Raw genomic sequence first — 43,064 nt, 5'->3', positions numbered from 1 at the left:
CGAGGCAATCGATGCATTCCTCGATGCGTTCCTGAAGGAAGCCATGGAAGCCAACGGTCTGGGCTATGTAGGCGGCGACGACTACGGCCTAGTTTGCCTGCAGAAGCGTGGCTCTGTCAGCGCTGACCAACGCGCTGCCGTTGAAACCTGGCTCAAAGGCCGCACCGAGCTGACCAGCGTTGAAGTTAGCCCGCTGCTGGACGTCTGGTACCCGGAAAAACCGATCAATTCGGTAGCTTGATGTTCAAAGGGCCATCCATCGTGATGGCCCTTTTTGTTTCTAGCTCAAGGCGAACGCTCTTGTTGTCAAATTGAGCCCCTCCTATATCTCGCCCCTGTTTTAGTCGATGCGACTTCGATATTAACTGCCCTTGAGTTGGTCTCAGTTGCTACGACTACCCGATATTGCATGTGATCGTAGTGGTAAACATTCGCACGCCGATATGCCAAGTCACCGGGACTCGTCAACATTCGGTTCTCGCAGCCTACGATCAGCATATAACGAAACCAATAACACGAAGCTCCAACACGAAGACTCGGGCCGCTTCTAATTATCCCGTCATCTCGCCATTGCTTGGTCTCAAGTAATCGGCACCTCGCCTTTGTATCTATGACCTTCAATTCCCGACCTGCATTAATAATTCCAACCAGGGCGGCTAGACGAGTTGGACCTTCATTTGTGGGCAAAATCGATGCGATTTGCCATGAGGAGCGGGCAGATTGGAGACATGATGATGAGTATCAGGTGCGACTGCTACCGGTGGAGGGATAGGACAAACAACGTTTGGTTCTGAGTAGGTAGCGAATAATGCTGAGGGGGGCTGGCGGACTAGAAACGAAGGGCGGAACGGAGGACCAGGTTTTTGACAACTTTCTGATTAGCTTGTGCTAATCAGCAAAACTTGAAATTCATCGACGCACAGTTTTTTGCGCAGACGCTGGGAACGGTTAGTCGCCATTGGAACAATCCTCATAAGTAATAACGGGCGGCACTTTAGCAGCTTAAGGCGCCAATTGCCCGCCTCACGGTGCCAGCCAGCCTGCCGTCGGTAAAAAAATAGCGGATTCGAGGCTCCAGGCACGGCACAAGCCGCTACACCTTGGGGCATAATGCTGACACTTTCATGACCACTGAGGGATTTTATCTTCATGCCCTCGTCTTTTTTCCCCTCGGCTGTAGGGTTCCATTTCATATGATCAAATCTTTGCGTCCACTGCTCCTCGCCAGTCTTCTTCTGCCCCTGGCCTTCCCTGTTTCCGCCGCGCAGATCAATACCTCGCTGACTCCCAACGTTGAAAAAGCCCTCAAGGCCAGCAAGTTGCAGGACAACGCCCTGTCCCTGGTGATGATCCCGCTGAACGGTCCCGGCATTCCAACCATTTTCAATGCGGACGTCTCGGTCAACCCGGCTTCGACCATGAAACTGGTCACCACCTACGCGGCCCTGGAAATGCTCGGCCCGAACCACCAGTGGAAAACCGAGTTCTACACCGACGGCACCCTGAGCGGCGGCATCCTCAACGGTAACCTCTACCTCAAGGGTGGCGGCGATCCGAAGCTGAACATGGAAAAACTCTGGCTGCTGATGCGCGACCTGCGGGCCAACGGCGTGACCCAGGTCACTGGCGACCTGGTGCTGGACCGCAGCTTCTTCGTGCAGCCGCAACTGCCGGAATTCAACGATGACGGCAATGACGAGAACAAACCGTTCCTGGTCAAACCCGACTCGCTGATGGTCAACCTCAAGGCCCTGCGCTTTGTGGCGCGCAACGACAACGGCAAGGTGCTGGTGTCGGTAGAGCCACCGATTGCGACGATCCGCGTCGACAACCAGGTCAAAGCGGTCAACTCCAAGCAATGCGCCGGCGGCGTGCGCTACAACCCGGTAACCCAGGCCGATGGCAGCGTGACCGTAACGGTCGGCGGCCAGTTGGGCGACGGTTGCAGTTCGCAGACATACCTGTCGCTGCTCGATCACGCGACCTACACCGCCGGCGCCGTAAGGGCGATCTGGAAAGAGCTGGGTGGCAGCATCCAGGGCAAGGATCGTCTGGCCGCCACGCCTAAAGACGCCAAGGTACTGGCTCGAGCCTTCTCGCCGGACCTGGCGGAGATCATTCGCGACATCAACAAATACAGTAACAACACCATGGCCCAGCAGCTATTCCTGAGCCTGGGCCAGAAGTTTCGCAACGATGCCGATGGCGACGATGCCAAGGCGGCCCAGCGCGTAGTGCGTCAGTGGCTGGCCCAGAAAGGCATTACCGCGCCGCACCTGGTGATGGAGAACGGTTCCGGCCTGTCCCGCGCCGAACGGGTGAGTGCACGGGAAATGGCCGGCATGCTGCAAGCAGCCTGGAGAAGCCCGTACTCGGCGGAATTCATCAGTTCGTTGCCGATTGCCGGCACCGACGGCACCATGCGCAAACGCCTGAAGCACACCGCCATGACCGGCGAAGCGCACATCAAGACCGGCACCCTCAACACCGTGCGGGCGATCTCCGGCTTCAGCCGCGATATCAACGGCAATACCTGGGCGGTAGTGGCGATCCTCAACGACAAGGCACCGTTTGGCGCGTCGTCGGTACTGGATCAAGTGCTGCTGGATTTGTATCGCCAACCGAAAGTGCCGGCCACGGCTTCGGTGTTGTAATCACCCTTTAAGATCAAGAGATCGCAGCCTCGTTGCACTCGACAGCTCCTACGGGGATAGCCCCCGATGCGGGAGCTGTGTAGGAGCTGTGTAGGAGCTGTCGAGTGCAACGAGGCTGCGATCTTTTAGCTAAGCTGCGCCTCAACCCGGTCTCGCCCCGCCTGCTTCGCCGCATACACCCCCGAATCCGCCCGCAGCAACAGCGCATCCGCGCCCTCACCAACCTGCCAACTGGCGATCCCGAAACTGGCGGTCACGGTGCCGACACCGTCGATCGGTGAGCTGCGCAACGCCTGCCACAACTGCAAGGCCAGGACGTGGGCGTGTTGGCCGTCAATGTCCGGGCACAGCACCATGAACTCCTCGCCGCCCAGGCGACAGAACACATCCGTACGCCGCAGACGGTGGCCAATGCGCCCGCACACCGCCTGCAACACCCGGTCGCCCACGGCGTGGCCATGCAGGTCGTTGATGCGCTTGAAGTGGTCGATGTCGAGCATGATCACCGACAACTCGCCGCCACCGCGTTCGACCCGAGCCATTTCGGTGGTCAGCCGTTCCTGGAAATAGCGGCGGTTGTGAATGCCGGTCAAGGAATCCGTCACCGACAGCGCCCGCAGCTCTTCTTCCACCCGTTTCAGATCAGAGATGTCCGAGATATAGCCGTGCCAGAGCACGCCGCCGCCCGGCAGTTCCTCGGGCGTCGCCTCGCCACGCACCCAACGCAAACCACCGACGGGCAGTTGCACGCGGTATTCCTCGCGCCACGGGCTGAGGGTGTCCGCCGAGGCGCGGATCGAGGCGCGGACGCGGGTCGAGTCTTGTGGATGAATCCGGGTAAAGATCGCTTCGGCATTGAGCAGTAACACATCCGGTTCCAGCTCGTAGATCTCGCGGATACCGTCACTGGCGTAAATCACGCTGAAACGCCCGTCGAATTCCATTTTGAATTGATAGATGCCGCCGGGCACATGGGCGCTGAGTTTCTTCAGCAACAAGTCCCGCGCCGCCAGTGCTTCGTGGACGCGCTTGCGTTCGGTGATGTCGATGCAAATCGCCAGGTGCCCGACCCACAACCCCTGCTCATCCAGTACCGGTGTCGCCAGCATGTTCACCGTCAGATGGCTGCCATCGCGGCGCACCAGGGTCCACTCACGGGCTGCATTCCCACCCTCCTCGCCGCCCTCGACCAACATCGCCTGGCACGTCGGGATCAGCTTGCCATAGCGTGCGCTCAACTCCGCCGAGCGGGCCACCAGGTCTCGGGGGAAGTGCAGGTTCTCCAGGGTCATGTGGCCCACCACCTCGGCGGAGGCGTAACCGAGCATCTGCTCGGCACCGGCATTGAAGGTGCTGATGACCCCACGCAAGTCGGTGGCGATGATCGCCACCTGGGTCGCGGCATTCAGCACACTGCGCAGCTGGCCGTGGGTACCGCGCAATTCTTGCTCGCGGGCACGCAGTTCCTGAGTGCGTTGCTCGACCATTTTCAACGCCCGTTGACGCTGGCTGACCAACACGTAGAGCAACGCACTGAGTAACAGGCTGAGCAAGCCACCGGCCACCACCAGGCTGCTCACCGAAGAGTGGTTGGCCTGCACGAAGGCCTCGCTGGGCTGGATGTCCACCTGATAGTCGTGGTCGGCCATGCGCAGCAATCGACTGGCGGACAGATCACTGGTAGCCGGAGGGTTCGCAGACTCGTACAGCACTTCGTGCTGATCGTTGGTGGACATATCGAGGATACGCACCGACAAATAATCGTGGCCGACCTCCGGCAGCCCATCCGCCAATAACTGGCGCATGCTGATCACGGCCATGACGTAACCGAACGGCTTGATCGCCGTTTCGGCAAGGCTGTCACGACGAAGGACCGGCGTAACCAGCAGCACGCCTCGGGCATAAGCCGGCTCGACATTCACCAGGTGCATCGGCTGTGAGACCGCCATGCCAGCCCGCGCATCCGCCCGTTCCAGCGCCGCACGGCGCAAGGGTTGGGCGAGCAAGTCGTAGCCCAGCGGCGAGCCGAGTCGACTTTGCGTCTGGCTATAAAGCACCACCACATACTCATCGCGCTCGGCCGCCAGTTGCAGTTCGCCGGCAGCATTGAGTTCTCGGATGGAAAAGTCGCTCAGCCCTTCGGTACGCACCTTGCGCTCAAAGGCCGGACGTTCGTCGCGGCTCACCCGCTGTGCGAAGGAGTAGGCCTGCGTACGGAGCAATAAAGGTTGGGTATAACCGTCAAATTCGGCGCGGGACACCGAATCGGAATTGGCAAAGAACCGGCGCAGGCCATCGAGGCGCTGCTCCTGATCTTCGAAACGTTCTTCGATACGGCTGTAACGCTCACTGGCCAGCAGTTGGAAGCGTTGCCGCAATTGATGGTGAAACAGATTCAGCGTGGCCCAGGCCAGCAGTCCCGTGAGAATCCCGCCAGCGAGCAATACCAGCACCGCGACCAGCCAGGCCGAGACGTCTTCGCTGATAAAGCCCAGGATCCTGGGGCGCACGGCGTGCAACGACATAAACGCAACTCAAAACGCCAGGTGCCGGAAAAGCCCATTGGCCATGCGTTGAGTTATAGCTATTAGCCACTAATTTGACCAGCCCTGAAAGAACCCAAGAGCCTTTAAAAATCAAGGCTCTGTGGATCCAATCCGGTCAGTTATCAGCGGGCCGTGATTTTCCAGGCACGATGGATCTTGCCGTTACGGGCAAAGTCCGGATCGATGGTCTGGGCGGTGATTTCCTCGACCGCGTAACGGGTGGTGAGGTTCTCCTCCAACACAAACTTGCGGAAGTTGTTGGAGAAGTACAACACGCCGCCCGGCGCCAGGCGCGCCATGGCCAGGTCGATCAACTGCACCTGGTCACGCTGTACGTCGAAAATCCCTTCCATGCGCTTGGAGTTGGAGAAGGTCGGCGGATCGATGAAGATCAGGTCGAACTCGTCGCGGCAGGCGTCCAGCCAGACCATCACGTCGCCCTGCTCCAGACGGTTCTTGTCGGAGAAACCGTTCAGCGACAGGTTGCGACGCGCCCAGTCGAGGTAGGTTTTCGACAGGTCGACGCTGGTAGTGGTGCGCGCACCGCCCTTGGCCGCATGAACACTGGCGGTCGCGGTGTAGCAATACAGATTGAGGAAGCGCTTGCCGGCCGCCTCTTTCTGGATGCGCATGCGCATTGGCCGGTGATCGAGGAACAGCCCGGTGTCGAGGTAGTCGGTGAGGTTCACCAGCAGCTTGACGCCGCCTTCGTTGACCTCGACGAACTTGCCCTGCGCCGCCTGGCGCTCGTACTGCTTGGTGCCGCTTTGGCGCTCGCGGCGCTTGACCACCACGCGGCTCTTGTCGATGTTCAAGGCTTGCGGAATCGCTGCCAGGGCATCGAACATCCGGGCCGAGGCTTTTTCCGGGTCGATGGATTTCGGCGCAGCGTATTCCTGGACGTGGACCCAATCCTGATACAGGTCGATGGCCATCGAGTATTCCGGCATGTCGGCGTCATACACGCGATAGCAGTCGATGCCTTCACGCTTGACCCACTTGCCCATGGCCTTGAGATTCTTTTGCAGGCGGTTGGCAAACATCTGCCCGCCTTCGCTCAAGCGCGGTTGCTCGATCACCACCGGAGCCGGCTTGATCGGGTTGCCGTTCTTGTTGTACTTCTCGTACTTGCCCGGCGCCACGTCGTTGTCTGCGACTTCGACTTCAGCCTGTTCGCGTTCAACCTGACGCTGCTCCGGGGTGCGGCGTTCGCCAGTGACGAACTGATCCGGCGTGACCTTGATCAGCAGCAGCTTGCACGGCAACGCGCCATTCCAGAACGAATACTGTTTGTGGCTGCGGATGCCCATGCGCTTGCCCAGGTCCGGCGCGCCGGTAAATACCGCCGCTTCCCAGTTCAGGCAGGCCTGACGCAGACGCTCGCCGAGGTTCTGGTAGAGGTAGAGCAAGCTTGCCTCGTCGCCCAGACGCTCACCGTACGGCGGGTTGCAGATGACCAGGCCTTTCTGGTTCTGGTCCGGACGTGGCTCGAAGGTGCCGACTTCGCCCTGGTAGATCTTGATCCACTCGCTCAGGCCTGCACGTTCAACGTTGTTGCGGCCCGGTTGAATCAGACGTGGGTCAGCTTCGTAGCCGCGAATCCACAGCGGTGGCTTGGCCAGGCCGGCAGCGCAACGCTCGGTAGCTTCTTCGTGGAGTTTTTTCCACAGCGCCGGAACGTGGCCGAGCCAGGCCGTAAAGCCCCACTGCTCGCGACGCAGGTTCGGCGCCATATCGGCGGCGATCATGGCGGCTTCTACCAGGAACGTGCCGACACCGCACATCGGGTCAGCCAGCGCGCCGCCTTCGGCCGCAATGCGTGGCCAGCCGGAACGGATCAGGATCGCGGCCGCGAGGTTTTCCTTCAGCGGTGCCGCGCCCTGCTGCAAGCGATAACCACGCTGGTGCAGGCTGTGGCCGGACAGGTCGAGGGAAAGGATCGCTTCGCCACGGTCCAGGCGCAGGTGAATGCGCAGGTCCGGGTTGAGTTTGTCGATGGACGGACGGTCGCCCTGCGGGGTGCGCAGTTTGTCGACGATGGCGTCCTTGACCTTCAAGGCGCCGAAGTGGGTGTTGTCGATGCCCGAGCCGTGACCGCTGAACTCAACGGCCAGGGTGCCGTCGTTGAGCATGTGGTCTTGCCACTCGATATCGAGCACACCGTGGTACAGGTCTTCGGCATCCTTCATCGGGAAGCGCTTGAGCACCAGCAGCACCCGGTTCGCCAGACGCGACCACAGGCACAGGCGATAAGCGGTTTCCATGGTGGCCATGCCGCGCACAGCCGAGGTGTGTTCACGCGCTTCTTCAAGGCCAAGCCCGACGGCTTCCTCGATGAGCAGGCCTTCAAGGCCTTTGGGGCAAGTGAGGAAGATTTCGAATTGATCGGACATTGGAGTTTCAAAGCCTTTGGCTGAGTGAACCGACAACGCATTGCCGGTCCGGTTTTCAATCAGGCGCTTTTCTAAAAGAGCGCCCGCGTGGCACGAAGGTGTGCCGTTCCACCCTGACTGCTCGGGTTAAAAGAGCTTAGATGCCAGGGCAGAGAAAAAAGTTGATGCAACAAAATGTCATAACTCGACCCTTCGTCGAATAGTACCCCAGTGCAACGGTGGGCCATTCTCACTAAAGGATTAACCCCGTCATCTAGCGCGGGGCCGATCATACCGGGGCTTTGAGCAACAAACACGTGACAAACGTCTTGTTACTTATGGCCATAGCATCTTTATCGTTACGTCCTTATGACAAAACGATCATTCCCTCGATGTGACGCATTGGTTAGAACTCAATACAGGTTGACGCCGCAACGACGTCAACACCTTGGCTCGCGACGCCGGCAGCGGGCCACCAACGGCAGAGTTTTCTGCCAGACCTCGATTGAGGTCGTCGCGATAAATACAGTCAACAAGTGAGGGCAACACCCTATGAGAAGACTTAAGCGTGATCCGTTGGAAAGAGCATTTTTGCGCGGATATCAATATGGCGTTGGTGGCAAATCCCGTGAGCTTTGCCCATTTACTCTACCGTCGGTACGCCAAGCCTGGATTAACGGCTGGCGAGAAGGACGCGGCGACAACTGGGACGGTATGACCGGCACTGCGGGAATCCATAGACTCAACGAACTTCACGCCGTTGGCTAACAAAGGGCCAGACACTGCAACACAACAATCTGACACCGTAACGCATTAACCACGCACGTCCCATCCGGACGGCGGGCTCCGGCCCAGGGGCACCTTCGAGGTGCCCTTTTTTATGCCTGTTCCCTGGCTAACCACCCCCTGTAGGAGCTGCCGAAGGCTGCGATCTTTTGATCTTGATTTTGTGTTCACCCATGGGTCGCCAAGAATCAAGATCAAAGATCGCAGCCTTCGGCAGCTCTCGGGGTTTAGCGCAAGGCGGCTATGGCGTCGACGGATTCACGGATGAGCGCCGGGCCCTTATAGATGAAGCCCGAATAGAGCTGCACCAGGCTCGCACCTGCAGCGATTTTCTCAGCCGCGTGCTTGCCTTCAGTGATGCCGCCCACGGCGATGATCGGCAAACGGCCGGCCAACTCTGCCGCCAGGACCTTAACGGTATTCGTGCTCTTGTCGCGAACCGGCGCACCGGACAGACCGCCCGCCTCGTCGCCATGTTCCATGCCTTCGACGCCAACCCGGCTCAGAGTGGTGTTGGTGGCGATCACCGCGTCCATCCCGGTTTCGATCAGCGCTTGCGCGACCTGGGCGGTTTCTTCGTCGGTCATGTCCGGAGCGATCTTGATCGCCAGCGGTACATGCTTGCCGTGGCGCAAGGCCAGTTCGGCCCGGCGCTGGGCCAGGTCGGCGAGCAATTGCTTGAGCGAGTCACCGAACTGCAGGCTGCGCAGGCCCGGGGTGTTCGGCGAGCTGACGTTGACCGTCACGTAGCTGGCGTGGGCGTAGACCTTGTCCAGACAGATCAGGTAGTCGTCCACCGCACGCTCAACCGGCGTATCAAAGTTCTTGCCGATATTGATGCCCAGCACGCCCTTGTACTTGGCCGCTGCAACGCGGGCCAGCAGGTGATCGACGCCGAGGTTGTTGAAACCCATGCGGTTGATGATCGCCTCGGCTTCCGGCAAGCGGAAAATCCGTGGTTTCGGGTTACCTGGCTGCGGACGCGGGGTGATGGTGCCGATTTCAACGAAGCCGAAACCCAACTGGGCAAAACCGTCGATGGCCGCGCCGTTCTTGTCCAGACCGGCCGCCAGACCCACCGGGTTCGGGAACTCCAGACCCATGACCTTCACCGGCATTTTCGCCGGGGCCTTGCACAGCAAGCCGTTGAGGCCCAAACGTCCGCCCGCGCCGATCAGGTCCAGCGACAGATCGTGGGAGGTTTCCGGGGAAAGTTTGAACAACAGCTGACGGGCCAGGGTGTACATGGGCGGGTTTGACTCTGGGCTACGAAAAGTGGCGGCGATTATAGCTGGGGCGGGGGTATCGCGCGAGGGACAGCTCCAAACGCGCAGACGTGGCGATGATTTCCACGACTGCGCAAGACGGCCCCCAAGGCTGGGTCTTTAAGGAACCGGCCTTTCTCGATATTGCTCTGGTGACCATCGCGTGTCCGTGCGTTGGGAGCAACTCCAGACAAACGGGAAGTAGATGGTCATCAGCATCAGCATCAGGCAAAGGTTCAACACGCGACCTTGTGCGTCCTGATCGTGATCGGCAAGCGTCATGTCCAGCGCCACCGTGCCTAACACCAGGTTAATGGCCTGAAAGGCCGAGGTGCGCGACGCATTGACGTTTAAAACGGCATTGCCCATCTGCTCCCATGACGGCCTGCGCGCCACGACCCGTACGTGCAGATCGCTTGACTCCGAGAGGGGCTGGTCCGAAAAAACCAGTTCCGGCCCCTCCCTCGGCGATAGAAGCGGCCAGCTTCTGCACAGGATGGCGATGAAGTCGTCGATGACCGCACCCGCCGCATTCAATCCGGCCTGAATGACATCCGCGCTGAGCGCGTAGTCGAAACCGGCGGCAACCCTTGCGGCGCCACTGAGCGGCATCAGGGCCGCTACTTCGGCCAGGAAATACTGCACCGCGCCATAGGACACCGTGGTGACCCCGGTCGCTTTGGCAGTGGCGCCAGCGACGTTGTCCTGCAACGGAAAAAGGCGTTGGTCACGTCCCTGGCCAAGGTATACACATTGGTGCTGACGACGCCCGACAGCAGGGAGGACGAGGCGCCAGTCACTGTGGCCGCAATCAGCGAACCCAGGGTAATGCTGGCCATACAGGCCCGTCCCAATCGCGACTGAAGGCTGGCCACACCCGCACACTCGTCGCGGATGGCGCCCATCAGGCTCAATGCCGGGCCAATCATCGTGACCGCAGCCACCGCCCAGGCGCGGGAGGCCTCGGTCGGGCTGCGCGCCTGGAGGGCCTGTTCCACATAAAAGCTGACCATCTGCCTGAGTACCGTGGTCAGCGTGACGGTCAGGCCTGTACGCGCGGCCACATTCAACAGGTTGAGTCCGGCCCCCTGGACCCAGCGAGCACTGCCAACCCAGCCTCAAGCACCGAGCTCATTCGACTTTGCACGGTTTGCTCGGTATCAGCGGCGTTCAACCGCTTGAGCGGGTCGAAAAAGTCGAGGTCGCAGCACACGCAAGGCAGTGCGCCATCCTGAATAAAGGTTTGGGCTTGGGCCACCAGCTCGCGATCATGTTCGCCCAATTGCTCATGGAGCTTGGTCCCATCAACAACGATGCATCGTTGTAGACGCTCCATCGCGGCCCAAACATGCCGACTAGAGGGGCCCAGCGCGTCGGGGTGAAAATCAGGCGAGAACTGCAGTGACGCGGCGTCAAGGATCAACGAAGAGCGGCGTTCAGCCGGGTTGATTGGCAACGCTGTTGAATGCGCAGGCGGTGCTACTGTGTTCCCAAAGGATTGAATCAACCCAATTGCCATGACAGGTGTCCTTTTTGCGAGGTTTATTGTTGTTTTGGTTTTTAAGCTGTCCTTGGCACTCATTCCTTTTCCCCAGTCGACTTGCGAATAAGCGGTGCTGGATTCCAGGCGAGGACCAGCGTGACAAGTTGTAGGACACAGCGCGTTTAATCCTGATGAGAGACTGATGGAAACGTCTGGCATATGCCTTGCACCGACACTCACATCAGCATCCAGGCCAACGACGGAATGGGTGAACGGACAATGGCGTCGTCACTCGGCCTTGCGTTTGCGCGGGCCTGGGACGACGTCTTTTTGGGAAGGTGTTTTGCCATGAACAAAACCACAGTGGGCCCACTGGCCTGGGTCAACGGCAGCGACGCACCGGAAAAGACCGAGATCAACCTCGGCTTCATGGCCCTGACCGACTGTGCTTCGGTGGTGGTCGCCGCCACTCAGGGGTTCGCCCAGCCCCATGGGCTGACCTTGAACCTCAAGCGCCAGTCATCATGGGCCAACCTGCGGGACAAACTGGTCAGCGGCGAACTCGACGCCGCCCACAGCCTCTACGGCCTGATTTACGCGGTGCACCTGGGCATCGGCGGCATTGCGCCCACGAACATGGCAGTGCTTATGGGCCTGAACCAGAATGGCCAGAGCATCAACCTGTCCCGCGGCTTGCAAGCGCTGGACGTGACCAGTCCTGAAGCACTTTACCTGCACGTGCACCAAACTCGTCCAAAACTGACCTTCGCCCAGACGTTTCCGACCGGCACCCACGCCATGTGGCTGTATTACTGGCTGGCGAGTCAGGGCATTCATCCGTTGCAGGACGTCGACAGCGTGGTAGTCCCGCCGCCGCAAATGGTCGCGCACCTGCAAGCCGGGCGCATCGACGGTTTCTGCGTCGGCGAGCCGTGGTCTGCCAGCGCGGTGAAGCAGAACCTCGGCTTTACCATGGCGACCACTCAAACCATCTGGCCCGATCACCCGGAAAAAGTCCTTGGTTGCACCCGCGCCTTTGTCGAGCAATACCCCAACACTGCCCGGGCGCTGGTGATGGCGATCCTGGAAGCCAGCCGCTTCATCGAAGAAAGCCCGGAAAACCGTTGCAGCACCGCGCAGTTGTTGAGTGCGCCCGAATATCTCGATGCACCGCGGGACTGCATCGAACCGCGCCTGCTGGGGGATTACGCCGACGGCCTCGGCAACCGCTGGCAGGACCCGCACGCGTTGCGTTTCCACGGCGGTGGCGAGGTCAATTTGCCGTATCTGTCCGACGGCATGTGGTTCATGACCCAATTCCGCCGCTGGGGTTTGCTGCGCGAAGACCCGGACTACCTCGGCGTAGCCCGTCAGGTTCAGCAATTGGACCTGTACCGCGACGCCGCCACCGCCGTCGGCGTGTCCGCCTGGGGCCAGGAAATGCGCAGCAGCCAGTTGATCGACGGCAAAATCTGGGACGGCTCGGACCCCGCCGCCTACGCACGCAGCTTCAAGTTACACGCCATGAGCGACAGCTCGCCGCTGCTCGCCAGCCGCTGACAGGGGCCTGCAAATATGTTGCGTATCCTGCTGATCAACGACACCGCGAAGAAAGTCGGGCGTTTGAAAGCCGCCCTGACCGAAGCCGGGTTCGACGTGATCGATGAATCCGGCCTGACCATCGACCTGCCCGCGCGCGTCGAAACAGTGCGCCCGGACGTGATTCTGATCGATACCGAGTCACCGAGCCGCGATGTGATGGAACAAGTGGTGCTGGTCACCCGCGACCAGCCACGGCCGATCGTGATGTTCACCGACGAACATGACCCCGGGGTGATGCGCCAGGCGATCAAGTCCGGGGTCAGCGCCTACATCGTCGAAGGCATTCACGCACAACGCTTGCAGCCGATTCTCGACGTGGCCATGGCCCGCTTCGAAAGCGACCAGGCCCTGCGCGCCCAACTCCATGCCCGGGACCAGCAACTGGCCGAGCGCAAGCGCATTGAGCTGGCCAAGGGGTTGTTGATGAAGATGAAAGACTGCAACGAGGAAGAGGCCTATACCCTGATGCGCCGGCAGGCCATGAGCCGCCAGCAGAAGCTGATTCAGGTGGCGGAGCAGATTATTGCCATGAGCGAGTTGCTTGGCTGAAGATCAAAAGATCGCAGCCTTCGGCAGCTCCTACCGTTGGAATGCGCACACCCTGCAGGAGCTGCCGAAGGCTGCGATCTTTTCGGCCTCACTACAAATCCGGCATGTGGCACAAATCTGGCTAAGTAATACACACAGGTAACCAACGGCGGTTGCCCCACCTACGACAAAGACGTCGCTCACCTCGTTCGCCCCATGGCGGATCCGGTAGCGGCGTTTTTTCGTTTTGGCCCCGGAGACCGGGGCCGGTGGTGCGGCCGTGGCGGCGCCCCACCTGCTAGCTCATGACTCCTTCTCGAGACTCCCTACAGCTGAGGTGCGCGATGAATTCAAGCTTCTGGAAATCCGGCCATACCCCGACATTGTTCGCGGCCTTCCTCTATTTCGACCTGAGCTTTATGGTCTGGTACCTGCTGGGCCCTTTGGCGGTACAGATCGCCGCTGACCTGCACCTGACCACCCAACAGCGCGGGATGGTGGTGGCCACGCCAATTCTGGCCGGCGCGGTGCTGCGCTTTGTGATGGGCCTGCTGGCCGATCGCCTGTCACCAAAAACCGCCGGGATAATCGGCCAGGTCATCGTCATCTGCGCGCTGTTCGGCGCCTGGAAACTCGGCATCCACAGCTACGAACAGGTGCTGGTGCTGGGTCTGTTCCTCGGCATGGCCGGAGCGTCCTTCGCCGTCGCCCTGCCGCTGGCTTCGCAATGGTATCCGCCGCAGCATCAGGGCAAAGCCATGGGCATCGCCGGTGCCGGGAACTCGGGCACCGTGCTGGCGGCGCTGATTGCACCGGTGTTGGCGGCGGCCTTCGGCTGGAGCAACGTGTTCGGCTTCGCCCTGATCCCGCTGATCCTGACCCTGATCGTATTCGCCTGGCTGGCCAAAAACGCCCCGCAACGGCCGAACGCCAAATCCATGGCCGACTACTTGAAGGCCTTGGGTGATCGCGACAGTTGGTGGTTCATGTTTTTCTACAGCGTAACCTTCGGTGGCTTCATCGGCCTGGCCAGCGCCCTGCCCGGCTACTTCAACGATCAATATGGCCTGAGCCCGGTGACTGCCGGGTACTACACCGCCGCCTGCGTGTTCGGCGGCAGCCTGATGCGTCCGTTGGGCGGCGCCCTGGCGGATCGTTTTGGCGGCATCCGCACCTTGCTGGGGATGTACACGGTGGCGGCGATTTGTATCGCCGCAGTGGGTTTCAACCTGCCGAGTTCCTACGCGGCACTGGCCCTTTTCGTCTGTACCATGCTCGGCTTGGGTGCCGGTAACGGTGCGGTTTTCCAACTGGTGCCGCAGCGTTTTCGTCGGGAGATCGGCGTGATGACCGGGTTGATCGGCATGGCTGGCGGCATCGGTGGCTTCGCCCTCGCGGCGGGCATGGGCGCAATCAAGCAAAGCACCGGCAGCTATCAACTGGTTTTGTGGTTGTTCGCCAGCCTTGGCGTGCTCGCCTGGTTTGGCCTGCACGGCGTGAAACGTCGCTGGAGAACGACTTGGGGTTCGGCCGCAGTGACGGCGGCTCGAGTCTGAAACCTCGATGACTCTGCAACTGAGCTTTGCCGAAGCCAGCGCCATCGGCCCGCGCGAGGAGAATCAGGACGCACTGCGCCTGGTCACTCCGGCCCCGGCGCTGGCGGCGAGCAAGGGTTACCTTTTCGCCATCGCCGACGGCGTCAGCCAATGCGCCGATGGCGGTCTCGCCGCCCGCTCGACCTTGCAGGCACTGGCGCTGGATTACTACGCCACCCCGCAAACCTGGGCCGTCGCCGAGGCTCTGGATCGCCTGTTGTCAGCGCAGAATCGCTGGCTTCAGGCCAACGGCGGTGGGCAACCACTGCTCACCACTGTCAGTGCCTTGGTCATGCGCGGCAGGCGTTTTACCCTGGCCCATGTCGGCGATTGCCGGGTGTATCGCTGGCACGCCGAACAGTTGCAGCGGGTCAGCGAGGATCACGTTTGGGACCAACCGGGCATGCAACATGTGCTCAAGCGTGCCCTTGGGCTGGATCAGCATCTGGTGCTGGATTTCCTCGATGGCGAATTACGCCTCAATGAATGTTTCGTGCTGCTCAGCGACGGGGTCTGGGCGGTATTGGGCGACACCGCGATTGCCGGGATCTTGCGCGATCAGCCTGATCTGCCGAGCGCTGCGCAAACCTTGGTCAACGCCGCGCATCTGGCCGGTAGTCAGGACAATGCCAGCGCCCTGCTGGTACGGGTCGATGCCCTCGGCGAAACAGGTATTGGCGATGCATTGATTCATTTGCAGCAATGGCCACTGCCGCCCGCGCTGAAACCGGGGCAGACGTTCGAAGGCTGGCAGGTCGAGGGAATCCTGGGGCAGAGCCGGCAATCGCTGCTCTATCGGGTGCGCGATGCGCAACAACAGCCCTGGCTGCTGAAAACCTTGCCCGGGCATTTGCATAACGATCACCTGGCCGGGCAAGCGTTGTTGTCGGAGGAATGGTTGCTCAAACGGGTGGCCGGGCGACATTTCCCTGAAGTCCATGCCGCCAGCGAGCGTCAGCATTTGTACTACGCGATGCGCGAATATTCGGGACAGACCCTGGCCGAGTTGCAGGCGCGAACCGGACCGCTACCACTGGCGCAATGGCAGGAACTGGCCGAACGCCTGCTGCGGGCGGTGGGCATGTTGCACCGACGACAAATCCTGCATCGCGACATCAAACCGGAAAACGTGCTGCTGGGGGACGACAGTGAGTTGCGGCTGCTGGACTTCGGTCTCGCCTATTGCCCTGGCCTGTCCGAAGATCAGCCCTGCGCCCTGCCCGGCACGCCAAGCTATATCGCGCCGGAAGCCTTTCACGGAGCAGCACCAACACCGCAGCAGGATTTGTATGCGGTCGGCGTAACGCTGTTTTTCCTGATGACCGGGCACTATCCCTACGGCGAAATCGAAGCGTTTCAACGCCCACGGTTTGGCGTGCCGGTCAGCGCCAATCGCTATCGGCCCGACCTGCCGGAGTGGCTGGCGTCAAGCCTGGAGCGCGCGGTTGCGGTGGATCCGCAGCAGCGCTTTGAAACGGCGGAAGAATGGTTGCTGCTGCTGGAACAGGGCGAGCGACGAAGTTTGAGTGTGCGACCCAAACCGCTGCTGGAGCGTGAGCCGCTGAAGGTCTGGCGGGCATTGGCGCTGGTGTCGTTGGTGGTGAATCTGGTGCTGTTGTTTCTGTTTCTGCATGGTTGAGACTTGAGGGACCTGCTAAAAGATCGCAGCCTTCGGCGGCTCCTACATGGGATCGCGTACACCTGTAGGAGCTGCCGAAGGCTGCGATCTTTTGATCTTCCTGCCTCAAAACCGCGCATCCGCCTTAAACCGGTGCACCAAACCAACCGTTTTCCATAAAAAACACCCGGAAACTCGCCTTCACTGCACTTGGCACAACCACTGCATTACCTTTCCCACCACACATAAAGCCCAGCCTTCAACGACGAAGACTGGACTTCCCGAGAGAACGGGACCAGGACAAAGGCGTCCTCGCTAGGCAACTAGCGGGACGCCTTTTTTGTTTGCGCAAAATTTGTCGAGCGAGACCCCAAAGCCCTGATGAGGCGGGTCTGAGCTCCCCGGAGAACCTGATGAAAAAACTAAAACTGGTGATGATCGGCAACGGCATGGCCGGGGTTCGTACCCTGGAAGAACTGCTCAAGCTGAGCAGCGAGTTGTACGACATCACCGTCTTCGGCGCCGAACCCCACACCAACTACAACCGCATCCTGCTCTCGCCGGTGTTGGCCGGTGAGCAGACTTTCGAAGAGATCGTACTCAACGATCTGGACTGGTACCTGAGCAACAACATCAAATTGCTGCTTAACCGCAAAGTCGTGGAGATCGATCGGATCAAACGCCGGGTGGTCGCCGAGGACGGCACCGAAGCCGAGTACGATCGCCTGCTGATCGCCACCGGCTCGACCCCGTTCATCCTGCCGATCCCCGGCAACACCTTGCACGGCGTGATCGGCTACCGCGACATCGCCGATACCCAGGCGATGATCAACACCGCAAAAACCCACAAGCACGCGGTGGTCATCGGCGGCGGCCTGCTGGGCCTCGAAGCCGCCAACGGCCTGATGCTGCGCGGCATGCACGTCACCGTGGTGCACATCGGCGAATGGTTGCTGGAACGGCAACTGGACAAAACCAGCGGCCAATTGCTGCAAACCGCCCTCGAAGCCCGCGGCCTGCACTTTCGCCTTTGCGAACAGACCCAGGCCCTGCACGACGCCGGTAATGGCCGGGTTGGCTCGGTGCAGTTCAAGAACGGCGACATCATTCCCGCCGATTTGGTGGTGATGGCCGCCGGCATTCGCCCCAACACCGAACTCGCGAAAAAGTCCGGCATCCCGTGCAATCGCGGGATCCTGGTCAACGACACCCTGCAAACCTACGACCCGCGCATCTACGCCATTGGCGAATGTGCCAGCCACCGGGGTATCGCCTACGGCCTGGTGGCGCCGTTGTTCGAACAGGCCAAGGTTTGCGCCAACCACCTCGCACAACTGGGTTTCGCCACCTACAAGGGTTCGGTGACCTCGACCAAATTGAAAGTGACCGGTATCGACCTGTTCTCCGCCGGCGACTTCATGGGCGGCGAAGGCACCGAGACCATCACCCTTTCCGACCCGATTGGCGGGGTCTACAAAAAACTGGTGATCAAGGATGACGTGCTGGTCGGTGCCTGTCTGTACGGCGATACGGCAGATGGCGGTTGGTATTTCCGACAAATCCGTGAGAACCACGCCATCGGCGAGATCCGCGACCACCTGATGTTCGGCGAAAACGCTTTGGGCGACGTAGGACATCAGGGCCAGGACAAAGCCATGAGCATGGCCGACACCGCCGAAGTCTGCGGCTGCAACGGCGTGTGCAAAGGCACCATCGTCAAGGCGATTCAGGAACACGGGTTGTTCAGCGTCGACGATGTGAAGAAACACACCAAGGCTGCCAGCTCCTGCGGCTCCTGCGCCGGGCTGGTCGAGCAAATCCTGATCAACACCGTGGGCGGCGCAGCTGACGTCAAACCGAAAAGCGAAAAAGCCATCTGCGGTTGCAGCGACCTCAATCACGGGCAGATTCGCCAAGCCATTGGCGAGCAACATCTACTGACCATCGCCGCCACCCTGAGTTACCTGAACTGGCGCACACCCAACGGCTGCGCCACATGCCGCCCGGCGCTCAACTACTACCTGATCTCGACCTGGCCCGGCGAGGCCAAGGACGATCCGCAATCGCGGCTGATCAACGAACGGGCCCACGCCAACATTCAGAAAGACGGCACGTACTCTGTCGTCCCAAGGATGTGGGGTGGTGTGACCAATCCGTCGGAGCTGCGCCGGATTGCCGACGTCGCCGACAAGTACAACGTGCCGATGGTCAAGGTCACTGGCGGCCAGCGCATCGACTTGCTCGGGATCAAGAAACAGGACCTGCCGGGGGTCTGGAAAGATCTGGACATGCCGTCCGGCTACGCCTACGGCAAATCCATCCGCACCGTGAAGACCTGCGTCGGCAGCGAGTTCTGCCGCTTTGGCACGCAGAATTCGACGCAACTGGGCATCGAACTGGAGCACGACCTGTTCAACATGTGGTCGCCGCACAAAGTGAAACTGGCGGTCTCAGGTTGCCCACGAAACTGTTCGGAAGCGGGCATCAAGGATGTCGGAATTATCGGCGTGGACTCCGGTTGGGAGATGTACATCGGCGGCAACGGCGGGATTAAAACCGAAGTCGCCGAGTTCTTCGTCAAGCTGAAAACCGCCGAAGAAGTGCGCGAATACAACGGCGCTTTCCTGCAGTTGTATCGCGAAGAAGCCTTCTACCTCGAACGCACCGTGCACTACCTGCAACGGGTCGGCATGGAACACATCAAGAAAGCCGTGCTGGAAGACCCTGAACGCCGCAAGGCACTCAACGATCGCCTGCAATTCTCCCTGTCGTTCGAACAGGACCCGTGGAAAGAGCGCCTGGAACAGCCACAGTTGAAGAAAGAATTCGACGTCATTCCCGTAAAGAACCTGGAGGTGCTGGCATGAACTGGCTGGATATCTGCGCACTGGAAGAAATCAATGCCCTCGGCTCGCGGATCATCGCCGGCCCGAAAGGTGACATCGCGATTTTTCGTACCAGCAACGACGAAGTTTTCGCACTCGATGACCGCTGCCCGCATAAAGGCGGGCCGCTGTCCCAAGGCTTGATCTACGGAAAACGTGTCGCCTGCCCGCTGCACAACTGGCAGATCGACCTGCAAACCGGCGAAGCCCAGGCTCCGGACATCGGTTGCGCCCACCACCATCGGGCACGGGTCGAGAATGGCCGGGTGCTGTTGGCGATGCGGGATGCAGGCTGATGGACCGCCAAATCACCGCCTCGACCTGCTGTTACTGCGGGGTCGGTTGCGGTGTGCTGATCGAACATGACGGCGAGCGCATCCTTGGCGTCAGCGGCGATCCGGCCCACCCGGCCAACTTCGGCAAACTGTGCAGCAAGGGTTCGACCCTGCACCTGACCGGCGACCTGGCCGCCCGGGCGCTGTACCCGGAACTGCGCCTGGGCAAAAGCCTGGCCCGCAGCCGCACCGATTGGGATACCGCCCTCGATCACGCCGCCAACGTATTTGCCGCCACCGTCGCCGAACACGGCCCGGACAGCGTGGCGTTCTACATCTCAGGGCAGTTGCTGACCGAGGACTACTACGCCTTCAACAAACTGGCGCGGGCGCTGGTGGGCACCAACAACATCGACAGCAATTCTCGGCTGTGCATGTCTTCGGCGGTGGTCGGTTACAAGCGGAGCCTGGGCGCCGACGCGCCACCGTGCAGTTATGAAGACCTGGAGTTGAGTGACTGCGTGATGATCGTCGGCAGCAACATGGCCTACGCCCACCCGGTCCTGTTTCGTCGCCTGGAAGAGGCCAAATCCCGCAGGCCCCGGATGAAAGTCATCGTCATCGACCCACGTCGTACCGACACCTGCGATTTGGCTGACCTGCACCTGGCGATTCTGCCGGGCACCGATGTCGCGTTGTTCCACGGGATTTTGCACCTGCTGTTGTGGGAAGATTGGATCGACCGCGACTTCATCAAGGCCCGTACCGAAGGCCTGCCCGAGCTGAAAAACCTGGTGCGCGATTACACCCCGCAGGTGGTTTCGCAGTTATGCGGGATTGGCGTCGAGCAATTGCAGCAATGCGCTGAATGGGTTGGCACTTCACCGAGCTTCCTGTCGCTGTGGTGCATGGGGCTGAACCAGTCCACCGCCGGCAGCGCAAAAAACAGCGCACTGATCAATCTGCACTTGGCCACTGGGCAAATCGGTCGCCCCGGCGCAGGACCTTTCTCCCTGACCGGTCAGCCAAACGCCATGGGCGGTCGGGAAACCGGCAGTCTGTCGAACCTGCTGCCCGGTCATCGCGAAGCCGCCAATGCCGAGCATCGCGCCGAAGTAGCGGCTTATTGGGGGTTGAGCAACTGCCCGCAAACCCCGGGCTCACGGCCATCGAGCTGTTTGAACAGGTGCGTAGCGGTCAGATCAAAGCGCTGTGGATTGCCTGCACCAATCCCGCGCAATCCTTGCCGGATCAAAACAATGTGCGCGCCGCCCTGCAGGCCTGCCCGTTTGTGGTCCTGCAGGAAGCCTTTCGCACCACCGAAACCGCCGCGTTCGCCGACCTGCTACTGCCCGCCGCAAGCTGGGGAGAAAAGGACGGCACGGTGACTAACTCCGAACGGCGAATTTCCCACGTCCGCCAGGCCATTAGCGCACCGGGTGAGGCGCGATCTGATTGGGCGATCACGGTGGATTTCGCACAACGCCTGGAAAAACGCCTGCGCCCCGCACTGCCCGGCCTGTTTGCCTTTGACACAGCGGCGCAGGTCTTCGACGAATATAAGCAACTGACCCTGGGCCGGGATCTGGACCTGTCTGGTATCAGTCATGCCTTGCTTGACCGGATCGGCCCGCAGCAATGGCCCTTCCCCATCGGCGCCAGCGAAGGCACGGCGCGCTTGTACCTGGACGGGATTTTCCCGACCGCCAGCGGCCGCGCGCAGTTCGTGGCCGACCCGTACCGCGCCGCCAAGGAACAACGGGATGCTCGGTTCCCGCTGACCTTGATCACCGGCCGCTTGCGGGATCAATGGCACGGCATGAGCCGCACCGGCACCGCCGCGCAGTTGTTCGGTCACGTCAGCGAAGCGGTGTTGTGCCTGCACCCGGATGAACTGCGCCGGCATCGGCTGCAACCGGGCGATCTGGTCAACCTGAAAAGCCGTCGCGGCGCGGTGATTGTGGCGGTCGGCAGCGACGACAGCGTGCGTCCCGGCCAGGCCTTTCTGCCGATGCACTGGGGTGATCGTTTTCTCAAGGGTGGCGTCAATACAATTACTCAACCGGCATTCGACCCGCTGTCCAAACAACCGGAACTCAAACACAGCGGCGTGCGCCTGGAACCGGTGCAACTGCCTTGGCACCTTTTCGCCCTGATCGAAGGCAATATTCAGCAACATTTTGAGACCCTGCGACCACTCTGTGAGGCGTTTTCCTATGTCAGCCTCAGCCTGGCAGGGCGTGAACGTCCCGCGCTGCTGATACGCGCTGCCAGCGCCACGCCGCCCGAGGCGCAATTACTGCGTGATATCGATCAATGCCTGGGGCTCAACGATGGCCCGGTATTGGCCTACGACGACCCGCGACGCGCCATCGGCAAACGGGTGCGCATCGAGAACGGCCGGATCACCGCGATTCGCCTGGCAGGCGAAACCCTCGCCCAACACTGGTTGCAAAGCCTGTGGCTCGAAGGCCGGGCCGACGAGCAACTGCGGCGCTGGTTGCTGGCGCCATTAAGCGCACCACCGGGCAACGTCGACACGCCAACCGCCGGTAACAAAATCCTGTGTAACTGCAAAAACGTCAGCCAAAGCGCGGTCTGCGCCGGCATCCGCCGTGGCCTGGATTTGCAAGGCCTGAAACAAGAACTGGGCTGCGGCACTCAATGCGGCTCCTGCGTCCCGGAAATCAAGCATTTGCTGGCCGCCACTGCGCAGCCAGTCGCCGTCATCTCGTGAGGAAAATACGATGAGCGCAAAAGTCTGGCTGGTGGGTGCGGGTCCCGGCGACCCCGAATTGCTGACCCTCAAGGCTGTTCGAGCATTGAGGGAAGCGGATGTGGTGCTGATCGATGACTTGGTCAACGAAGCGGTTCTGGAGCATTGCCCTGGTGCCCGAATCATTCCCGTCGGCAAGCGCGGCGGCTGTCGTTCCACGCCGCAAGCCTTCATTCATCGGTTGATGCTGCGTTATGCCCGCCATGGCAAATGCGTGGTACGACTAAAAGGTGGTGATCCGTGCATTTTTGGTCGCGGCGGCGAAGAGGCGCAGTGGCTGCGCGAGCGTGGGATCGAGGTTGAATTGGTCAATGGCATCACCGCCGGACTGGCTGGCGCAACGCAATGCGATATCCCGCTGACCCTGCGCGGCGTGGCACGCGGCGTAACGCTGGTCACCGCCCACACCCAGGACGACAGCAGCCTGAACTGGCAAGCCCTGGCCCAGGGTGGCACGACGCTGGTGATTTACATGGGGGTGGCGAAGCTGGGTGAGATCCGCGAGCAATTGCTGGCGGGGGGAATGGCGGCTGATACGCCCGTGGCGATGATTGAAAATGCTTCATTGGTGCATCAGCGGGAATGTCGGAGCGATCTGACTGCGATGGAGGACGATGCCAGCGCCTTTGAATTGAAAAGCCCGGCGATTTTGGTAATCGGGGCGGTAGCTGCTTTGAGCCAGATCAAAAGATCGCAGCCTGCGGCAGCTCCTACATGGGTTCGGTGTACGGCTCTGTAGGCGCTGCCGTAGGCTGCGATTCGTTCGGAACACCGCTCAATCCAGACGGAAATACCAAATCGCAGACAAAGAAAAGCCCGGCCTGAGCCGGGCTTTTCAGCGCTACAAACTAATTACTTAGCTTGAGCTTCAACCTTCGCTTCTACGCGACGGTTAACAGCGCGACCAGCTTCAGTTTTGTTGTCAGCAACTGGGCGGGATTCGCCGTAGCCAACAGACTGAACGCGGGATGGCGAAACACCGTACTGGTTGGTCAGAACTTGTTTAACGGCGCTTGCACGACGCTCGGACAGTTTCTGGTTGTAAGCGTCAGGACCGACGGAGTCAGTGTGACCTTCAACAGTAGTGGTGGTGGATGGGTACTGCTTCATGAAGTCAGCGAGGTTCTTGATGTCAGCGTAGCTGTTAGGCTTAACGACCGACTTGTTGAAGTCGAACTTAACGTCCAGCTCAACACGAACAACTTCAGCAACTGCCGGGCAGCCGTCAGCGTCAACAGTTACGTTGGCTGGGGTGTTCGGGCACTTGTCAACGTTGTCGCAAACGCCATCGTTGTCGCTGTCGGTGCAGACTTCAGCTGGAGCTGGAACTGGAGCAGCAGCAGGCTTGTTGCCGCCACCGAAGTTCACGCCCAGGCCAACGGAAGGAGCGTAGTCCCACTTGCCGTTGTCCAGTTTGTAGTCAGCTTCAACGCCAGCACGGGCGAAGAAGTTTTCGGCGAAGTAGTACTTAACGCCAGCGCCAGCAGTCAGGAAAGTCGACTGGTCGCGACCGGTGTGGCCGTCAGCGGCTACGTTGGTCAGGCTGCCGTGCTTAACGCCGCCTTCAACGTATGGGCGCAGAGCGTCACCAGCGTTGTTGAAGTGGTACTGAGCGGTCAGACCAAAGTTGTCGCCTTTGATTTTCTGGCTGCCAGTGCCGTCGTTCGAACGGGTGTGGTTGTTGGTGTCGTAGCCGAGGTTAATCGACACGTCGTCGGTCAGGAAGTAACCGATTTTGGCGCCTGGGTTGAAGCCGTCTTCGACGTGACTAACACTGTCGTTGTACTGCTTCTTGTAGTTAAGCTCGCCTTCAACTGCGCCTTGGCCTTGTGCCAGAACGCCGAACGAAGTAGCGGCAATAAGAGAACCAATGGCCAAGCCCAAGGTGTTTTTCAGTTTCATCCGTTAAATCCCCATCTGGTGATTGTAAAGCAGTCCCTCAAACCGGGGGACAACTCGGCGGCAAGTCTATCAGAACTTGCCTACACGTAAGAGATATTTGCGCTGAACTAAGTTTCAGCAACGCCTGCAAATTTCTCACGTAATTTATCTAGAGCGCGTTTGTACCGCATTTTTGTAGCACTCAAACCCATGTGCATGATGTCTGCGATCTCCTGAAATTCCAGCTCTGCGACAAATCGTAGCACCAGAATTTCACGGTCAATCGGGTTCACATACACCAGCCAGCGATCGAGTCCACCCTTGTCCTCGGGTTTCGGCGTCTTTTCTTCAGACGCTTCCTCGAGGGGGTCCAGACTCAAAGCGTCCATCAAGCGACGCTTTCGCCGTTCCTTCCGATACTGCGTGATGCATTCGTTGTACGTGATGCTATATAGCCATGTCTTGAACTTCGATTTCCCCTCGAAATTCTTCAGGCCGTACAACACCTTCAACATCACTTCCTGACAGACATCATCTGCGTCGCGATCGTTCCCAAGATATCGTGCACAAACGTTAAATAATGTTCGTTGGTAACGCCGCATCAGTTCTTCATAGGCGCGTGTTACGTGAAACAGCTCGGTATGCGAGCGCGCGACCAGCTCCTCATCAGAGAGCTCGCGGGGGTCGTAGCGCGTGGAGAGCGATTGAGCTTTATTCAAAACAAGTCTGGCCGACAGTCAGGTCAATGTCCGCCGCAGCCCTATCAGGGCATTTTGCGGCGGCATACATTAGCAGGGTTTGCCGGGTTAGCGGCTACTCACATGCTGCTCCAGGAGAATCCGATTGGAGAGAGAGACTAGCTCACCCTCATCGGTCAGCAATGTGGTTTTAACCGTGCCGATCTCTTCGATCTGGCCTTCGACCTCGCCAACACGCACTTGTTGCCCAACCTGATACAACTCACGCACATAGATTCCCGCAAGGATCTGACCGGCAATTTCCCGGCTTCCCAAGCCCATGGCCAGCGCAACCGCCAGACCAACGGTAATCAATACGATCACGATCACATGGTTCAGCAGGTCAGTCTTGACCTCCAACTGGCTGATCGCAACCGACAAACTGATGATAATCACCAGGCCCTGGGCAATTCGCCCCAGTCCCGACGCGTAATCCAGCCCTACGCCCTCTGCCGCACCGCGCACCAGCCCGTTGGCCAGTTGCGCCAGCAAAACACCTACCAGCAACACCAGCGCGGCGCCAAATACCTTCGGCAAATACAGCGCAAGCATATCCAGCGTAGCTGAAACTCTCTCAAGTCCAAGGGATTCGGCGGCTGACACCAGGAAAATCAGCAAAACGAACCAATAGACGATTTTGCCGATCAGGGTCGAAATCGGCACTTGAAGGCCGGCACGGGACAGCAGTTTGGTCAGACCGGTACCGCCCATCAGGCGATCGAGGCCCAGTTTGGCGAGCAATTTGGACAACAACGTGTCCAGCAGCTTGGCCACGACGAAACCCAACAGCAGCACTACCAGTGCGCCGAACAGGTTCGGAATGAAATTCGCAACCTTGGTCCACAACGCAGTCATTGCAGTGACGAGGCTCTGAGTCCAGAGATCAAGTTCCATATTCAATCAGCCTTATCAGCAGTGCGAACGGTAGGTTTACGGTGACGGGAAACCGGCATGACGTGGGCCGATCCGTTGTTCAAGGCAATCATCAGCGCGGGCAACCAGCGGCCCAGCAGGCTGAATAGATCGCCAGCGCCGACCTGGCGGTTGGCGGTTTTGAGTACGCGGCCCAAGCACGCATCGTCGTCCCGAGTGGACGGAGATGCCTTGAGCATGTCACGTAAAGACTGTTCAAACGGATCGTGCATACGCACCTCTCGTGATATCTGTGAAAGACGCGATCAAATTTGCTCGGGTCACATGGCTCATCAATCACACCCAGCGCAAACGTCGGAATAACCACCACTGACCAAGCGCCACCGAGACCATCATCAGGCAGGCGATCACGAAGCCATACGGGTTGCCAGAGAACGGAATGCCGCCGACATTGATACCCAAAAGACCGGTCAGAAAACTCATCGGCAAAAAGATCCCGGTGATGATCCCGAAGCGGTACATCGTGCGGTTCATGCGCACGCTCAAACGCCGGTCTTCGGTCTCCAGGACCAGGCCCACCCGCTCCCGGGTCAATTCCAGCTCTTCGAGATAGCGGGTCAGACTGTTGTTCAATTCGTTCCAGTAATCGCCGTCATCGTCGACAAACCAGGGCAGTTTTATACGCGTCAGCTGTCCGAAAATATCCCGTTGAGGTGCAAGGAAACGTTTCAGCCCGGCCGCCCTGCGACGAATCTGCAAAATCGCGCCGTGCTCGGGTGTATACCGTTCGTCGGCATCCAGTTTTTCTTCTTCCTCATCGACGATTTCCGAGAGGCAAGTGATCAGATCCTGGACCTTATTGGTCAGGTACTGAGCCATATAAAGGATGAGTTCGGAGGCGGTTTTCGGTCCCTTGCCTTCCGTAAGCTGCACCAACAATTCGTCGGTGGCGCGCAACGGGCGCAAACGCAGAGAAATGACCCGCTGGGCCGCGGCAAAAATGCGCACCGAGACCATGTCTTCCGGCTCGGCACCGGGATTCATGTTGATCCCGCGCAAAAATAGCAGCAGTTCGCTGTCGGAAAGCTGTAAAAGCCGAGGCCGGGTGTTTTCTTCGAGCAACAGGTCACAGCTGAATTCGCTCAGACCGCTGGATTTACGCAGCCAGGTCTGGGTTTGCGGGTGACTGCGATCCCAGTGCAGCCACAGGCTTTCATGGGCCTGCAGTTGCAAGTCATCGAGTTCAGTCCGGGCTATCGAACGCGCACCGCCTTTACCGTCAAGCACCAGGGCATGCACCAGCCCCCACTGCGCGTTTTCTTCCTCGAACATCCTCACCCCATGCTTGCCACGAAAATTCGCATCGACGCTTTATTCAGGCATCTTCAGCGGGCTTGGCGAGATGATCACACCGTTGTTGTCCGCATAAATGTAATGACCTGGATGGAACGTCACGCCGGCGAAGGTCACCGGAACATTAAGGTCGCCGAGCCCGCGCCTGTCGGACTTCCTCGGGTGGGTAGCGAGGGCCTGCACGCCCAGATCGGTCTGCGCGAGGATATCGATGTCGCGGATGCAACCGTAGATCACCAGCCCTTCCCAACCGTTTTTCGCGGCTTTCTCGGCCAGCATGTCCCCCAGCAACGCATGACGCAGGGAACCGCCACCGTCGACCACCAGCACCTTGCCATTACCCTTGAGTTCGACCTGTTCCTTGACCCGCGAGTTGTCTTCGAAACATTTGATGGTCACGATTTCGCCGCCGAAAGAATCACGGCCGCCGAAATTGCTGAACATCGGCTCCAGCACCTGCACCAGCTCCGGATAGGCGTCGCACAGGTCGGGCGTAACGTAATGGTTCATCGAGAAACTCCTGTAAAGAGGAAGACAATCGAGGATGCCGCAAAGTGACCGAAAAAGCGCAATGCGTCATATCTTAGCCGCAAGCCGACCAGAGCGAAATGCCCTTGTTAGAGCATCGGGCTCAGACTGCCGTGGCCAAATCCGGCTTTTCGCCCAGTAACGGCGTCTGTTGATCGGCCAACCAGCGAGCCACCAAAGGCCAGGTTTCAGCCTGGGCCGCTTTACTGACCAGCATTTCGACATGACCGAAATTGTCGGCAAAACCCTGCTCGCACCCCAGGTTGATGAACTGCTTGTGCTCCGAGCCGAGCTGATCGAACAGTTTACGGCAAGCCCAGGCCGGATCCTGATGATCACCCGTCGCACTCACGGCCAATACCGGCAACTGAACCTCCGCCAGACCGGCCCACCAGTCCTTGTCGGCATCGCCAAAGCGCCCGAACAGGCCATACCAGCGCATGCTTTCCAGGGCCAGGCCAATCGGCTCGTCCTCCGGGCCGCGCTTGAGCCGTGAACCGGACAACTGGGCAAAACGCTTGAGAATAAAGCGCCCGCTCCACTCGACCGGCGGGATTTTCAGCGGCCAGTAGGTACGGCTGACCTGCGTACCGAAAAACGCCGCCGAAGCCACCACCGGCTCGCCGATGTATTGACCACCCAACGCAGCGGCCAGGGTAATGCCGCCCAGCGAGTGGCCGATCCAGTGCGGGACCTGGCCACTTTGCTCGCGCACGAACGCACCGATGGCGGGCAGATCGTAGCGGGCGTAGTCGGCAACGCGATTCTTGCGGTAGTTCTGGTTGCGCTGGGACAGGCCATGACCGCGCATTTCCGGGATCCACACATCGAATCCCAATCGCGCCAGATAGGCGCCCAAACCCAGGCCTTTTGGGGAAAACCAGAACCGACGATTGGAAAAGCTGCCGTGAAGCAAAATGACCGGAACGCCGCGCGCATCCGAGCCATCCGCCATGCCCAGGCGTGTCACTGCCAACTCGACGGTGCCATCAGGGCTGTTGGCCGGTTTCAATCGATACACGTCTTCGCTCAGATCGCCGCGCCGTTCGGCGCTGATCAGGGCGACAGGAAATAGGTTGCTGCTGCTTTGCATAATGCTCTTGCACAAAAAAGGGCGGCATCCGGAGGAGCCCGCCCTACTTGAATCACTGAAAGGACCGATCAGTGTGGGAGCGAGCCTGCTCGCGAAAGCGGTGTATCAGCCAACATCCATGTCGGATGTCGATCCGTCTTCGCGAGCAGGCTCGCTCCCACAGGAAGCGGCCCTTTCTCTCGCACCATTTAGACTGCCGCTTGGCCTTCAGCCAGGAAGAACCAGGTTTCCAGCACGGAATCGGGGTTCAGCGAAACGCTTTCGATGCCCTGCTCCATCAGCCATTTGGCCAGGTCCGGGTGGTCCGAAGGACCCTGACCGCAGATGCCGATGTACTTGCCTGCCTTGTTACAAGCCTGAATCGCGTTGGCCAGCAACTTTTTGACCGCCGGATTACGCTCGTCGAACAAGTGAGCGATGATCCCGGAGTCACGGTCCAGGCCCAACGTCAGCTGGGTCAGGTCGTTGGAGCCGATGGAGAAGCCGTCGAAGAACTCGAGGAACTCTTCAGCCAGGATCGCGTTGGACGGCAGTTCACACATCATGATGATGCGCAGACCGTTCTCGCCGCGGGCCAGGCCATTTTCGGCCAACAGGTCGATCACCTGGCTCGCTTCGCCCAGGGTACGGACGAACGGCACCATGATTTCAACGTTGGTCAGGCCCATCTCGTTGCGCACGCGTTTCAGCGCGCGGGCATTCAAGCTCGAAACAGTCGCGGAACGCTTCGCTGATGTAACGCGAAGCACCACGGAAGCCCAGCATCGGGTTTTCCTCTTCCGGCTCGTAGAGCTTGCCGCCGATCAGGTTCGCGTATTCGTTGGACTTGAAGTCCGACAGACGCACGATGACCTTTTTCGGGGTGAACGCAGCGGCCAGGGTGCTGATGCCTTCGACCAGTTTATCGACATAGAAGCCAACCGGATCGTCGTAACCGGCGATGCGCTTGTCGACGCTGTCCTTGATTTCCTGCGGCAGACCGTCGTAGTTCAACAGTGCCTTGGGGTGCACACCGATCATCCGGTTGATGATGAATTCCAGACGGGCCAGGCCCACACCGGCGTTCGGCAGTTGCGCGAAGTCGAATGCACGGTCCGGGTTGCCGACGTTCATCATGATCTTGAACGGCAGATCAGGCATGGCATCCACGGAGTTTTTCTTGATGTCGAAGCCCAGCTCGCCTTCGAAGATGTAGCCGGTGTCGCCTTCCGCGCAGGAAACCGTCACGCCCTGGCCGTCTTTCAATAGCTGGGTGGCGTTGCCGCAACCGACCACGGCCGGAATGCCCAGTTCGCGAGCGATGATCGCCGCGTGGCAAGTACGACCGCCACGGTTGGTGACGATGGCGCTGGCGCGCTTCATGACCGGTTCCCAGTCCGGGTCGGTCATGTCGGAGACCAATACGTCGCCTGGCTGGACTTTGTCCATCTCGGACACGTCCTTGATGATGCGGACCTTGCCGGCGCCGATGCGCTGGCCGATGGCACGACCTTCGACCAGCACGGTGCCGGTTTCTTTCAACAGGTAGCGTTCCATGACGTTGGCCTGGGTGCGGCTCTTCACGGTTTCAGGACGGGCCTGAACGATGTAGAGCTTGCCGTCGTCACCGTCTTTGGCCCATTCGATGTCCATCGGGCACTTGTAGTGCTTTTCGATGATCATCGCTTGCTTGGCCAGCTCGCTGACTTCGGCATCGCTGAGGCAGAAACGTGCGCGGTCAGCCTTGTCGACGTCGATGGTCTTGACCGACTTGCCGGCCGTGGCCACTTCGCCGTAGATCATCTTGATGGCTTTGCTGCCCAGGTTACGGCGCAGGATGGCCGGGCGACCGGCTTCAAGCGTTTGTTTGTGGACGTAGAATTCGTCCGGGTTCACCGCGCCTTGTACGACGGTTTCGCCCAGGCCGTAGGCGCCGGTGATGAACACCACGTCACGGAAGCCTGATTCGGTATCGAGGGTGAACATCACGCCGGCGGTGCCGGTTTCGGAGCGGACCATGCGCTGCACGCCGGCCGACAGGGCCACAAGCTTGTGGTCGAAGCCCTGGTGAACGCGGTAGGAAATGGCACGGTCGTTGAAGAGGGAGGCAAACACCTCTTTGGCGGCGCGAATGACGTTTTCGACGCCACGGATGTTCAGGAAAGTTTCCTGCTGACCGGCGAAGGAAGCGTCCGGCAGGTCTTCGGCAGTAGCGGAAGAGCGCACGGCCACGGCCATGTCAGGGTTGCCGGCCGACAGCGTGGCGAACGCGGTGCGGATCTCGGCGTTGAGCTTCTCGGGGAATTCGGCTTCCATGATCCATTTGCGGATCTGGGCGCCGGTCTTGGCCAGGGCGTTGACATCATCGACGTCCAGCGCGTCGAGGGCGGCATGGATCTGGTCGTTCAGGCCGCTCAGTTCCAGAAAATCACGATACGCCTGAGCTGTCGTGGCGAAGCCACCGGGCACCGATACACCGGCACCTGCAAGGTTACTGATCATCTCGCCCAGGGATGCGTTCTTGCCCCCCACATGCTCTACATCATGGACGCCGAGCTTATCGAGGGAAACTACGTACTCTACCAAGGTGATCTCTCCACTAACTGTGTTGGAAAAGCTCAGAAGCCGGCCGCTCGGGGGAGCGTTTGCCGACTGTATGGCCTGGACCTGGAAAATAAGTGAGAATGCGGGCCAACTGGTGGCCGGCAAATCGGGCCTATCATATCCAGAAATCTTCACTAGCTTAAGGCCCAAGGTGCAAATGAAACGATCTGCTTTCTTCATCTCCGATGGCACGGGTATTACCGCCGAGACCCTCGGTCAAAGCCTGTTGGCGCAGTTCGAAAACATTACCTTCAGCAAATTCACCCGGCCGTACATCGACAACGTCGATAAAGCGCGGGCCATGGTACAACAAATCAACAAGGCCGCCGAAACCGACGGCTTTCGGCCGATCATCTTCGACACCATCGTCAATCAGGACATCCGTGAGATCCTCGCAACGTCCAATGGTTTCATGATCGACATTTTCTCGACCTTCCTGGCGCCGCTTGAACAGGAGTTGACCGAGCATTCTTCCTACACGGTCGGCAAATCCCACTCGATCGGCACCAACTCCAATTACATGGAGCGGATCGAGGCGGTGAACTTCGCCCTCGACAACGACGACGGTGCGCGCACGCATTATTACGACAAGGCCGACTTGATCCTAGTGGGCGTGTCGCGTTGTGGTAAGACACCGACGTGCCTGTACATGGCCATGCAATTCGGGATCCGCGCGGCCAACTACCCGCTGACCGAAGACGACATGGAGCGCCTGACCCTGCCAAGCGCCCTGCGCGCCCACCAGCACAAGCTGTTCGGCCTGACCATCGACCCGGACCGCCTCACCGCAATCCGCAACGAGCGCAAGCCCAACAGCCGTTATTCGAGCTATGCCCAGTGCGAGTTCGAAGTGCGTGAGGTGGAGAATCTGTTCCGCCGCGAGAACATCCCGCACATCAATTCCACGCATTTTTCCGTGGAAGAGATATCGGCGAAGATCCTGGTGGAGAAAGGTGTGGAGCGGCGGTTCAAGTAGGTTTTCGGCGACAGTTAGACCGCTATCGCGAGCAGGCTCGCTCCCACATTGAATTTATTTCGATTGCAAAATGTGCATCCGACACAGATCAAATGTGGGAGCGAGCCGGCTCGCGATGAACGATTACACAGTCTCGGTTAATGCCCCAGCCAGCGCTTCAAACCCTCGCAATAACAACCGATCATCCCCCGCCGAATTACACACGCTCGCCCGAATAAACTGCGGCACCGCCCCATGCCCGACCGCAAAGGCTTCGGCAGTCGCCACCAGATAATTATTTTCCTTAAGCTCCGCCGCAATCTGCGAAGCCCGCCAAGGCTCGGGCACTTCGATCCAGAAGTGCGGACTGTGGGCATGGGTTTTATACGCCACCCCCTCCAGCAGCCCGCCGACCAGCACCTTGCGCCGCGTAATCTCGACAATCTGCTGCCCCAGCAACTGCCCGGCGGTGCCGCTTTCGATCCATTCACTCGCCAATGCCATCGACAACGGACTGGCCATCCAGCATGTCCCGCGCACCGCAGCGCTCAAACGTCCGATCAACGGTTGCGGCGCGTGCAGATAACCCACGCGCAAACCGGCCGAAACGGCTTTGCTCAGGCTGCCGATCAGCACCGATCGCTCCGGGGCAAAATGGCTCAATGGCAATGGCCGCTGCTGCGCCAGCACGGCATGGGCTTCGTCCTCGATGATCAGCACGTTGTGCCGGCGACAGACCTCGGCAATCGCCTCGCGCCGTGGGACCGACATCACTGCCGCCGTAGGATTCTGGATCGTCGGTGTGCAGTACAACGCCGATACCCGATGATTCTGGCAAACATCCGACAGTGCCTCGGGCAACAGTCCTTCGTCATCCATCCCGACGCCGAGCAGTTTTATCCCCAGCATCCGTGCGACGCTGATCAACCCCGGGTAGGTCAAATGCTCGGTCACCAAAGTATCGCCGGCCTTGAGCAGCCCCATCAGCACACACAACAAACCGTGCTGGCCGCCATTGACGCAAACAATCTGATCGGCGCTCGGCGCAAAGGCTTTGTGTCGCAACCATTCGGCACCTGCCGCGCGATGGCGCAATAACCCGGCATCGGCGGTGTAGCCGGCAATCTGTTGCAAGGTCTGCGGATCATTGGCCAGGGCTTGCAGGCCCTGACTCAGCAGAATCGCCTCCTGCCCCGGAATCGGCTGGTTCCGGCTCATGTCTAACAGCGCTTGCGACTCATCGCTGACATTGCGAAAGCCGCTGTCGCGCGAGCGCTCCATCCCGCGCTGACGCACATAAGTACCGTCTCCTACACGGGCCACGACCAACCCGACCCGCTCCAGTTCGCCATAGGCGCGGCTGATGGTGCCGACCGTCACGCCCAGACTGTCGGCCAGCAGTCGATGGGGCGGCAACTTGCTGCCCAGCTCGATCAAGCCTTCACCGATGCTTTTTTCCAGGGCTTCGGCCAAGCGCCTGTACTTGACGCCTCGCCCTTGAACCAGGCCGACCCGCAGGATTGACACCGTGGCAATACTTACTTTGACAGTCATTTCCATCCCGAATAGCGTGCTGAAAACAGGTTCAATCAGAGATAGACCTATTCAGCATTCAGGTCAATTCCAACAACGAAAGGAGCTCGATCATGTCCGTCGCCCTCAGCGCCTCTTCCAGTCTTCGAAAACCGTGGTTGGCCGGGTTGGTCACCAGCGCATTGTTTCTGATCGTTTGCCTGAGTTGGGGCACCACGTGGCTGGGGATCAAGATCGCCGTTGAAAGCGTGCCGCCACTGACCGCCGCCGGCCTGCGCTTTCTGATCGCTTTTCCGCTGTTCTTGAGTTTCGCCCTGCTGCGGCGCGAACCGCTGCTGTTTCCAAGGCAAAGTCGCTGGTTTTTCGTGTTCGTCACGCTGTCGTACTTCAGCCTGCCGTATTACTTGCTCAACTACGGCGAGATGCACGTGTCGTCGGGCCTGACCGCCCTGCTGTTCAGCTGCATGCCGGTGTTCATCCTGATTTTTTCCGCGATGTTTCTGCGGGAGAAAATCTACCCTTCGCAAGTGATCGGCATCGCCTTCGGGTTTGGCAGTCTGTTCATGATTATTCGCAGCCAGGGCTTACACCTGGACCATGCCGAGTTGTTCGGGGTACTGGCGATTCTGGCGGCGGCGGTGATGCATGCGCTGTGTTACGTGATCACCAAGAAGCAGGGCTCTGCCATCAGCGTGATTACCTACAACACGTTGCCCATTGGCCTGGCGGGGTTGATGTTGTTTGTGGCGGGATTGAGCGTTGAAGCGCCGGTGTTCGACGAGATTACCGCGCGATCGTGGGGTGCCCTGCTCTATCTGGGTCTGGTGGCGTCGGTGGGAGGGTTTATCGTTTACTTTTTGCTGCTCAAACGCCTGAGCCCGATCATTTTGTCGTTCGTGTTCATTATCTTTCCGGTGTTCGCGGTGGTGATTGGAGCGTGGTATGAAGGACAAAGCGTTTCGCGGGAATTGATGGTGTATTCGGCGGTGCTGCTGACGGGGTTTGCCATCACCAAATTACCGGTCGAAAAATGGCTCAAGGCGTGAGCACGTCCCCCCCGTAGGAGCTGCCGAAGGCTGCGATCTTTTGATCTTGATTTTCAAGATCAAAGATCGCAGCCTTCGGCAGCTCCGAGGATTGGCGTCAGATCACGAACAAATCGACGAAGCGGTTCACTGGCGTCGCCTCCAGCGCAGTCTGATCCTTGCACAACGCAAAAATCTCGGCGCTGCGCTGCGCAGTAAAACGCGTTGCCAGGTTGGCCATGAACTTGTCTTCCAGCAACGGGATGCCATCGGTGCGGCGACGACGATGGCCGATCGGGTACTCAACCACCACGTTTTCGGTACTGGAGCCGTCCTTGAAAAACACCTGGATCGCATTGGCGATAGAGCGCTTGTCGGCCTCCAAATACTCGCGGCTGAAGCGCGGTTCTTCGACGATGACCATTTTCTCACGCAGCACGTCGATGATCGGATGCGCGGCGTGGAAGTCATCTTCGTACTGCTCGGCCACCAGATTGCCGAACGCCAGCGGCACTGCAGTCATGTACTGAATGCAGTGGTCGCGGTCGGCAGCGTTGGCCAGCGGGCCGACCTTGGAAATGATGCGAATCGCCGATTCGTGGGTGGTAATGATGATTTTGTCGATGTCGTGCAGGCGATTCCTGACTTGCGGGTGCAGGGTGACAGCGGCCTCACAAGCGGTTTGCGCATGGAACTCGGCGGGAAAGCTGATCTTGAACAACACGTTTTCCATCACGTAGCTGCCGTACTTGCGAGAGAAGCTGAACGTACGTTTGTCTTCCGGTTTCAGCGCCAGGTCGTTATTGGTATGGCTGAACAGCACGTCGTAGAAGCCCCATTGTCTGGCCGTCAGTACGCCGGGAATGCCCATCTCGCCGCGCAGCGCAATGTCCGCCAGACGCACGCCTCGGCTGGAGGCATCACCTGCGGCCCAGGACTTGCGCGACCCGGCGTTGGGCGCATGACGATAAGTGCGCAACGCTTGACCGTCAGCGAACGCATGGGACAGCGCCGACAACAGTTGCTCACGATTGGCGCCCATCAGTTTGGCGGTGACGGCGGTCGAGGCGACTTTCACCAGCAGCACGTGATCAAGGCCTACGCGGTTGAAGGCGTTTTCCAGGGCAATCACGCCCTGAATCTCGTGGGCCATGATCATCGCTTCGAGCACCGCGCGGATCGTCAGCGGTGCTTCGCCATTGGCCAGGCGCTTTTGCGAGAGGTGATCGGCTATCGCGAGAATCCCGCCGAGGTTGTCGGACGGATGGCCCCACTCGGCGGCGAGCCAGGTGTCGTTGTAGTCGAGCCAGCGAACGATGCAGCCGATGTCCCACGCGGCTTTCACCGGGTCGAGACGGTAACTGGTGCCGGGCACACGGGCGCCGAACGGGACGACGGTGCCTTCGACAATCGGGCCCAGGTGTTTGGTGCATTCGGGAAAGCGCAGGGCCAGCAGGCCGCAGCCGAGGGTGTCCATGAGGCAGTTGCGGGCGGTGTCCAAAGCTTCCCGGGATTCGATCTTGAAGGTGAGGACGTAGTCAGCGATGTCTTGCAGGACCGTGTCGTAGTCGGGGCGGTTGTTCAGGTCGACGTTGGCGCTCATGTTCGATTCACTCTTGAAGTGGTTCGTTAATGGGACCTCGGCTCAGGGGTAATCATTCTTATTATTGAAATGCGATCCCCGTAGGAGCTGCCGAAGGCTGCGATCTTTTGATCTTGCTTTTATAAGATCAAGATCAAAAGATCGCAGCCTTCGGCAGCGCCTACAGGGGATGTGTTCGTTAGAAAGAATCACCCGGCACCCGAACGTAGCCTTCCATCAACACCCGCGCATTGCGGCTCATGATGGCTTTGTTCACGGTCCACTCACCGTTCACCAGGCTGGCCTCGGCGCCCACGCGCAACGTGCCGGACGGATGCCCGAAACGCACCGCATTACGCTCGATCCCGCCCGCCGCCAGGTTCACCAACGTCCCGGAAATCGCCGCCGCCGTACCAATCGCCACGGCCGCCGTGCCCATCATCGCGTGGTGCAGTTTGCCCATCGACAATGCCCGCACCAGCAGGTCGACATCACCCGCCGCAATCGCCTTGCCGCTGGACGCCACGTAAGCCGCCGGCTTGGCCACGAACGCGACTTTCGGTGTGTGCTGACGCTTGGCCGCTTCGTCCAGGTCCTTGATCAGGCCCATGCGCAACGCGCCATAAGCGCGGATGGTTTCAAACATCGCCAGGGCCTTCGAGTCGCTGTTGATCGCGCCTTGCAGCTCGGTGCCGGTGTAGCCGATGTCTTCGGCGTTGATGAAAATCGTCGGGATGCCGGCGTTGATCATGGTGGCCTTGAAGGTCCCGACGCCGGGCACTTCCAGGTCATCGACCAGGTTGCCAGTAGGGAACATCGAACCACCGCCGCCCTCTTCTTCTGCGGCCGGGTCCATGAATTCGACCTGCACTTCGGCCGCTGGAAAGGTCACGCCGTCGAGTTCGAAATCACCGGTTTCCTGCACCTCACCGTTGGTGATCGGCACGTGAGCGATGATGGTCTTGCCGATGTTGGCCTGCCATACACGAACCACGGCAACGCCGTTGTGCGGAATACGGCTGGCGTCCACCAATCCGTTGCTGATGGCGAACGAACCGACCGCCGCCGACAGGTTGCCGCAGTTGCCGCTCCAGTCCACAAAAGGCTTGTCGATGGAGACCTGACCGAACAGGTAATCGACGTCGTGATCAGCCTTGATGCTTTTCGACAGGATGACGGTTTTGCTGGTACTGGACGTCGCGCCGCCCATGCCGTCGATTTGCTTGTCGTACGGATCGGGGCTGCCGATTACGCGCAGCAACAAGGCATCGCGGGCCGGGCCGGGAATCTGTGCCGCTTCGGGCAGGTCTTGCAGGCTGAAAAACACGCCTTTGCTGGTGCCGCCACGCATGTAGGTGGCGGGGATTTTGATTTGAGGTGCGTGAGACATAGTGCTCCTTCAAAGCAGACACGGGACTCAACATCCCGTGTCCGCACAGCGTGATTTAAACGGCTACCGCCGATTCAAGGAAGTCCTGAGCGAAACGCTGCAACACGCCACCGGCCTCGTAGATCGACACTTCTTCGGCGGTGTCGAGGCGGCAAGTCACCGGCACTTCGACGCGTTCGCCGTTGAGGCGGTTGATCACCAGCGTCAGTTGCGCACGCGGGGTACGGTCGCCGATCACGTCGTAGGTTTCGCTGCCGTCGATGGCCAATGTGTGGCGATCAGTGCCCGGCAAAAACTCCAGCGGCAACACGCCCATGCCCACCAGGTTGGTGCGGTGAATGCGCTCGAAACCTTCGGCAGCAATCGCTTCGACACCGGCCAGGCGCACGCCTTTGGCCGCCCAGTCCGGGACGAACCCTGGCCGTAGTCGGCGCCGGCAATGATGATCAGCGGCTGCTTGCGTTCCATGTAGATTTCAATGGCTTCCCACATGCGCATGACCTGGCCTTCCGGTTCGACGCGAGCGAGAGAACCCTGCTTGACCTTGCCGTTTTCCTGGACCATTTCGTTGAACAGTTTCGGGTTGGCGAAGGTTGCACGCTGCGCGGTCAAGTGGTCGCCACGGTGGGTGGCGTAGGAGTTGAAATCCTCTTCCGGCAAGCCCATTTTCGCCAGGTATTCGCCGGCGGCGCTGTCGAGCATGATCGCGTTCGACGGCGACAGGTGATCGGTGGTGATGTTGTCCGGCAGCACCGCCAATGGGCGCATGCCTTTGAGCGGACGTGCGCCAGCCAGCGCGCCTTCCCAGTACGGCGGACGGCGAATGTAGGTGCTCATCTCGCGCCAGTCGTACAGCGGCGTGACTTTCGGGCCGGTGTCTTCGTGGATGGCGAACATCGGGATGTAGACCTGACGGAACTGCTCCGGCTTGACCGAGGCTTTCACCACCGCGTCGATTTCTTCGTCGCTCGGCCAGATGTCTTTCAGGCGGATGTCCTTGCCGTCGACCACGCCCAGCACGTCTTTTTCGATGTCGAAACGGATGGTCCCGGCGATGGCATAAGCGACCACCAGCGGCGGCGAAGCGAGGAAGGCTTGCTTGGCGTACGGGTGAATCCGCCCGTCGAAGTTACGGTTGCCGGACAGCACAGCCGTGGCGTACAGGTCGCGGTCGATGATCTCTTGCTGGATCACCGGGTCGAGCGCGCCGGACATGCCGTTGCAGGTGGTGCAGGCGAAGGCGACGATGCCGAAACCGAGTTGCTCCAGCTCGCAGGTCAGGCCCGCTTCGTCGAGGTACAGCGCCACGGTTTTCGAGCCCGGCGCCAGGGAAGACTTGACCCACGGCTTGCGGGTCAGCCCGAGCTGGTTGGCATTGCGCGCCAGCAGGCCGGCGGCGATGACGTTGCGCGGGTTGCTGGTGTTGGTGCAACTGGTGATGGCGGCAATGATCACCGCGCCGTCCGGCATCTGGCCCGGCACTTCATCCCACTGGCCGGAGATGCCTTGGGCGGCGAGGTCCGAGGTCGCGACGCGAGCGTGCGGGTTGCTCGGGCCGGCCATGTTGCGCACTACCGAAGACAGGTTGAAGGTCAACCCGCGCTCGTATTGCGCCTGCTTCAGACTGTCGGCCCAGAGGCCGGTGGTCCTGGCATAAAGCTCCACAAGCTGAACCTGCTCGTCTTCACGGCCGGTGAGCTTCAGGTAGTCGATGGTTTGCTGATCGATGTAGAACATCGCCGCGGTGGCGCCGTATTCCGGGGCCATGTTGGAAATGGTTGCGCGGTCGCCGAGGGTCAGCTTTGATGCGCCTTCACCGAAGAATTCCAGCCACGCGCCGACGACTTTCTGTTTGCGCAGGAACTCGGTCAGCGCCAGCACCATATCGGTGGCGGTGATGCCCGGTTGCAACTTGCCGGTCAGTTCAACGCCGACGCTTTCCGGCAGACGCATCCACGAGGCGCGGCCGAGCATCACGCTCTCGGCTTCCAGGCCACCCACGCCGATGGCGATCACGCCCAGCGCATCGACGTGCGGGGTGTGACTGTCGGTGCCGACGCAGGTATCCGGGAAGGCCACGCCGTCGCGCACTTGAATCACCGGAGACATTTTCTCCAGGTTGATCTGGTGCATGATCCCGTTGCCCGGCGGGATCACGTCGACGTTTTTGAAGGCTTTTTTGGTCCAGTTGATGAAGTGAAAACGGTCTTCGTTGCGACGGTCTTCGATGGCGCGGTTCTTCTCGAACGCCTCCGGATCGAAGCCACCGCGCTCGACGGCCAGGGAGTGGTCGACGATCAATTGGGTCGGCACCACCGGGTTCACTTGCGCCGGGTCACCCCTTGCAGGGCGATGGCATCGCGCAGGCCGGCGAGGTCCACCAGTGCGGTCTGGCCAAGAATGTCATGGCAGACCACGCGCGCCGGGAACCACGGAAAATCGAGGTCGCGCTTGCGTTCGATGAACTGCTTCAGGGAATCGGTGAGCGTGGCCGGGTCGCAGCGGCGCACCAGGTTTTCCGCGAGTACGCGGGAGGTATACGGCAGGGTGTCGTAGGCGCCAGGCTGGATGGCTTCGACAGCCGCACGGACGTCGAAGTAATCCAGATGGCTGCCGGGCAGCGGTTTGCGGAATTCTGTGTTCATCGTCAGGACTCGGTCACGGTAATTACAAAGGGTAGGGCCTGGCATTGATGCTGAATTTACTCCGTCCCCGTGTAGGAGCTGCCGCAGGCTGCGATCTTTTGATCTTGAGCCTCTGGCGATTCAAAAATCGCCGAAGATCAAAAGATCGCAGCCTGCGGCAGCTCCTACAGGGGCTCCCGGTTCCTTCAGCTAACAGAGCGGCCCTCCTCCGGTCAGCGTTGTTCGATTGGCACGAACTTGCGCTGGTCGACGCCGACGTATTCGGCGCTCGGGCGGATGATGCGGTTGTTGGCTCGTTGTTCGAACACATGCGCCGCCCAGCCGGTCAGGCGCGAGCAGACGAAAATCGGCGTGAACAACTTGGTCGGGATGCCCATGAAGTGGTACGTCGACGCATGGTAGAAGTCGGCGTTCGGGAACAGCTTTTTCTGTTCCCACATGGTCTTGTCGATGGCTTCGGAAACCGGGAACAAGACCGTGTCACCCACTTCATCAGCCAGTTTTTCGACCAGCCCTTGATCACCTCGTTGCGCGGATCGTTGTCCTTATAGATCGCGTGACCAAAGCCCATGATCTTGTCTTTGCGCTCGAGCATGCCGAGGGTGCCTTTGATCGCCTCTTCCGGCGATTTGAAGCGCTCGATCATTTCCATCGCCGCTTCGTTGGCGCCGCCATGCAGCGGGCCTCGCAGGGAACCGATGGCGGCGGTAACGCACGAATACATGTCCGACAGGGTCGAGGCGCAAACACGGGCGGTGAACGTCGAGGCGTTGAACTCGTGTTCTGCGTAGAGGATCAGCGACACGTTCATCACTTTGACGTGCAGCTCACTCGGCTTCTTGTCATGCAGCAAGTGCAGGAAGTGGCCGCCAATCGACTGTTCGTCGCTCACGCAATTGATGCGTTTGCCGTCGTGGCTGAAGCGATACCAGTAACACATGATCGCCGGGAACGCGGCCAGCAGGCGGTCGGTGACGTCGTGTTGTGCGCTGAAGTCTTTCTCCGGTTCCAGGTTGCCCAGGAACGAGCAACCGGTGCGCATCACGTCCATCGGGTGGGCGTCGGCGGGGATGCGTTCCAGCACTTCTTTCAGCGCTTGCGGCAGATCGCGCAGCTTGCTCAGTTTGCCGACGTAAGCGGCGAGCTGTGCCTTGGTTGGCAGCTCGCCGTACAGCAGCAGGTAGGCGACTTCCTCGAATTGCGCGTCAGCCGCCAGTTCGCGAACGTCGTAGCCACGATAGGTCAGGCCTGCGCCCGATTGGCCCACGGTGGACAGTGCGGTTTGCCCGGCAACCTGGCCACGGAGCCCGGCGCCACTGAGTACTTTTGCTTCGGCCATTGCTGTCTCCAATCTTGAATTTTTTAGGGAATCGGCAAGTTGTGATTCATCAGGTTTTTGGTGATGCCGAAAAGATCGCAGCCTCGTTGCACTCGACAGCTCCTACAGGGGAATGCGGTCCATGTAGGAGCTGCCGAAGGCTGCGATCTTTTGATCTTTATTTCTTCGCGGCAAACAACGCATCGAGCTTCTGCTCGAAGGTGTGGTAGTCGATGCGATCGTAAAGCTCCATGCGCGTTTGCATGGTGTCGATCACGTTCTGTTGCGTACCGTCGCGGCGGATCGCGGTATAGACGTTTTCCGCAGCCTTGTTCATCGCCCGGAACGCCGACAGCGGGTACAGCACCAGCGACACCTCGGCAGCGGCGAGTTGCTCGGTGGTGTACAGCGGCGTCGCGCCGAATTCGGTGATGTTGGCCAGGATCGGCGCTTTCACACGGCTGGCGAACAGCTTGTACATGTCCAGTTCGGTGATGGCTTCCGGGAAAATCATATCGGCGCCAGCCTCGATGCACGCGGCGGCGCGATCCAGGGCAGATTCCAGACCTTCCACCGCCAGCGCATCGGTGCGGGCCATGATCACGAAGCTGTCATCGGTGCGAGCATCAACAGCCGCTTTGATGCGGTCGACCATTTCCTGCAGCGAGACGATCTCTTTATTAGGGCGGTGACCACAGCGCTTGGCGCCGACCTGGTCTTCGATGTGAATCGCCGCCGCGCCAAACTTGATCATCGACTTGACGGTGCGCGCCACGTTGAACGCCGAGGAACCAAAACCGGTGTCCACGTCCACCAGCAGCGGCAAATCGCACACATCGGTGATGCGCCGCACGTCGGTCAGCACGTCATCCAGGCCGGTGATGCCCAGATCCGGCACGCCGAGGGAGCCGGCAGCCACCCCGCCACCCGACAGGTAAATCGCCTTGAAACCGGCGCGCTTGGCCAGTAGCGCGTGGTTGGCATTGATCGCGCCGACCACTTGCAGCGGATGCTCGCTGGCGACCGCATCGCGGAAACGCTGGCCTGGAGTGCTCTTGTTGGAACTCATGACTCACCTCGTTCAGTGGCTGTCTTATTGGCGCCGTCCTGGTAGTGACGGGCGATATTGCGTTTGGAAGCGCCGATGTGACGGCGCATCAACAACTCGGCCAACTCACCGTCA

31 protein-coding genes and 4 pseudogenes (1 of these 35 running past the window's edge) are annotated in these 43,064 nt (G+C 59.9%); 13 read left to right on the top strand and 22 right to left on the bottom strand.

The window, feature by feature from the left end; genetic code table 11:
* Nucleotides 1-241 (top strand): 50S ribosome-binding protein YggL (locus JFV26_RS25600; RefSeq protein ID WP_201196289.1); only part of this gene is annotated, 241 nt, incomplete at its 5' end.
* A gap of 637 nt (nt 242-878) precedes the next feature.
* On the opposite strand, the gene JFV26_RS25595 is transcribed toward JFV26_RS25600, so the two are convergent.
* The gene (locus JFV26_RS25595; protein ID WP_201196294.1) at nt 879-1,193 is read right to left on the bottom strand and encodes a hypothetical protein; all 315 of its coding nucleotides are present in this window, start codon (nt 1,191-1,193) and stop codon (nt 879-881) included.
* Between JFV26_RS25595 and dacB the strand changes: the two genes are divergently transcribed.
* Entirely contained in the window at nt 1,194-2,654 is a 1,461-nt protein-coding gene (dacB, locus tag JFV26_RS25590) for a D-alanyl-D-alanine carboxypeptidase/D-alanyl-D-alanine endopeptidase (RefSeq protein ID WP_201196287.1), read from the top strand.
* Between the two features lie 125 nt (nt 2,655-2,779).
* On the opposite strand, the gene JFV26_RS25585 is transcribed toward dacB, so the two are convergent.
* Nucleotides 2,780-5,179, bottom strand: a complete 2,400-nt coding sequence (locus JFV26_RS25585; RefSeq protein WP_201196285.1) for a sensor domain-containing diguanylate cyclase — start codon at nt 5,177-5,179, stop codon at nt 2,780-2,782.
* 143 nt (nt 5,180-5,322) lie between these two features.
* The gene (rlmKL, locus tag JFV26_RS25580; RefSeq protein WP_201196284.1) at nt 5,323-7,593 is read right to left on the bottom strand and encodes a bifunctional 23S rRNA (guanine(2069)-N(7))-methyltransferase RlmK/23S rRNA (guanine(2445)-N(2))-methyltransferase RlmL; all 2,271 of its coding nucleotides are present in this window, start codon (nt 7,591-7,593) and stop codon (nt 5,323-5,325) included.
* A 531-nt stretch (nt 7,594-8,124) separates the two neighbouring features.
* On the opposite strand from rlmKL, the gene rmf reads away from it, so the two are divergent.
* Nucleotides 8,125-8,340, top strand: a complete 216-nt coding sequence (rmf, locus tag JFV26_RS25575; protein WP_003223300.1) for a ribosome modulation factor — start codon at nt 8,125-8,127, stop codon at nt 8,338-8,340.
* A gap of 245 nt (nt 8,341-8,585) precedes the next feature.
* Here the strand turns inward: rmf and JFV26_RS25570 are convergent, their stop codons facing one another.
* The 4 genes from JFV26_RS25570 to JFV26_RS33770 all read right to left on the bottom strand — a co-directional run bounded on the left by JFV26_RS25570 (nt 8,586) and on the right by JFV26_RS33770 (nt 11,205).
* Nucleotides 8,586-9,605, bottom strand: coding sequence for a quinone-dependent dihydroorotate dehydrogenase (locus tag JFV26_RS25570; protein ID WP_123403271.1), 1,020 nt, complete (start codon nt 9,603-9,605; stop codon nt 8,586-8,588).
* A 138-nt stretch (nt 9,606-9,743) separates the two neighbouring features.
* Nucleotides 9,744-10,283, bottom strand: a complete 540-nt coding sequence (locus JFV26_RS33780) for a hypothetical protein (protein ID WP_242487900.1) — start codon at nt 10,281-10,283, stop codon at nt 9,744-9,746.
* Nucleotides 10,244-10,693 (bottom strand): hypothetical protein, encoded by a 450-nt coding sequence (locus tag JFV26_RS33775; protein ID WP_242487899.1) that lies wholly within the window; start codon nt 10,691-10,693, stop codon nt 10,244-10,246. The genes JFV26_RS33780 and JFV26_RS33775 overlap by 40 nt, the downstream gene beginning before the upstream one ends.
* Nucleotides 10,690-11,205 (bottom strand): hypothetical protein, encoded by a 516-nt coding sequence (locus JFV26_RS33770; protein WP_242487898.1) that lies wholly within the window; start codon nt 11,203-11,205, stop codon nt 10,690-10,692. Before JFV26_RS33770 ends, JFV26_RS33775 begins: the two co-directional genes overlap by 4 nt.
* Before the next feature lie 249 nt (nt 11,206-11,454).
* On the opposite strand from JFV26_RS33770, the gene JFV26_RS25560 reads away from it, so the two are divergent.
* From JFV26_RS25560 to cobA, 8 genes and pseudogenes are all read left to right on the top strand, one after another.
* The gene (locus JFV26_RS25560; RefSeq protein ID WP_201196283.1) at nt 11,455-12,666 is read left to right on the top strand and encodes a CmpA/NrtA family ABC transporter substrate-binding protein; all 1,212 of its coding nucleotides are present in this window, start codon (nt 11,455-11,457) and stop codon (nt 12,664-12,666) included.
* A gap of 15 nt (nt 12,667-12,681) precedes the next feature.
* On the top strand, nt 12,682-13,257 hold the full coding sequence (locus JFV26_RS25555) for an ANTAR domain-containing response regulator (RefSeq protein ID WP_201196282.1): 576 nt from the start codon (nt 12,682-12,684) through the stop codon (nt 13,255-13,257).
* Nucleotides 13,258-13,580: 323 nt separating this feature from the next.
* Nucleotides 13,581-14,792 carry a nitrate/nitrite transporter gene (locus JFV26_RS25550; protein ID WP_201196281.1) on the top strand — a complete coding sequence of 404 codons (1,212 nt, stop codon included), beginning with the start codon at nt 13,581-13,583 and terminating at the stop codon, nt 14,790-14,792.
* 7 nt (nt 14,793-14,799) lie between these two features.
* Nucleotides 14,800-16,470 carry a bifunctional protein-serine/threonine kinase/phosphatase gene (locus tag JFV26_RS25545; protein ID WP_201196280.1) on the top strand — a complete coding sequence of 557 codons (1,671 nt, stop codon included), beginning with the start codon at nt 14,800-14,802 and terminating at the stop codon, nt 16,468-16,470.
* Nucleotides 16,471-16,862: 392 nt separating this feature from the next.
* Complete coding sequence (gene nirB / locus JFV26_RS25540) at nt 16,863-19,316, top strand: nitrite reductase large subunit NirB (protein WP_201196278.1); 2,454 nt, start codon at nt 16,863-16,865, stop codon at nt 19,314-19,316.
* Complete coding sequence (gene nirD, locus JFV26_RS25535) at nt 19,313-19,630, top strand: nitrite reductase small subunit NirD (RefSeq protein ID WP_201196277.1); 318 nt, start codon at nt 19,313-19,315, stop codon at nt 19,628-19,630. Before nirB ends, nirD begins: the two co-directional genes overlap by 4 nt.
* A pseudogene (locus tag JFV26_RS25530) lies at nt 19,630-22,346 on the top strand (nitrate reductase). Before nirD ends, JFV26_RS25530 begins: the two are co-directional and overlap by 1 nt.
* Before the next feature lie 10 nt (nt 22,347-22,356).
* Nucleotides 22,357-23,124, top strand: a complete 768-nt coding sequence (gene cobA / locus JFV26_RS25525; RefSeq protein WP_201196276.1) for a uroporphyrinogen-III C-methyltransferase — start codon at nt 22,357-22,359, stop codon at nt 23,122-23,124.
* Between the two features lie 113 nt (nt 23,125-23,237).
* Here the strand turns inward: cobA and JFV26_RS25520 are convergent, their stop codons facing one another.
* From JFV26_RS25520 to ppsA, 8 genes and pseudogenes are all read right to left on the bottom strand, one after another.
* Nucleotides 23,238-24,287, bottom strand: a complete 1,050-nt coding sequence (locus JFV26_RS25520) for an OmpA family protein (protein ID WP_201196275.1) — start codon at nt 24,285-24,287, stop codon at nt 23,238-23,240.
* 107 nt (nt 24,288-24,394) lie between these two features.
* On the bottom strand, nt 24,395-24,985 hold the full coding sequence (sigX, locus tag JFV26_RS25515) for an RNA polymerase sigma factor SigX (protein ID WP_163909195.1): 591 nt from the start codon (nt 24,983-24,985) through the stop codon (nt 24,395-24,397).
* Between the two features lie 87 nt (nt 24,986-25,072).
* Nucleotides 25,073-25,897: a mechanosensitive ion channel family protein gene (locus JFV26_RS25510; protein WP_054054005.1), complete on the bottom strand. Its 825-nt coding sequence runs from the start codon at nt 25,895-25,897 to the stop codon at nt 25,073-25,075.
* 2 nt (nt 25,898-25,899) lie between these two features.
* Nucleotides 25,900-26,148 (bottom strand): CrfX protein, encoded by a 249-nt coding sequence (locus JFV26_RS25505; RefSeq protein ID WP_201196274.1) that lies wholly within the window; start codon nt 26,146-26,148, stop codon nt 25,900-25,902.
* A gap of 64 nt (nt 26,149-26,212) precedes the next feature.
* Nucleotides 26,213-27,208, bottom strand: coding sequence for a zinc transporter ZntB (locus JFV26_RS25500; protein WP_201196273.1), 996 nt, complete (start codon nt 27,206-27,208; stop codon nt 26,213-26,215).
* Nucleotides 27,209-27,247: 39 nt separating this feature from the next.
* A complete protein-coding gene (gene rraA, locus JFV26_RS25495; RefSeq protein ID WP_201196272.1) occupies nt 27,248-27,739 on the bottom strand; it encodes a ribonuclease E activity regulator RraA in 492 nt (163 codons plus the stop codon).
* A gap of 121 nt (nt 27,740-27,860) precedes the next feature.
* Nucleotides 27,861-28,850 carry an alpha/beta fold hydrolase gene (locus tag JFV26_RS25490; RefSeq protein ID WP_201196271.1) on the bottom strand — a complete coding sequence of 330 codons (990 nt, stop codon included), beginning with the start codon at nt 28,848-28,850 and terminating at the stop codon, nt 27,861-27,863.
* A 188-nt stretch (nt 28,851-29,038) separates the two neighbouring features.
* Nucleotides 29,039-31,361: pseudogene (gene ppsA, locus JFV26_RS25485) on the bottom strand (phosphoenolpyruvate synthase).
* Between the two features lie 229 nt (nt 31,362-31,590).
* Between ppsA and ppsR the strand changes: the two are divergent.
* On the top strand, nt 31,591-32,409 hold the full coding sequence (gene ppsR / locus JFV26_RS25480; RefSeq protein WP_201196270.1) for a posphoenolpyruvate synthetase regulatory kinase/phosphorylase PpsR: 819 nt from the start codon (nt 31,591-31,593) through the stop codon (nt 32,407-32,409).
* 123 nt (nt 32,410-32,532) lie between these two features.
* Here ppsR and JFV26_RS25475 read toward each other — a convergent pair whose 3' ends face one another.
* Nucleotides 32,533-33,942, bottom strand: a complete 1,410-nt coding sequence (locus JFV26_RS25475) for an aminotransferase-like domain-containing protein (protein WP_201196268.1) — start codon at nt 33,940-33,942, stop codon at nt 32,533-32,535.
* Nucleotides 33,943-34,079: 137 nt separating this feature from the next.
* Between JFV26_RS25475 and JFV26_RS25470 the strand changes: the two genes are divergently transcribed.
* The gene (locus tag JFV26_RS25470; RefSeq protein ID WP_201196292.1) at nt 34,080-34,967 is read left to right on the top strand and encodes a DMT family transporter; all 888 of its coding nucleotides are present in this window, start codon (nt 34,080-34,082) and stop codon (nt 34,965-34,967) included.
* A 97-nt stretch (nt 34,968-35,064) separates the two neighbouring features.
* Here the strand turns inward: JFV26_RS25470 and prpD are convergent, their stop codons facing one another.
* The 6 genes and pseudogenes from prpD to JFV26_RS25440 form a co-directional block, all read right to left on the bottom strand.
* Nucleotides 35,065-36,549: a 2-methylcitrate dehydratase gene (prpD, locus tag JFV26_RS25465; protein ID WP_201196266.1), complete on the bottom strand. Its 1,485-nt coding sequence runs from the start codon at nt 36,547-36,549 to the stop codon at nt 35,065-35,067.
* Nucleotides 36,550-36,727: 178 nt separating this feature from the next.
* Nucleotides 36,728-37,918 carry a 2-methylaconitate cis-trans isomerase PrpF gene (gene prpF / locus JFV26_RS25460; protein WP_201196264.1) on the bottom strand — a complete coding sequence of 397 codons (1,191 nt, stop codon included), beginning with the start codon at nt 37,916-37,918 and terminating at the stop codon, nt 36,728-36,730.
* Between the two features lie 55 nt (nt 37,919-37,973).
* A pseudogene (gene acnD, locus JFV26_RS25455) lies at nt 37,974-40,563 on the bottom strand (Fe/S-dependent 2-methylisocitrate dehydratase AcnD).
* Nucleotides 40,564-40,775: 212 nt separating this feature from the next.
* Nucleotides 40,776-41,902: pseudogene (gene prpC, locus JFV26_RS25450) on the bottom strand (bifunctional 2-methylcitrate synthase/citrate synthase).
* Between the two features lie 157 nt (nt 41,903-42,059).
* Nucleotides 42,060-42,950, bottom strand: a complete 891-nt coding sequence (gene prpB / locus JFV26_RS25445) for a methylisocitrate lyase (RefSeq protein ID WP_201196263.1) — start codon at nt 42,948-42,950, stop codon at nt 42,060-42,062.
* A protein-coding gene (locus JFV26_RS25440; RefSeq protein ID WP_446739947.1) for a GntR family transcriptional regulator crosses the window boundary here: on the bottom strand, nt 42,947-43,064 show its final stretch. 605 nt of this gene lie beyond the right edge of the window; 118 of the gene's 723 nt are visible here — the last part of the coding sequence; the start codon falls outside the window, past its right edge; the stop codon is at nt 42,947-42,949. The genes prpB and JFV26_RS25440 overlap by 4 nt, the downstream gene beginning before the upstream one ends.

It is taken from the genome of Pseudomonas sp. TH31, assembly GCF_016650815.1.
Taxonomy (GTDB): Bacteria; Pseudomonadota; Gammaproteobacteria; order Pseudomonadales; family Pseudomonadaceae; genus Aquipseudomonas.
The sequence above is the reverse complement of the archived record's forward strand: the minus strand, read 5'-3'. Positions and strand labels throughout refer to the sequence as shown.

What these genes read in the sequence shown, in the direction of transcription:
- JFV26_RS25595 (WP_201196294.1), bottom strand. Translation starts at nt 1,193, where the DNA reads ATGAAATGGAACCCTACAGCCGAGGGGAAAAAAGACGAGGGCATGAAG.
- dacB (WP_201196287.1), top strand. Translation starts at nt 1,194, where the DNA reads ATGATCAAATCTTTGCGTCCACTGCTCCTCGCCAGTCTTCTTCTGCCC.
- JFV26_RS25585 (WP_201196285.1), bottom strand. Translation starts at nt 5,179, where the DNA reads ATGTCGTTGCACGCCGTGCGCCCCAGGATCCTGGGCTTTATCAGCGAA.
- rlmKL (WP_201196284.1), bottom strand. Translation starts at nt 7,593, where the DNA reads ATGTCCGATCAATTCGAAATCTTCCTCACTTGCCCCAAAGGCCTTGAA.
- rmf (WP_003223300.1), top strand. Translation starts at nt 8,125, where the DNA reads ATGAGAAGACTTAAGCGTGATCCGTTGGAAAGAGCATTTTTGCGCGGA.
- JFV26_RS25570 (WP_123403271.1), bottom strand. Translation starts at nt 9,605, where the DNA reads ATGTACACCCTGGCCCGTCAGCTGTTGTTCAAACTTTCCCCGGAAACC.
- JFV26_RS33770 (WP_242487898.1), bottom strand. Translation starts at nt 11,205, where the DNA reads ATGAGTGCCAAGGACAGCTTAAAAACCAAAACAACAATAAACCTCGCA.
- JFV26_RS25560 (WP_201196283.1), top strand. Translation starts at nt 11,455, where the DNA reads ATGAACAAAACCACAGTGGGCCCACTGGCCTGGGTCAACGGCAGCGAC.
- JFV26_RS25555 (WP_201196282.1), top strand. Translation starts at nt 12,682, where the DNA reads ATGTTGCGTATCCTGCTGATCAACGACACCGCGAAGAAAGTCGGGCGT.
- JFV26_RS25550 (WP_201196281.1), top strand. Translation starts at nt 13,581, where the DNA reads ATGAATTCAAGCTTCTGGAAATCCGGCCATACCCCGACATTGTTCGCG.
- JFV26_RS25545 (WP_201196280.1), top strand. Translation starts at nt 14,800, where the DNA reads ATGACTCTGCAACTGAGCTTTGCCGAAGCCAGCGCCATCGGCCCGCGC.
- nirB (WP_201196278.1), top strand. Translation starts at nt 16,863, where the DNA reads ATGAAAAAACTAAAACTGGTGATGATCGGCAACGGCATGGCCGGGGTT.
- nirD (WP_201196277.1), top strand. Translation starts at nt 19,313, where the DNA reads ATGAACTGGCTGGATATCTGCGCACTGGAAGAAATCAATGCCCTCGGC.
- cobA (WP_201196276.1), top strand. Translation starts at nt 22,357, where the DNA reads ATGAGCGCAAAAGTCTGGCTGGTGGGTGCGGGTCCCGGCGACCCCGAA.
- JFV26_RS25520 (WP_201196275.1), bottom strand. Translation starts at nt 24,287, where the DNA reads ATGAAACTGAAAAACACCTTGGGCTTGGCCATTGGTTCTCTTATTGCC.
- JFV26_RS25510 (WP_054054005.1), bottom strand. Translation starts at nt 25,897, where the DNA reads ATGGAACTTGATCTCTGGACTCAGAGCCTCGTCACTGCAATGACTGCG.
- JFV26_RS25505 (WP_201196274.1), bottom strand. Translation starts at nt 26,148, where the DNA reads ATGCACGATCCGTTTGAACAGTCTTTACGTGACATGCTCAAGGCATCT.
- JFV26_RS25500 (WP_201196273.1), bottom strand. Translation starts at nt 27,208, where the DNA reads ATGTTCGAGGAAGAAAACGCGCAGTGGGGGCTGGTGCATGCCCTGGTG.
- rraA (WP_201196272.1), bottom strand. Translation starts at nt 27,739, where the DNA reads ATGAACCATTACGTTACGCCCGACCTGTGCGACGCCTATCCGGAGCTG.
- JFV26_RS25490 (WP_201196271.1), bottom strand. Translation starts at nt 28,850, where the DNA reads ATGCAAAGCAGCAGCAACCTATTTCCTGTCGCCCTGATCAGCGCCGAA.
- ppsR (WP_201196270.1), top strand. Translation starts at nt 31,591, where the DNA reads ATGAAACGATCTGCTTTCTTCATCTCCGATGGCACGGGTATTACCGCC.
- JFV26_RS25475 (WP_201196268.1), bottom strand. Translation starts at nt 33,942, where the DNA reads ATGACTGTCAAAGTAAGTATTGCCACGGTGTCAATCCTGCGGGTCGGC.
- prpD (WP_201196266.1), bottom strand. Translation starts at nt 36,549, where the DNA reads ATGAGCGCCAACGTCGACCTGAACAACCGCCCCGACTACGACACGGTC.
- prpF (WP_201196264.1), bottom strand. Translation starts at nt 37,918, where the DNA reads ATGTCTCACGCACCTCAAATCAAAATCCCCGCCACCTACATGCGTGGC.
- prpB (WP_201196263.1), bottom strand. Translation starts at nt 42,950, where the DNA reads ATGAGTTCCAACAAGAGCACTCCAGGCCAGCGTTTCCGCGATGCGGTC.